Annotated in this window: 60 protein-coding genes, 1 tRNA gene, 2 rRNA genes and 1 other RNA gene (1 of these 64 only partly in view); all 64 read right to left on the bottom strand. The window is 48.5% G+C overall.

Annotated elements, in window-relative coordinates:
• Positions 1-757, bottom strand: partial view of a phosphopentomutase gene (locus C508_RS0108775; protein WP_018703182.1) — the 5' portion only. 431 nt of this gene lie to the left of the window's left edge; the window shows 757 of its 1,188 coding nt (coding positions 1-757); its start codon is at positions 755-757; the stop codon falls past the left edge of the window.
• 99 nt (positions 758-856) lie between these two features.
• Complete coding sequence (gene xerD, locus C508_RS0108770) at positions 857-1,744, bottom strand: site-specific tyrosine recombinase XerD (protein ID WP_018703181.1); 888 nt, start codon at positions 1,742-1,744, stop codon at positions 857-859.
• A gap of 116 nt (positions 1,745-1,860) precedes the next feature.
• Complete coding sequence (locus C508_RS0108765) at positions 1,861-3,036, bottom strand: endonuclease Q family protein (RefSeq protein ID WP_018703180.1); 1,176 nt, start codon at positions 3,034-3,036, stop codon at positions 1,861-1,863.
• Complete coding sequence (locus tag C508_RS0108760; protein ID WP_018703179.1) at positions 3,033-3,572, bottom strand: NUDIX domain-containing protein; 540 nt, start codon at positions 3,570-3,572, stop codon at positions 3,033-3,035. The genes C508_RS0108765 and C508_RS0108760 overlap by 4 nt, the downstream gene beginning before the upstream one ends.
• 67 nt (positions 3,573-3,639) lie before the next feature.
• A complete protein-coding gene (locus C508_RS0108755; protein ID WP_018703178.1) occupies positions 3,640-4,311 on the bottom strand; it encodes a hypothetical protein in 672 nt (223 codons plus the stop codon).
• 103 nt (positions 4,312-4,414) lie between these two features.
• A complete protein-coding gene (recN, locus tag C508_RS0108750) occupies positions 4,415-6,100 on the bottom strand; it encodes a DNA repair protein RecN (protein ID WP_018703177.1) in 1,686 nt (561 codons plus the stop codon).
• Between the two features lie 12 nt (positions 6,101-6,112).
• On the bottom strand, positions 6,113-6,562 hold the full coding sequence (gene argR, locus C508_RS0108745; RefSeq protein ID WP_018703176.1) for an arginine repressor: 450 nt from the start codon (positions 6,560-6,562) through the stop codon (positions 6,113-6,115).
• A 249-nt stretch (positions 6,563-6,811) separates the two neighbouring features.
• Positions 6,812-7,378 (bottom strand): tRNA 5-(aminomethyl)-2-thiouridylate-methyltransferase MnmM, encoded by a 567-nt coding sequence (gene mnmM / locus C508_RS0108740; protein ID WP_018703175.1) that lies wholly within the window; start codon positions 7,376-7,378, stop codon positions 6,812-6,814.
• A complete protein-coding gene (locus tag C508_RS0108735) occupies positions 7,362-8,228 on the bottom strand; it encodes an NAD(+)/NADH kinase (RefSeq protein ID WP_018703174.1) in 867 nt (288 codons plus the stop codon). Before C508_RS0108735 ends, mnmM begins: the two co-directional genes overlap by 17 nt.
• Before the next feature lie 12 nt (positions 8,229-8,240).
• Positions 8,241-9,053 carry a TlyA family RNA methyltransferase gene (locus C508_RS0108730; RefSeq protein WP_018703173.1) on the bottom strand — a complete coding sequence of 271 codons (813 nt, stop codon included), beginning with the start codon at positions 9,051-9,053 and terminating at the stop codon, positions 8,241-8,243.
• Entirely contained in the window at positions 9,050-10,957 is a 1,908-nt protein-coding gene (gene dxs, locus C508_RS0108725; protein ID WP_018703172.1) for a 1-deoxy-D-xylulose-5-phosphate synthase, read from the bottom strand. Before dxs ends, C508_RS0108730 begins: the two co-directional genes overlap by 4 nt.
• A 58-nt stretch (positions 10,958-11,015) precedes the next feature.
• A complete protein-coding gene (locus C508_RS0108720) occupies positions 11,016-11,900 on the bottom strand; it encodes a polyprenyl synthetase family protein (RefSeq protein WP_018703171.1) in 885 nt (294 codons plus the stop codon).
• Positions 11,900-12,166 (bottom strand): exodeoxyribonuclease VII small subunit, encoded by a 267-nt coding sequence (gene xseB / locus C508_RS0108715; RefSeq protein WP_018703170.1) that lies wholly within the window; start codon positions 12,164-12,166, stop codon positions 11,900-11,902. Before xseB ends, C508_RS0108720 begins: the two co-directional genes overlap by 1 nt.
• Entirely contained in the window at positions 12,166-13,374 is a 1,209-nt protein-coding gene (gene xseA / locus C508_RS0108710) for an exodeoxyribonuclease VII large subunit (RefSeq protein WP_018703169.1), read from the bottom strand. The genes xseB and xseA overlap by 1 nt, the downstream gene beginning before the upstream one ends.
• 38 nt (positions 13,375-13,412) lie before the next feature.
• Positions 13,413-14,375: a Kae1-like domain-containing protein gene (locus tag C508_RS0108705; protein ID WP_018703168.1), complete on the bottom strand. Its 963-nt coding sequence runs from the start codon at positions 14,373-14,375 to the stop codon at positions 13,413-13,415.
• A complete protein-coding gene (gene nusB, locus C508_RS0108700) occupies positions 14,372-14,785 on the bottom strand; it encodes a transcription antitermination factor NusB (protein ID WP_018703167.1) in 414 nt (137 codons plus the stop codon). Before nusB ends, C508_RS0108705 begins: the two co-directional genes overlap by 4 nt.
• Before the next feature lie 23 nt (positions 14,786-14,808).
• A complete protein-coding gene (locus C508_RS0108695) occupies positions 14,809-15,048 on the bottom strand; it encodes a DUF2273 domain-containing protein (RefSeq protein WP_018703166.1) in 240 nt (79 codons plus the stop codon).
• Between the two features lie 19 nt (positions 15,049-15,067).
• A complete protein-coding gene (amaP, locus tag C508_RS0108690; protein WP_018703165.1) occupies positions 15,068-15,607 on the bottom strand; it encodes an alkaline shock response membrane anchor protein AmaP in 540 nt (179 codons plus the stop codon).
• A 15-nt stretch (positions 15,608-15,622) separates the two neighbouring features.
• A complete protein-coding gene (locus tag C508_RS0108685; RefSeq protein ID WP_018703164.1) occupies positions 15,623-16,018 on the bottom strand; it encodes an Asp23/Gls24 family envelope stress response protein in 396 nt (131 codons plus the stop codon).
• Positions 16,019-16,168: 150 nt separating this feature from the next.
• Positions 16,169-16,726: an elongation factor P gene (gene efp / locus C508_RS0108680; protein WP_018703163.1), complete on the bottom strand. Its 558-nt coding sequence runs from the start codon at positions 16,724-16,726 to the stop codon at positions 16,169-16,171.
• Positions 16,723-17,817, bottom strand: a complete 1,095-nt coding sequence (locus C508_RS0108675) for a M24 family metallopeptidase (protein ID WP_018703162.1) — start codon at positions 17,815-17,817, stop codon at positions 16,723-16,725. The genes efp and C508_RS0108675 overlap by 4 nt, the downstream gene beginning before the upstream one ends.
• On the bottom strand, positions 17,810-18,274 hold the full coding sequence (gene aroQ / locus C508_RS0108670) for a type II 3-dehydroquinate dehydratase (protein WP_018703161.1): 465 nt from the start codon (positions 18,272-18,274) through the stop codon (positions 17,810-17,812). Before aroQ ends, C508_RS0108675 begins: the two co-directional genes overlap by 8 nt.
• Positions 18,275-18,337: 63 nt before the next feature.
• Positions 18,338-18,559 (bottom strand): DUF4911 domain-containing protein, encoded by a 222-nt coding sequence (locus C508_RS0108665; RefSeq protein WP_018703160.1) that lies wholly within the window; start codon positions 18,557-18,559, stop codon positions 18,338-18,340.
• A 2-nt stretch (positions 18,560-18,561) separates the two neighbouring features.
• Positions 18,562-19,797 carry a peptidase U32 family protein gene (locus C508_RS0108660; protein ID WP_018703159.1) on the bottom strand — a complete coding sequence of 412 codons (1,236 nt, stop codon included), beginning with the start codon at positions 19,795-19,797 and terminating at the stop codon, positions 18,562-18,564.
• Complete coding sequence (locus C508_RS0108655) at positions 19,797-20,390, bottom strand: O-methyltransferase (RefSeq protein WP_018703158.1); 594 nt, start codon at positions 20,388-20,390, stop codon at positions 19,797-19,799. Before C508_RS0108655 ends, C508_RS0108660 begins: the two co-directional genes overlap by 1 nt.
• Complete coding sequence (gene mltG, locus C508_RS0108650) at positions 20,390-21,397, bottom strand: endolytic transglycosylase MltG (protein ID WP_018703157.1); 1,008 nt, start codon at positions 21,395-21,397, stop codon at positions 20,390-20,392. Before mltG ends, C508_RS0108655 begins: the two co-directional genes overlap by 1 nt.
• 127 nt (positions 21,398-21,524) lie before the next feature.
• Entirely contained in the window at positions 21,525-21,854 is a 330-nt protein-coding gene (locus tag C508_RS0108645; RefSeq protein WP_018703156.1) for a DUF1292 domain-containing protein, read from the bottom strand.
• 58 nt (positions 21,855-21,912) lie between these two features.
• Positions 21,913-22,335, bottom strand: coding sequence for a Holliday junction resolvase RuvX (ruvX, locus tag C508_RS0108640; protein ID WP_018703155.1), 423 nt, complete (start codon positions 22,333-22,335; stop codon positions 21,913-21,915).
• Positions 22,336-22,404: 69 nt separating this feature from the next.
• Positions 22,405-22,677, bottom strand: a complete 273-nt coding sequence (locus tag C508_RS0108635) for an IreB family regulatory phosphoprotein (protein ID WP_018703154.1) — start codon at positions 22,675-22,677, stop codon at positions 22,405-22,407.
• A gap of 138 nt (positions 22,678-22,815) precedes the next feature.
• Positions 22,816-25,428, bottom strand: a complete 2,613-nt coding sequence (alaS, locus tag C508_RS0108630; protein ID WP_018703153.1) for an alanine--tRNA ligase — start codon at positions 25,426-25,428, stop codon at positions 22,816-22,818.
• 126 nt (positions 25,429-25,554) lie between these two features.
• Positions 25,555-26,652, bottom strand: a complete 1,098-nt coding sequence (gene mnmA, locus C508_RS0108625; RefSeq protein ID WP_039797139.1) for a tRNA 2-thiouridine(34) synthase MnmA — start codon at positions 26,650-26,652, stop codon at positions 25,555-25,557.
• Positions 26,653-27,030, bottom strand: a complete 378-nt coding sequence (gene nifU / locus C508_RS0108620; protein ID WP_018703151.1) for a Fe-S cluster assembly scaffold protein NifU — start codon at positions 27,028-27,030, stop codon at positions 26,653-26,655. It abuts the gene before it with no gap.
• Positions 27,031-27,060: 30 nt separating this feature from the next.
• The gene (nifS, locus tag C508_RS0108615) at positions 27,061-28,266 is read right to left on the bottom strand and encodes a cysteine desulfurase NifS (RefSeq protein WP_018703150.1); all 1,206 of its coding nucleotides are present in this window, start codon (positions 28,264-28,266) and stop codon (positions 27,061-27,063) included.
• Between the two features lie 47 nt (positions 28,267-28,313).
• Entirely contained in the window at positions 28,314-28,757 is a 444-nt protein-coding gene (locus tag C508_RS0108610; protein ID WP_018703149.1) for an RrF2 family transcriptional regulator, read from the bottom strand.
• Between the two features lie 128 nt (positions 28,758-28,885).
• Complete coding sequence (locus tag C508_RS0108605; RefSeq protein ID WP_018703148.1) at positions 28,886-30,202, bottom strand: replication-associated recombination protein A; 1,317 nt, start codon at positions 30,200-30,202, stop codon at positions 28,886-28,888.
• Between the two features lie 20 nt (positions 30,203-30,222).
• A complete protein-coding gene (locus C508_RS0108600) occupies positions 30,223-30,939 on the bottom strand; it encodes a tRNA threonylcarbamoyladenosine dehydratase (protein ID WP_018703147.1) in 717 nt (238 codons plus the stop codon).
• 101 nt (positions 30,940-31,040) lie between these two features.
• Positions 31,041-31,220: non-coding RNA, 6S RNA (gene ssrS, locus C508_RS19840), on the bottom strand.
• Positions 31,221-31,325: 105 nt separating this feature from the next.
• Positions 31,326-33,116: an aspartate--tRNA ligase gene (gene aspS / locus C508_RS0108595; protein WP_018703146.1), complete on the bottom strand. Its 1,791-nt coding sequence runs from the start codon at positions 33,114-33,116 to the stop codon at positions 31,326-31,328.
• Between the two features lie 4 nt (positions 33,117-33,120).
• Positions 33,121-34,389 carry a histidine--tRNA ligase gene (gene hisS, locus C508_RS0108590; RefSeq protein WP_026319444.1) on the bottom strand — a complete coding sequence of 423 codons (1,269 nt, stop codon included), beginning with the start codon at positions 34,387-34,389 and terminating at the stop codon, positions 33,121-33,123.
• A 5-nt stretch (positions 34,390-34,394) separates the two neighbouring features.
• Complete coding sequence (hemZ, locus tag C508_RS18195; RefSeq protein WP_018703144.1) at positions 34,395-35,867, bottom strand: coproporphyrinogen dehydrogenase HemZ; 1,473 nt, start codon at positions 35,865-35,867, stop codon at positions 34,395-34,397.
• A complete protein-coding gene (locus tag C508_RS0108580; protein ID WP_018703143.1) occupies positions 35,857-36,306 on the bottom strand; it encodes a Fur family transcriptional regulator in 450 nt (149 codons plus the stop codon). The genes hemZ and C508_RS0108580 overlap by 11 nt, the downstream gene beginning before the upstream one ends.
• A 27-nt stretch (positions 36,307-36,333) precedes the next feature.
• Entirely contained in the window at positions 36,334-36,954 is a 621-nt protein-coding gene (locus C508_RS0108575) for an MBL fold metallo-hydrolase (RefSeq protein WP_018703142.1), read from the bottom strand.
• A 26-nt stretch (positions 36,955-36,980) separates the two neighbouring features.
• Positions 36,981-37,430 (bottom strand): D-aminoacyl-tRNA deacylase, encoded by a 450-nt coding sequence (dtd, locus tag C508_RS0108570; RefSeq protein ID WP_018703141.1) that lies wholly within the window; start codon positions 37,428-37,430, stop codon positions 36,981-36,983.
• The gene (locus C508_RS0108565; RefSeq protein WP_018703140.1) at positions 37,427-39,637 is read right to left on the bottom strand and encodes a RelA/SpoT family protein; all 2,211 of its coding nucleotides are present in this window, start codon (positions 39,635-39,637) and stop codon (positions 37,427-37,429) included. The genes dtd and C508_RS0108565 overlap by 4 nt, the downstream gene beginning before the upstream one ends.
• Positions 39,638-39,649: 12 nt before the next feature.
• Positions 39,650-41,734: a single-stranded-DNA-specific exonuclease RecJ gene (gene recJ, locus C508_RS18190; RefSeq protein ID WP_169342525.1), complete on the bottom strand. Its 2,085-nt coding sequence runs from the start codon at positions 41,732-41,734 to the stop codon at positions 39,650-39,652.
• 169 nt (positions 41,735-41,903) lie between these two features.
• Positions 41,904-42,803: a protein translocase subunit SecF gene (secF, locus tag C508_RS0108555; RefSeq protein ID WP_018703138.1), complete on the bottom strand. Its 900-nt coding sequence runs from the start codon at positions 42,801-42,803 to the stop codon at positions 41,904-41,906.
• Positions 42,804-42,817: 14 nt separating this feature from the next.
• Positions 42,818-44,023, bottom strand: coding sequence for a protein translocase subunit SecD (secD, locus tag C508_RS0108550; protein WP_018703137.1), 1,206 nt, complete (start codon positions 44,021-44,023; stop codon positions 42,818-42,820).
• A gap of 16 nt (positions 44,024-44,039) precedes the next feature.
• The gene (locus C508_RS18185) at positions 44,040-44,636 is read right to left on the bottom strand and encodes a 5-formyltetrahydrofolate cyclo-ligase (protein WP_018703136.1); all 597 of its coding nucleotides are present in this window, start codon (positions 44,634-44,636) and stop codon (positions 44,040-44,042) included.
• Complete coding sequence (yajC, locus tag C508_RS0108540) at positions 44,620-44,919, bottom strand: preprotein translocase subunit YajC (protein WP_018703135.1); 300 nt, start codon at positions 44,917-44,919, stop codon at positions 44,620-44,622. The genes C508_RS18185 and yajC overlap by 17 nt, the downstream gene beginning before the upstream one ends.
• A gap of 62 nt (positions 44,920-44,981) precedes the next feature.
• Positions 44,982-46,094 carry a tRNA guanosine(34) transglycosylase Tgt gene (gene tgt, locus C508_RS0108535; RefSeq protein ID WP_018703134.1) on the bottom strand — a complete coding sequence of 371 codons (1,113 nt, stop codon included), beginning with the start codon at positions 46,092-46,094 and terminating at the stop codon, positions 44,982-44,984.
• A 21-nt stretch (positions 46,095-46,115) separates the two neighbouring features.
• Positions 46,116-47,135, bottom strand: a complete 1,020-nt coding sequence (gene queA, locus C508_RS0108530) for a tRNA preQ1(34) S-adenosylmethionine ribosyltransferase-isomerase QueA (protein WP_018703133.1) — start codon at positions 47,133-47,135, stop codon at positions 46,116-46,118.
• Positions 47,136-47,155: 20 nt separating this feature from the next.
• Positions 47,156-48,469, bottom strand: a complete 1,314-nt coding sequence (locus C508_RS0108525) for a SpoIID/LytB domain-containing protein (protein ID WP_018703132.1) — start codon at positions 48,467-48,469, stop codon at positions 47,156-47,158.
• Between the two features lie 2 nt (positions 48,470-48,471).
• The gene (locus tag C508_RS0108520) at positions 48,472-49,065 is read right to left on the bottom strand and encodes an epoxyqueuosine reductase QueH (protein WP_018703131.1); all 594 of its coding nucleotides are present in this window, start codon (positions 49,063-49,065) and stop codon (positions 48,472-48,474) included.
• Positions 49,066-49,079: 14 nt separating this feature from the next.
• The gene (ruvB, locus tag C508_RS18180; RefSeq protein ID WP_018703130.1) at positions 49,080-50,114 is read right to left on the bottom strand and encodes a Holliday junction branch migration DNA helicase RuvB; all 1,035 of its coding nucleotides are present in this window, start codon (positions 50,112-50,114) and stop codon (positions 49,080-49,082) included.
• Positions 50,114-50,722 carry a Holliday junction branch migration protein RuvA gene (ruvA, locus tag C508_RS0108510; protein WP_018703129.1) on the bottom strand — a complete coding sequence of 203 codons (609 nt, stop codon included), beginning with the start codon at positions 50,720-50,722 and terminating at the stop codon, positions 50,114-50,116. The genes ruvB and ruvA overlap by 1 nt, the downstream gene beginning before the upstream one ends.
• A gap of 8 nt (positions 50,723-50,730) precedes the next feature.
• Positions 50,731-51,225 carry a crossover junction endodeoxyribonuclease RuvC gene (gene ruvC / locus C508_RS0108505; RefSeq protein ID WP_018703128.1) on the bottom strand — a complete coding sequence of 165 codons (495 nt, stop codon included), beginning with the start codon at positions 51,223-51,225 and terminating at the stop codon, positions 50,731-50,733.
• A 113-nt stretch (positions 51,226-51,338) separates the two neighbouring features.
• Positions 51,339-52,076: a YebC/PmpR family DNA-binding transcriptional regulator gene (locus tag C508_RS0108500; protein ID WP_018703127.1), complete on the bottom strand. Its 738-nt coding sequence runs from the start codon at positions 52,074-52,076 to the stop codon at positions 51,339-51,341.
• 65 nt (positions 52,077-52,141) lie between these two features.
• Positions 52,142-53,644: a 4Fe-4S dicluster domain-containing protein gene (locus C508_RS0108495; RefSeq protein ID WP_018703126.1), complete on the bottom strand. Its 1,503-nt coding sequence runs from the start codon at positions 53,642-53,644 to the stop codon at positions 52,142-52,144.
• Positions 53,645-53,727: 83 nt separating this feature from the next.
• Positions 53,728-54,882 carry a SpoIIE family protein phosphatase gene (locus C508_RS0108490; protein WP_018703125.1) on the bottom strand — a complete coding sequence of 385 codons (1,155 nt, stop codon included), beginning with the start codon at positions 54,880-54,882 and terminating at the stop codon, positions 53,728-53,730.
• Positions 54,882-56,591, bottom strand: a complete 1,710-nt coding sequence (locus C508_RS0108485) for a [Fe-Fe] hydrogenase large subunit C-terminal domain-containing protein (protein WP_018703124.1) — start codon at positions 56,589-56,591, stop codon at positions 54,882-54,884. The genes C508_RS0108490 and C508_RS0108485 overlap by 1 nt, the downstream gene beginning before the upstream one ends.
• Positions 56,588-56,839 (bottom strand): (2Fe-2S) ferredoxin domain-containing protein, encoded by a 252-nt coding sequence (locus C508_RS0108480; RefSeq protein ID WP_018703123.1) that lies wholly within the window; start codon positions 56,837-56,839, stop codon positions 56,588-56,590. Before C508_RS0108480 ends, C508_RS0108485 begins: the two co-directional genes overlap by 4 nt.
• Positions 56,840-56,953: 114 nt before the next feature.
• Positions 56,954-57,029, bottom strand: a tRNA-Asn gene (locus C508_RS0108475).
• Positions 57,030-57,032: 3 nt separating this feature from the next.
• Positions 57,033-57,149, bottom strand: a 5S ribosomal RNA gene (gene rrf / locus C508_RS0108470).
• Between the two features lie 148 nt (positions 57,150-57,297).
• Positions 57,298-57,465, bottom strand: a 23S ribosomal RNA gene (locus C508_RS0108465); the annotation flags it as partial.

Here is a 57,465-nt window from a genome sequence, read left to right as displayed (position 1 = left end):
CTTCGGCATGATTAAAGAATTGACCGGCATAGATATCTCCGATCTTTCCCAATGCTACTGTCGTCAAGCCAGCTGCGGTAAGACGACTGAATAAATTAGGCTGCGGCATAGGCAGGCTGTAATCGTGTCTGTGAGGAGTGCGAGAAAACTTTCCGGGAGTTCCAATAAAAGGTCTGGCAATAACCCGCCCGACAGCGTGCTTGCCTGTCAGAATTTCTTGCCGCGCTATTTGACACCATTTATATAGTTGCTCTAGAGGCACTACTTCTTCGTGCGATGCAATCTGAAACACGCTGTCCGCAGAAGTATAGACAATAGGAAAGCCAGTGCGCAGGTGCTCTTCTCCCAATTCCTCGATAATCACCGTACCGGAGGCAGCTTTGTTGCCTAAAATACCGCGGCCAATACGCTGGCAGAAAGAAGCGGTAATTTCTTCTGGAAAGCCTTGCGGATAAACAGGAAATGCTTCCATTACCGGTGTGCCTGCCAATTCCCAATGACCGCTCGTAGTATCCTTATTAACAGAGAGTTCCGCCATTTTCCCGTAAGAAGCCAACGGATGGTCACAAGGAGGAACTCCCTGCAATTTATCAATGAGGCCCAGCCCCAGTCGTTGCAGTTGCGGCAAATGCAGTCCTTGCATTGCAGCGGCTATATGGCCTAATGTATGAGCTCCCGCATCTCCGTAACGCGGCGCATCGGGAAGCGCACCAATACCGACACTATCAAGCACTACTAAAAATATACGTCGAAACATACTTGTTCCTCCCTATGTCATAAAATAGGACAGAGCCTTGGCAAACTGACAAACAGTCTGCGTCGGCCCTGCCTTAGCTGCGTTTTAGCGCGACTCGTTTCAAGCCCGCGGGTGGGCCTTGTCATAAACTTCTTTAAGACGGTTTTTAGTAACATGCGTATAAATCTGGGTAGTAGAGATATCCGCATGTCCCAGCATTTCCTGAACCGAGCGCAAATCTGCGCCGTTTTCCAGCAAATGAGTAGCAAAAGAGTGGCGCAGCGTATGGGGCGTGATTTTTTGGTCGATATGGGCTTCTAAGGCGTATTTTTTAATGATTTTCCAAAAGCCCTGCCGCGTTAAACGTCGGCCATGATGATTAACAAACATAGCTTCCTCTTGTTTGCTGCGCACCAACGCCGTACGGCCTTTACGCAAGTAATGGCTTACGCATTTGGAAGCAATAGACCCCAGAGGTACAACTCGCTCTTTGGATCCTCGGCCAAAACACTTAATATAACCAAGCTCTAAATTCACATCGTTTACATTGATGGTTATTAATTCTGATACACGAATGCCTGTGGCGTAAAGAAGTTCCAACATGGCTTTATCGCGTAAGCCGGCGGGTAGATTAATATTAGGTTGTTTCAATAGCAATTCTACTTGCTGCACGCTGAGTACTTGAGGCAGCTTTTTTTCCAACTTAGGCGATTCAATTTTCGATGCCGGGTCCGCATCTAGATACTGTTCCTTCAGCAGATACTGGTAAAAGGATTTGAGTGCAGCTAAATTGCGAGAAATTGTGGAAACAGCCTTCCCTTGTTTTTTGAGTTCATCCAGATAGGTACGGATAATCTCGTTTGTGGAGCCAGTGGCGAAGGTAAGCCGTTTGGCTTCTAAATACTGCTGGAAGTAACGTAAATCCCTGCCGTAGGACTCCAGCGTATTTTGGGCCAGCCCCCGTTCACTCGCCAAATACGAAATGAATTGCTGCACATAATTCTCCATTGCCACCACCCTTTTCGCATTATTCTGCTGAGCCTCTTTGGGTCAAAAATCTTAAAATCTATAATATTATGTATATTCTCTGTATGTAAGGAAAATCCTTTTACATAATTCTAAATTTATGATAAATGTACGCGGCCATAAGAACCGCCCCCGCCTTGAGAGAACGTTATCTCCCGCTGCAGCACTTGCCAAAGAATTTTACCTTTTCGTTCTCCCAGTACAGCGGTCAGCTCTGCTAAGCTAGAATCATGACATACCTTCATTTCACTTCCAAACGCTTGAAGCAGCTGAACTTTCGCTTTCGGACCCAATCCAGGTACAAAGGAAAGAGGGATTTGGTGGTAATAGGGCGGGCGATGTTCAGGATGTTGAGGCTTGTCCCCATCGGCGATGCCTTGGATGCGCTCCCAGACGCCGCTGGTGCTGCGTTGGCAGCCGCAAGCGCTGCATTTGCATTGCGTCGAATCCCACAATGTGCCGCATTGAGCGCAAACCGTGCGATAGTATTTTCCCAGACGGGGATCCAGTCCGTAGTTGGCTAGAATTTTATTTTCTCCCTGGCGGCGCAAAGCTTGGCGAAAACACGTAAAATCAATCTGCTTGAGCGAAAAAACATTATATTCTCTGGCGATTTTATCCAAAGAATGTGCGTCTGAATTACTCAAAAAGGAGTAGCTGCTTAGTTCTTGCAGGCAATCCGCTAAAAAAGTATCGGCGCTTAAGCCCAGTTCAATGGCGTCCAGCCAAGTAAGCTGTTTTTCCGTTAATAGCTGCGCCAGGCGATTCGTGCAGCAGCCGAAAAGACTTTTGTGCGGCGTAAAAACATGGGCGGGAATGACAATAGGCTCTAAGGAATGAGTCAGCTCCAAAAGCTGCGCTAAAGAGAGATGCGCATTCTGGGAGCTAAGATGGAGATTGCGTATATGAGGCGTTAAGAGCTTACGCAACTGCCTGATTTCCGCTAGACTTGGCAAAAACAAAAGAGTATGCGCTAAAGAGCCGTCTGCTTCGGCTGTTTCAATTTCCGCTCCCGGCAGCAGAGTCAACGCTTCTTCGTAGCGGTAACCGCCTCCTGGCAGCAAACGCAGGCGGCCTTCATCCAACAACTGCTGCCAATCGCCATCTACCCAAGGACTGAGCACATCAACAATGCCGATCAGTTGTAGACCTTTACGTTGGGCGGCTTCTTCCAAAATGTTTTCGCTCGTGAGGTTCTTGGAGGTAGGGATTTTTACCCAACGCCCTTGCGCCTTACCTACGTGAATATGCAAGTCCCCATATACGGGATTCATAGACCGCCTCCGTTAGCTCCATACAGCAGCAATGAAACGATAGTTTTGGCGTCTTCAATTTCGCCGGAATGAATCATTTGCCGTATTTCGTCCGGCGTGAATACCTGGACTTGTAAAAACTCATCGTCATCAGGCTGTAGCTGGCTCGGCTGTAACTGGCTAGCTTCATAAAGATGAATGACTTCATCCGTAAAACCGGGAGCCGTGCAAATCGTAGAAAGGTGTTTAATGACTTCCGCTTTATAGCCGGCTTCCTCCTGCAGTTCACGAAGTACGCATTCTTGGGGATCCTCTCCTGGTTCCAGCTTACCTGCCGGAATTTCCAGCGTTTCTCGCCCTAATGGATAACGGAACTGTCGAACCAGCACAATCCGTCCGTCCGGCAGTATCGGCACAACGGCGGCTGCCCCAGGATGCCGTACCAACTCGCGCGTAGCTTCCCGTCCATCCGGCAGACGCACATCATCTACCTGTACATGGAGCATACGCCCGGTAAAAACATTTTTCGAAGCAATTTTCTCTTCTTTCAAATTCATCTCTCTACCTCTTCTTCTGCATCTTTACTACTAAAATATTATTATTCCCCAAGGAGTCAGTGATTGTTTAAATTTCCATCCACGGATAGCGAGTTTGCGGCTCCAAGACGAAAACTCGATGCGTCAGTGCAGCCGCTTGTTGGGCAAGCCACTGGGGTACTACGACCATGCGTAAAGGTAATGATAATTCTTGAGCGGCTTTTTCGACAATGGCAATACCTTCTTCCACTTCCGCCCAGGTAGTTTCTGCTCCCAAATTTGTATTGCAAACCAGTCCGCTGAGTTGCAGCTTGGCAACACTCGTAATTTCCTGGGAACGCTGACAAATTTCCGCAACCGATTGCGTAAAAGGGCGGCGCGTGTTGATAATCATCCACGCCTCATACCCTTGCTTTTCCAGCATACTCTGGTATTGACCCAACGCAATGGCTGCGTCGCCTCCACCTACGTCAACTACAACCTGGTATGATGCATCAGCGGCTACCCGCTGAAATTGCGGCGGCAAAATCGGCAAATCGCTGTGAGCTAAACGCGATTCCGGAGCTACCAGCTCAATCTCTTTTTGCGTCAGCCATTGTTGGCTTTCGCGGGTGCGAAAATACGGCTTTATTACATCTAAATCAACTACAGCCGTTTTCAAACCCTGATCGCGCAGCCAGGCGCTGTAGTTTAGAGCTAGTTCGGTTTTGCCGCTGCCAAACTCTCCAATAAAAATACGAATGCGTTGTTCTTCTTGCATCGTTTTCCCTCCTTTAACTTGCTTTTAACAAACATCTTCTTGTCAAACTATAAAGTTTCTTCTTGTTGAAAGAAGCTCCTGCAGAACGCAGGAGCTGAAATGTTTATTTTTTATCCTGTTGCTGATATTGTTCCAATAAACGGGCTGTCGCAGAAAGAAGTTCCGGAGTTACCGCATCTCCGTAGAACATTCGCGCCAACTCGTTTACGCGTTCAAATTCTTCCAAACGGACTGGTCGTGTTTGCGTACGACCATCCACCTCTTCTTTCACCAGATGAATATGCCGATCGGCAACAAGAGCCAACTGCGGCAGGTGGGTAATGCATAGCACTTGTTTGCTTTGGGCGATGGCGGCAATCTTATCCGCCACTTGCTGGGCCGCTCGGCCGCCAAGACCGCTGTCGATTTCGTCAAAGATCATAGTTGGCGTACCGCTGCAAGCGGCGCCAACGGATTTAATAGCCAGCGCCAAACGCGAAAGCTCGCCGCCGGAGGCAATTTTCTGCAATGCCTTAGGAGCTTCGCCTGTATTAGCTGAAAACAATAATTCTACGCGGTCACAACCATCCGGTCCCAATTCTGAAGTTTCATCAATCGCAAATTGCAGCGTTGGCGTCATGCCAAGATCCTGCAAGTGAGACGCTAATTTTGCTTCCAACTCGGGAGCCGTTTGTCGTCTTTTTGCGTGCAGCCGGCGCGCTTGTATCCAAGCTTCTTCCAGGGCCGCCTCACATTCGCGGCTCAGTTCCGCTAAGCGGTCTTCCCCCGAAAGTAAAGAGTCCAATTCTTCCTGCGCCTGAGCCGCGTAGTTTAAAACATCTTCCAATTCCGGCCCATATTTGCGTTTGAGCTTTTGCAATAAAGACAGGCGCTCTTGTATTTTACCCAGCTTTTGCGGATTATATTCTATTTCTTCTAACCGTTCACGAAGTATAGCAGAAACATCTTCTAATTGGTATAAAAAATCATCCAGGACTTTGCATTGTTCCTGACAATCATCAAAACGATTGATCTGCTCTAGTTCTTGCCGGGCTTTATACAACAGAGCCAAGGCGCCAGGCGTTTCTTCTTCATTTCCATTCAACTGTAAAACCGCTCGTTCCAAAGAAGCGGCCAACTTTTCCGCATTAGCAAGGCGCTTTTCTTGTTGCGCCAATTCCTGATCTTCCCCTTTTTGCAATGCACCTTGGTTGATTTCCTGCAGCTGCCAGCGCAAGAGGTCCATCCGCTGCTCGCGCTCTTGTTCTTGGGCTTCCAGTTTTCTTTTTTCTGCCGTCAACGTTCTCCAACGATCATAAGACTGCCGATAGGAAGACAGAAGAGGCGTAATTTCCGGTGCAAACGAATCAAGGAGGAATAATTGAAAGGCTGGATCCAACACAGTTTGATTTTCATGCTGTCCATGCATATCGGCAAGCAGCAGGCCTAGTTGGCGTAATACGGCTAAAGGAACTTGACAGCCGTTGATTAAAGCGCGGCTTTTGCCGGAGGTGCTGTAGCGCCGCACAAGAATAAGTTCTTCATCTTCACGAGGAATTTCTTGTTCTTTTAAGAGGGATTCCACCTCTTCCCCCCAGGGGTGAGAAAAAACAGCTTCCACGCGAAAGGCATCCGCTCCTTGACGAACCCATTCCAAAGAGGCTCTGCCTCCTAAAACGGCATTCAAAGCATCAATTAAGATGGATTTACCAGCGCCGGTTTCACCTGTGAGTACGTTGAAACCCGTAGTAAAAGACAGGGATGCTTGTTCAATTATAGCAAACTGTGTAACTCCTAAACGTTTTAACATGCTTAGACACCTCTAGAGAAGTCCTCGGAAACGATCCGCAACTGTTGGCGCCGCTTGCGCGGGCTTGACCACTACTAAAATATTGTCATCACCAGCTACTGTACCGATCACTTCCGGCCACTTAGCATGGTCAATGGTGGCGGCTACCGCTTGTCCTCCGCCAGGCAAGGTTTTTAAAACGATAATATTTTCGCTATAGTCAATAGCTACTACCGAGTCGCGAAACATCCGTTCCATTCGGGATTGAGAAAAAAGCAAACTTTGTTCCATCGGGTAGGCATAGCGATAACGACCATCGCCAGTAGGAACTTTAATCAAGCGCAGCTCTTTAATATCGCGAGATACTGTAGCCTGTGTCACTTCGATGCCATGGCTGCGCAGTGATTCCGCCAGTTCCTCTTGGGTTTCGATTACTTGTTGTTCGACGATTTCCTTGATTTTCGCATGACGTAATATTTTCACTGCCCTTGCACCTCTTTCTCCATCTTTAAGAAGCCCTAATAATCAAAATTAACATTCATTGCTTATAGTGTACCTTATAAATGAATATTTATCCAGAAAAAGAGCAAGGCAGTGGTGATTTATTCAATAGAAACGACACTCAGAGCGGAAAAGCTGGCTAGGAAGAATATATTTAAAAACCGAAGGCTCCATTATGGAACCTTCGGCGTACCCTCTATTTACTCACTTTACTCCTGTGCCGTTCTCAGTCTAACACGGCTTTTCTAACAAGAGCAGTTCCGGGGCGCCTTCTTGATGATTCAACATATGCCAATGGCTTGCACTGGCAGCAGTGCGTTCTAGAGAGGACGCCCATGACAAAATCTGTTGCCGTTCCTCTTTGCCAGCTTTATGACCTGGATATAGCATAACACTGCACCAGCCGCCGGGACGCAACAATTGCAGGGCTTGCTCCAAGGCAGGCAGCGTAGTAACCGCCTGCGTCGTCATGCTATGATCTCCCCCTGGTAAATAGCCAAGATTAAAAACAATACAATCAGGCGCTTCCGGAAGGACTTTCCTCAGTTCCTCATGGCTGTGACAGCAAAGAGTAACTTTATCCTGCAGTTGGGCTTCCGTCAAACGAGCCTTTGTTTTCTCCAACGCCTGCGCTTGAATATCCAATGCCCAGATGCGGCAGCCCGGCTGCGTAGAGGCAGCCAAGAACAAGGTGTCATGGCCATTACCGGCAGTTGCGTCGACAGCGAAACGAACCGAAGCAAGCTTGGACAAAAACAAGGACTGCCAAATAGCAAGACCATTAATCGCGATCTTCATAGTTTCTCCAAAGTTTACGGCGTAGCGCCTCATAATAAGAAGTTCCCGGCAAACGAATGAACGGCGTTTTGGCGGCAGCTCGACGAATGCAAATCGATTCTCCCGGTTGCACATGATACCCGTTTTGTCCATCGGCGGTAACTAAAATATCTCCTTGAGGCGCAGGTACTCGAATACACAGTTCTTCGTGCCCTGGAATGACAAATGGTCTTGCATGCAAAGTATTCGAGCAGATTGGCGTCAGCAGCAGCACATCTAGTTCTGGATGCACAATCGGCCCTCCAGCGGAGAGCGAATACCCGGTGGAACCGGTTGGCGTAGCCACAATCACGCCGTCGGCGGAGAATTTGGTCACCGGTTCGCATTTCATCGCTATTTCCAAATCGATCAGACGGGAAAAGCCGCTTTTGGTCACTACCACTTCATTCATAGCATACGAAAGGAATTCCCGTTCTGTGCCACGTTCTACCCAGGCTTCCACCATAATGCGCTGCTGCAGCGTATAGGAACCAGAAAAAAGGCAATCCATGCTTTGGGCCAATTCGGCTACCTCTACGTCTGCTAGGAAGCCAAGTTGTCCCAAGTTAATTCCCAAAATAGGGATGCCACTGCAAGCCAGTCTTCTGGAAACACTTAGCAAAGTGCCGTCTCCACCCAGAGTAATGGCCAGGTCAATCTGTTCCCGCAAGGTTTCATCCGGACAAGCAGCCTGATCTCCTAGCCAGTCAGTTCCTAATGACTCTGGAAGCAGCCCTTGTCCGCCTCGTTCTGTAATCAGCTGCAGCAGGGTGTTTAAAATATTTCTGGCTAACGGTTTATTTTTATTAGGGAATATACCGATTCGCAGCATGCCGCAGCCTCCTTAGCGAGTTTCTTTCAAATGCGTATGGGCCTCTTGCACAATGGCGTCCACGTTTACCTCTTCTGCTCCGGTTTCATCGGAAACCCCCAAATGCAGCAAATATTCGATATTACCTTCCGGCCCTTTAATCGGTGAAAAGGTCAGTCCCAATGGAGTAAAGTCAAGTTGCACCGCAGTTTGCAATACCTTTTGAATTACTTGCTTATGAATAGCCGGATCACGAACAACGCCTTTTTTCCCAACATGTTCTCGGCCAGCTTCAAATTGCGGCTTAATTAAAGCAATTACTTCTCCATGAGGCGACGCTAAAAGCTGTCGTACTACAGGCAGAACTTTATCAAGGGAAATAAAAGCAACATCTATGGAAATAAAGTCAACCTTTTCTCCCAATGAATCCGCGGTTAAATTCCGAACGTTTGTGCGTTCCATATTAACAACGCGTTCATCTGTACGCAAGGACCAGGCCAGTTGTCCATACCCGACATCAATAGCGTACACCTTGGCAGCGCCGCGTTTTAAAGCGCAGTCAGTAAAGCCGCCTGTCGAAGCGCCGACATCGGCCATGATTTTGCCGTTAAGATCCAGTGCAAAATGCTGCAACGCTTTTTCCAGCTTGAGCCCGCCACGGCTGACATAGCCGATAGAGTCTCCAAGAATGCGAATTACAGCGTCTTCGGGAACTGTAGTTCCTGGTTTTTCTATTTTTTGCTCATTAGCCAGCACCATGCCTGCCATAATGGCAGCCCGAGCTCGTTCTCTGCTGGGAAAATGTCCTTGTGCAACCAGCAGAACGTCCAGACGTTCTTTCTTCATGCAAGGCCTTCTTCCGTTAATTCTTTCCCCTGTTTGACAAACTTGCGCACTTTGGCGGCGATGCCTGCGGCGTCAAGGCTCAGTTCTTGCAACAGTGTCTGGCGTTTTCCATGGGCAATAAAGGAATCAGGAATTCCCAAACGCAGCACGGGAAGGTCGTAAAGCTCCTGCTGTTCCAAAAACTCTAAAACCGCGCTGCCAAAGCCTCCGGCCAAAGCATTTTCTTCTATCGTAACAATGCGGCCGCATTCCTGAGCCAAACGAGTCAATAATTTCTCGTCCAACGGTTTTACAAAACGAGCATTCACCACGCCAGCTCGGATTCCTTCATCAGCTAATTTTTGAGCCGCCTCTACCGCAGGAGCTACCATGGTACCGGTCGCCCAAATGCTGACATCCTCGCCAAAAGCCAACTCTTCCGCTTTGCCAAGAGTCATTGGCTTAAAGGGCTCTGTTAGAGAAGCTCCTAGCCCGCAACCTCGGGGATACCGCAAAGCCACCGTACGATTCCATTGCAAAGCGGCATAAAGCATTTGACGCAGCTCACCTTCGTCTTTCGGCGCCATGATGCAAATGTCCGGGATGTGGCGTAAAAATGAATAGTCAAAGACGCCATGATGGGTCGGGCCATCTTCTCCGACCAGGCCTGCACGATCTAAAGCGAGAACTACCGGCAATTTTTGCAGGCAGACATCGTGAAGAATTTGATCGTAAGCTCGCTGCGCAAAAGTGGAATATAGCGCTACAACCGGTTTTTTTCCCTGCGTAGCCATGCCGGCCGCTAAAGTCAGGGCATGTTGTTCCGCAATGCCTACATCAAAAAAGCGTTCCGGATATTTTTGAGAGAAGCTCTTTAAGCCTGTTCCTCCGGGCATGGCCGCCGTAATGGCGACAATGGCCTTATCCTTTTGCGCCAGTTCAACGAGAGTATCGCCAAACACTTCTGTATAGGAAGGCGCTCCGGCGCAATGGATCACTTCGCCGGAATCAATGCAAAAAGGGCCGACCCCGTGAAAGCGGTCTGCATGATTTTCCGCAGGCGCATATCCTTTTCCCTTTTGCGTTAACGCATGAATGAGGACAGGGCCTCCCAAATCACGGGCTTTTTCCAACATTTCCATTAAAAGAGGTAGATCATGACCGTCTATAGGGCCCAAATACGTAAACCCAAGCTCTTCAAAAAGCATCCCCGGAACCAGCATATAACGGACGCTGTCCTTGAATCGTTCCGCTGTCTTTAGCATGCTCTCGCCGATGGCGGGAATGCGTTTGAGTAAAAATTCGACATCCTGCTTGACCCGCGTATAAGTGGGAGCTACTCTCATTTTTGCCAAATAGGAGGATAACGCTCCAACGTTTTTGGCAATAGACATTTCATTGTCATTCAACACAACAATCATATTGGTTTTGAGGTGGCCCGCATGGTTCAAGGCTTCAAAGGACTCCCCGCCGGTCATAGATCCGTCGCCGATGACGGCTACGACTTGGTGGGTTTCTTTGTTCATATCTCTTGCTAACGCCATCCCCAAGGCAGCCGAAATAGACGTGCTGGAATGTCCGGTTCCAAACGCGTCATGGGGACTTTCACAGGGCTTAGGAAAGCCGCTGATTCCGCCTTCTTGGCGTAACGTATGGAATTGCTCGCGCCGCCCTGTTAAAAGTTTATGAACATATGCTTGATGTCCTACGTCCCAGATAATTTTATCATAAGGCGTGTCGAATACTTTATGCAAAGCCAAAGTCAGTTCTACGACGCCCAGGTTGGGCGCCAAATGTCCGCCCGTATGAGAAACGGTTTCCACCAAAAGCTGACGTATTTCTACGGCTAATTTTTCCAATTGCCGCAAGGAAAACCCTTTCATATCCCGGGGGGATCGAATGGAATCAAGAAATGGATAATGCAAAAGAAAGTCCCTTCTTTCTACAGCAAGTGTAAAAAATTATTCCAACAGACCTATGGTGCTATTTTTCCCTTGATACAAGATATGTAGCCAAGCTCCGCAATACATCGGCTTCAGCGCCAAATATTTCGATTGCCGTTAACGCACGATGTACGCTCTCTTCCGCCATTTGACGGGCGCCGTCCAACGAATACAAAGACACATAGGTTTCTTTTTCATTGCGTTCATCACTGCCTACAGGTTTGCCAATGGTAGCTTCGTCTCCGGTGACATCCAAAATATCATCGGTAATTTGAAAAGCCAGACCAAATTCCTCGGCATAAACAGTTAAAGCTGCCAATTGATCCGGCGTTGCGCCTGCTAATAAACCGCCGCCGCGCAAAGCGGCGCGGAACAAAGCTCCCGTTTTTGCGCGATGCATAAAACGCAGCTCTTCCTGATTTAAAGGTTGAGCTTGGCCGCTAGCAGCCAGATCAATTGCTTGCCCTCCAACCATGCCGGACGGACCGGCAGCAGCGGCAATTTCTCTTGCCACTTGAGCTAGGCAGGCAGAATCTACCTTTTCTTGAAGCAGTATCTGTTCAAAAGCTGCCGTTAATAAGCCATCGCCTGCTAAAATCGCCATGCCTTCGCCGAAAACCTTATGATTAGTCAGCTTGCCCCGGCGATAGTCATCATTATCCATGGCCGGCAAATCGTCATGAATCAGAGAATATGTATGTATCATTTCTAAAGCGCAGGCTACGCGCAGATAGTTCCGGCCTTCGCCGCCCACTGCATCTGCCGCCGCCATCAGCAAGACAGGGCGCAGGCGTTTGCCTCCAGCAAAAAGGCTGTAGCGCATCGATTTAAAAAGAACATTTAGAAGACCATCTTGAGCAGGAATCCACTGATTTAACGCTTCTTCAATTAAGGTGATGCGTTCGTTGCAATAAGTTTTCCACATTACTCAACATCCTCCTGTGCCGTTGTCCAGGGACTTGCTTTGATAACACCATCTTCTTGAGTAACCACGGAATCATTCAATAATGCTTCCGCCTGCTGCAAATGTTTATGGCAAACAGCCGCCAACTCCATACCGTCTCGATAGCTTTGCAGCGCCTCCTCCAACGGTAGCTCGCCTCGCTCCAGCTTTTCCACCAGATCTTCCAATTTTTCCATGGCAGCTTCAAACTTTAAAGGCTCTTGAACTTCTTTTTTAACTCTGGCCATCAACTGTCACCTCTTTTTATTTCCATGACACGCAGGCGCAAAGCGCCGTCTTGTACACGAGCATGAATCTGAGAGTCAATGCAAACTTGCTCAACAGAACGAATTGGTTCCTTCGTATCTTCAAGGCTTAAAAAAGCGTAACCTCGCTGCAGCATGCCTAAGGGGTTTAAAAGAGCCAGCTTTTGAGACACCAGCAGCCATTGACGTTTTTTTTCTTCGTGTTGCCTTGCTGCGGCTCGTATAAGACGCTCTTGCAAATGATCTAAATTTTGCCGTTGCGGCGCCAACAGCCGTTCGGGTTTTGTAAATACGGGAGATTTACAAAGTTGAATTAAGTGCTGCCTGCGGCGCAACAAATCATTGCCAAGAGCCTGGCGCAAACGAATTTTCCCCTGCTGTAAGCGTCGTTCCAATTCGAAACGATCCGGTACAGCAAGCTCTGCCGCTTGTGATGGCGTTGCAGCCCTCATGTCCGCTGCAAAATCAGCCAGCGTGAAATCGGTCTCGTGGCCAACTGCGGAAATGACTGGAATGGATGATCCGGCAATAGCCCGTACGACGGCTTCCTCGTTAAAAGCCCATAGTTCTTCAATGGAACCGCCTCCTCGACCGACAATAAGCACGTCAATCAAGGGATGCGACTCCAATAAGTGAATAGCTGCCGTAATTTCTCCAGCAGCGATCGGACCTTGTACTACGACAGGAGCTAACACCAGGGGAATGCCGGCAAAGCGGCGTTTGGCCACCGTACGAATGTCGCGTACGGCAGCTCCTGTAGGAGATGTGATGATGCCTACCGCGCGGGGCAATAGAGGTAGCGGGCGTTTCTTTTCTTTTTGAAACAATCCCTCACGTTCCAGCTTATCTTTTAACTGCGCGTAAGCAAGGCTTAGCTCGCCAATACCGTCTGGCGTCATACGATCACCATACAGCTGATATTGTCCGTCTCTTTCAAATACGCTTAGGCGACCGCTGACAATAACCTGCATGCCGTTTTGCGGTTCAAATTTCAGATATTGCGCGCGGCTGCGAAAAAGAACCGCCCGCAAGACAGCGCCGGTATCCTTTAAAGTAAAGTAGCAGTGGCCTGAGGAATGACGCTTAAAATTGGAAACCTCTCCCCGTACATATACAGAAGAGAGGAGAGCGTCCTTGTCCATCCAACGCTTAACATAGGCAGTCACGTCGCTGACTGTCAAAATTCCCATGGTTCTCTCCTTTGCGTAAAGCCGGCTAAAGAACCTGGCTATTTCTCCTGCTCTTGCAATGCCAACGCGGCCTGGTAGGCAGCTCCAAGAGCATGATCCCCGCTCCAGCATGGTTCCGGCAGATAGATCTGACAACCTAGTTTGGTTTGTAAACGGTCCAAGGCATGCTCTCGAATACGCTTATTTGCCAAGACGCCGCCTACGCCTAAAATAGCACGCACTCCGGTTTGCCGCACAGCACGCCGAAGCAGACGAAAAAGCGTTTCTCCCAATAAGTTTTCAGCAGCAGCAGCAAGCAACGGCGAAGCTATCCCTTTTTGCCGGAGCTTCTTTAAATGCGTTTCCGGTCCCGACAAACTAAGCTGCAATCCTTGAACCGCTACCGGAACTTCCGGGGCTTCCTGATGAAACCCTGCCGCCATTTTTTCCAAATGAAGGCCTGCCGGAAACGGCAGGCCCAAAGCTACACCAAGGCGATCCAGCAGTTGTCCTGCATGCAAATCAACGCTGCCGCCCAATTGCCTAATTTGTAGTTTCGCACCGCAGCGTTTTACTTGTAAAAGGTCGGTCGTTCCGCCAGATACGTGAACCGCCAAAAAATCATGCACCTCTTGGGGCATCTTTGCGGACCAAATGCCGGCCCAAAGATGATTAGCCTGATGGCTAAGGGGAAAAAGAGGAATTTTTTGGCTCAACGCCACCGCTTTAGCACTGCCATAACCGCACAAAAAAGCCGGCATATACGAGCCTTCTATGTCTCGCGGACAACAGGTTGCTCCTACCGCGCTGCATTCCCCTGTCGGAAAACGGTTCCAAATAGTCTCCAACTGCTCAGGCAAAGCCCGAACATGCTGAAATACCATCTCCGATTGAGCCAAGCCGCGCTTCCCTTGCGGCACCTGCAGCAGCCGTCTGGATGCTGCTAACAAGCTGCCGTTCAGCCCCAACAAAACAGCTGAAGTGGTATAGCAACTGGTATCTATGCCTAAAACAGCCTTCATGACGATTCTTTAGTTTTAGCCAGAGAACCGAGCACTCCATTAATAAAGCGTGCAGAATCCTTATCTCCATATTTCTTGGCAATTTCTACAGCTTCATTGATGACGATACCAGGCGTCATTTCTTCTTCGCCAAACAAAAGTTCATATACGGCAATACGGGATATGTTGCGATCCACTGCCGCCATACGTTCCAGTTTCCATTGCGAAGAGGTGCTGCTCAAATGCTGGTCAATTTGCTCACTATGTGCGCAAATGCCTTCTACTAGTCGTTTGGCATAATCGACCGCATCCGGGGTAACTTCCAGCTCAAATGCCGCTGCTTCCAGCGCCGCCAGCGGCTCTAATTCTGTTTGAAAATCCAGTTGATACAAGGCTTGCATAGCCAATTCTCGCGCTAAACGTCGACTCATATATTACTCCTTTGGGATGTTTCCTATCTTCGATAACCTGGCGGCAAAATGCGATCCAGCAGTTCTAGCAGATCCTCTTTGTTATCCAGGCGTTTACCTACAAAAAACCCGATGCCGATGCACAGGAAAAGAAACAACGTCCGGAAAAAGCCCAATGCCAAAACCAGAACGCCAAAAAAAAGACCGATGGTACAGCAAATTATTTTGCCGTTATGACGTTGCCAGAATGCCAGCAGCCATTCCCGATCAAATTCCATGTTCATGTTTCCTTCTCCTCCAACCTTATTCCACGCGCGCCCTTACTTTACCTTCAGCGGCAATTTCTTCTACGAGTACCTGGATATCATGAACCTCTGCCAGCAAAGTTTCCTGCAAGGTACTCCGTACGCGCTGCTGCAGTTCGGCTGTGAGTTCAGGAACAATCAAATCTGGCAGCACAACAATACGCAGATAAATATTCATGCCCTGTCGACTGTTTTCCAGACGGATTTTCGTTTGCTTGACCCCTTTTATCTGGCGGGCCGTACGTTCTACTAAACTGCGTACAGCGGAAATAGCAACCCGTACTTGGCCGTTTTCTGTTTGGCAAAGCATGGTATCGCGAGGCTCGCCGCTGGTCATACCTGTGAAAAGAAGCCGTACAGAAGCTAGGAAAAAAATCGCTGCCACCGCAGCCGCTTCCCAGTGTCCGTAAAGAAGCGCCAAAGCGTCATCCAGCCATTCAAACGGTACAATAGTAAACGCTGCCAAAACGGTAGACAGCATCAACAAAGCAAAAGTTACTATACAGAGCAAAAGCAAAATGCGATCAAGAATTCCCATGGCTTTTCCTCCCTTTTATCGCACTCGACTATCTTCATCCCGTCCTTCGGCGGTAAAACCGACGCCTTGCACATGAACGTTCACTTCTACCACTTCCAGGCCAGTCATAGATTCAATGGCGTGCTTCACATTTTCCTGTACCTGAATTGCAATATCAGGCAATCTGACTCCATATTCCATAATGACGTACAGGTCCACGGCGGCTTCCTTTTCGCCCACTTCCACTTTTACGCCTTTAGCCAAGTTCTTTTTACCCAGCATTTCGGCGATTCCACCGACCAAACCACCGCTCATGCCAGCGACTCCGGGGATTTCCGTAGCTGCCATGCCGGCAATAATTCCTACGACCTCATCAGCGATGCGAATGGTTCCCACTTCGTTTTGCTCGCCCTTTTCTTTGCGTGTTTGCATCTGCAGCAGCCTCCTTTTTTATGAAGCGCATCGGAAATTTTCTTCAATTATAACAGACCCTACTTCTTTTTACAAACCGCCGCCCCTGCGGACAAAAGGAAACCTCCCGCAGCAACGAAGATCATTTCACCGCGGGAGGCCATGCGCCAATTAAGCGCGTTCGATATAGTCGCCAGTACGCGTATCAATACGCAGTACTTCGCCGGTTTCAATGAACAGAGGAACTTTGACATTATAACCTGTTTCCATTTTAGCAATTTTGGTGCCGCCTGTAGCCGTATCGCCACGAATGCCAGGTTCGGTTTCCGCTACAACCAGCTCCACCGAATTGGGAAGTTCAATTCCAATGATGTTTCCTTGGAAAAAGCTGACGCCAATATTCATATTTTCCTTGAGGAAGTTCAGGCCGTTGCCCAACTGCTCGCGAGTCAACTCAATTTGGTCAAAGGTCTCATTGTCCATAAAGGTGTACATGCCGTCGTTTTCATACAGGTACTGCATAGGACGGTTTTCTACATGAGCTTTAGGCATTTTTTCACCGGCGTTGAAGGTGCGTTCTACAACAGCGCCTGTTTTCAGGTTTTTGAGCTTGGCCCGCACAAAGGCGGCGCCTTTTCCTGGTTTTACGTGCTGAAAGTCAACGACCTGCCAAGCGCCGCCGTCAATTTCCACTGTTGTGCCAGTCCGAAAATCATTAGTTGAAATCATGGTTCATCCTCCATTTTACAAGCGATTTCTATCAGTTCCTTGTCGCTTTCCGTCAAAACGACGGCTCCTGCGTCAGAAACGCGGACGGTGTCTTCAATACGGATTCCGTACTGCCCAGGCAGATAAATACCCGGTTCCACCGTAACCACCATATTTTCCTGCAGCACCTGCTGCGTGTTTAAAGAAGACAATCGGGGTTCTTCATGAATGGCCAGGCCCAGCGAATGCCCCAAGCCATGGCCAAAATACTCACCATAACCAGCTTTGGTTAAAATATCTCTGGATACGGCATCAACCTCGCAGCCCAATTTGCCGGGGCGAATGGCTGCAACTCCCGCCTTTTGCGCTGCAAGAACTAGAGCGTAAGCGGCTTTTTGCTGTTCAGTAGCCGGCCCTAAACAAACGGTCCGAGTAATATCAGAATGATATCCCTGATAAACAGCGCCAAAATCCATAGTTACCCAATCGCCAACAGCCAGTTTTTTTTCGGAAGCAACTCCGTGCGGCAAAGCGCCGCGTACTCCGGAGGCGACAATGGTATCAAAAGCCGGACGTTCCGAGCCCAGACAACGCATGCGCTGCTCCAACTCAGCCGCTACTTGCCGTTCCTCTAAGCCTGGACGCAAATAGCTGAGAATATGTGTAAAAGCCGTATCAGCGATGCGGACGGCTTCGCGAATAGCCATAAGTTCCTCTTCATCTTTAACAAATCGGAGAGGCTCTAATTCCGTATCAATTAATTCGCATTCTGTCGGCAGCAGCGTCTGAAGTTCCTTATAAGAGGCCACGGTGCAATGTTTGCTTTCAAAGCCAAGACGTTGAATGCCTTTACTGCCAATCGCTTCGGCAAGCGCTTTGGCTGCAGCACCTTTATATAGACAAATTTCATAAAGAGGCGCTTCAGCAGCAGCTTGCTCTTGATACCGAAAATCAGTAAACAACTGTTGGGTGTCAGCTGTAAGCAGCAACAGGCCGGCCGAGCCGCTGAAACCGCTTAAATACCGTCTGTTTTGCGCATTGCTAACCCAAATCGCATCCAGGCCGGCTGCCAAAAGATGTTGGCGCAGCCGCTGCAATCGCACTTCATTCATTATCGCCAGCTGCCTTTGCTTTAGCTTCCAACCAAAGACCCTGCGCCGCTTCAACAGCCGCTAAATAGCTATGCACCCCAAAACCGGAAATCTGACCGACAACTACCGCTGCCAGTACGGAATGATGCCGAATTTCCTCGCGACGATGAATGTTGGAAAGATGCACTTCGATGGCCGGTACGTTCACGCTGGCTAGCGCATCACGCAAGGCAATGCTGTAATGTGTGTAAGCAGCGGCATTGATAATGATAAAATCCGCCGTTTCCTGTGCGTTATGAATCGCATCTACTAAATCCCCTTCGTGGCTGAACTGCAGACATTGCGCCGCAGCGCCTAAGGAGGCGGCTTTTTCTTCAATTCTGCGATTGATTTCCTGTAAAGTCAGGGTTCCGTAGATCGTTGGCTCCCGACGTCCTAATTGATTTAAATTAGGACCGTGCAAAACCAGTATGCGCACGTCGTCAGCTCCTTTGCACGCAAAGTATCATAGGACATTGTAACACAAAACCTTGTTGCTTGCCTATACTTTCTCCACAAACTGCCAGGGAACAGGTAGGTGCGCTAAGATATCCAAGGCCTCAAGGCGAGTATCCGGAGTAGCCCGAATAACTAAAAGGCCGCCTTTAGGCTCTAAAGTGGTAACAACGCCAAGATATTCACAGCCTTCAAAAATACGATTGACAAAATTAACATCTTGGGGCTGTACGCGCAAATAAATGCTTGCATCAATAGATTCTGACACGCTTAAGCCTCCTCTTCGGACGGTAAAATGCGCCGTAGCAGCGTTCCCACCGGCAGCTGAATTTCATCCCAGGCCAAACGCAGTTGTTGTTGGGCATGAGGCGCCCGTTCCAAGACGGCGCCGCTTTGCGCATCCCATAAAAAGCGCAAACGTTGCTGTTGCCGCTCGCCTGTCGGCGGCAGCGCCTCTAAGCAATCTCCTACAGAAAAACGGCCGCGCTGTTCCACAAGCAAATCTGAACCGCAGTGTCCGGTTACGACACCGCAAAACACTTTGGCGGCGTTTTCCTTCTCTGCGGCGTATATTTGAGCGTCAATAGCAGCAGAACCTTGGAAAAATCCGTCCGTGTAGGCTCGTTGAGATACCAGCTGCAATTCCTCCAGCCATTCCTGGGAGATGGTAAAGCCTTCAGGATTTCTACTGAGAAGATCCAGCGCTTGGCGGTATACTCGCACCACCGTAGCCACATAATGAATACTTTTCATGCGACCTTCTATTTTCAAACTGTCGACGCCAGCTGTCACCAACGCCGGCAAGTGAGGCAACAGACACAAATCTTTGGAATTCATAAAATAGGTTCCATGAACGTCTTCTTCTACAGGATAAAACTGGCCAGGTCTCGTTTCTTCCTGTAAGGCGTATTTCCAGCGGCAAGGCTGTGTGCAAGCGCCTCGATTGGCATCTCTGCCAGTAAAATAATTGCTTAATAAACAACGCCCGGAATAAGATACGCACATCGCTCCGTGTACGAAGGTTTCCAATTGCACCTCAGCCTGACTGCGGATATCCAAAAGTTCCTTATACGTCACTTCCCGCGCTAGCACAACGCGTTTGGCTCCCAACTCCTGCCAAAAGCAGGCCGCAGAGGCGTTAACCGTATTGGCTTGAGTACTAATATGAACGGTTAGGTTTGGCGCTTCTTGGCGCACTAAACGAAAAACGCCGGGATCGGCGACAATAACAGCATCAATCTTAGCAGCCAGCAGCTCTGGTAAATAGGCCGCAATTCCCTGTAACTCTTTTTGATGGGCAAAAACATTGAGAGCGACATAGACTTTTTTGCCAAGATCATGAGCGTATCGCACGCCCTCCTGCAACGCCGCAAAGTCAAAATTATCGCTTTGCGCGCGAAGACTGAAATTTTTTCCTCCTACATATACCGCGTCTGCGCCAAAAAGAAGGGCTGTCTTTAACTTTTCTAAATTGCCTGCAGGCGCAAGCAGCTCAGGTAATTTCATTAGTTTTCTGCTCCTTGATAAATTGAGACCGCCAGACCGTCGCCTTCTGGGTAAAGAGTTGTCTGGAACTGCTCTGTATTTTGTACAAACTCTAAATACTGCCGCATGCGCTTGGCAATGGTGCGCATACGCCGAGGACAGGGGCCGTATACTTGGCCGTAAAACAACACATCGTCAGCTAAAATAACGCTGCCACGCCGTAAATGCGGCAGTACTTGTTGCAAATAGCTTAGATAATGCCCTTTGGCAGCGTCAATAAACACAAAATCAAACGTTTCGTTCAAAGCGCTTAACCGTTCAGTTGCATCGCCTTCCCAAAGGCGGATACGTTCACTAACGCCAGGTTCGCGATCCCAAAAACACTGAGCGTCACGAATCCGTTCTTCGTCTTTTTCCAAAGTGAGAATACGGCAGTTTGGAACTAATTGCGCCATCAGCAGCGCCGAATAACCAATAGCCGTACCAATTTCAAGAATACGCAGCGGCTGGTAGCGTTCCATCAGTAAACGCAAGAGGCGTTCCGCTTCTTGGCGAAGCACTGGAACGCCTTGTTGAGCTGCAAAGTTTCTCATTTCAAGTAACAATTCACTCATTACCGCACCTGCTCGATAGCAGCCAAATGTTCTTCATAGGTCCGGCTGAAATGATGCTTGCCCTGTTTATCAGCAACAAAATATAAATAATCTGTTTGGGCGGGATTCAAAGCGGCTTTGAGAGCGCCCAGTCCGGGGTTGGCGATAGGTCCTGGCGGCAGACCCGAATTTAAATAGGTATTATAGGGCGAAGGAATTTGCGTATCCTGCAAGCTTAATTCTTCCTTGGGATAGCCCAGCAAGTACTGAATTGTAGCGCAAGACTGAAGGGGCATATTTTGCTGCAGCCGGTTCAAAAAAACCCTGGCTATAATAGCCTGCTCTTCCGGTCTCTGCGCTTCTTTTTCTACCAGAGAAGCCAGCACGACAACCTGGTTTGGCGATAAGCCGCTTGCGTTGCCGCTTTTCAGCAAGGAACCGAAGCGTTTGTCAAATTCCTTCTGCATCTTGGCAATCAAATCTTCCTCTTTCATTCCCGGAGAAATGCGATAGGTGTCAGGAAACAAATATCCTTCCGCCCGAAACTGCACAGTTTCCCCGCCAGCGGGACCGGACAGACGAGCTAATTGCAAAAACCGTTCACCATTCCCAAGCTTTTGCTCTTGCAGTAATTTGGCAATTTGTCGTACCGTATACCCTTCGGGAATTGTCAGGTTGGCATAACGCGTTTCCCCTGCGGCTAGTCTTGCTACGACTTCGCGAGCACTCATGCCTGGAGGAAAAACATATTCGCCAGCTTGAAGCGAGTGGTCCAAGCGGCTGAACTTAGCCAGTACCTGAAACAGCCAAATGCTGCGAATGGCCTTCTGGTTTTCCAGCTCTCTAGCAATTTCACCGGCGCTCATGCCGTCCTTTACCGTCAATACCGCATCAGCGGTGCGAGAAGGGGGCGACTGAAGCACCAAGAAAGCGCTAATAAGCACGGTGAAAAAAAAGACCGTAATGCCCGCCAAAATAATCCAGAGACTTTTGCCCCGAAAACCATTTTCCCAAAGTCGATCCTTCATTCCAACACCTCGTGTTCCGCCTTTAGAATTCTATTTTTCAAACTCAAATTCGTTTCTTACTGTCACGGGTTTTATTATACACACAGCAACAAAAAAAAAGCAACCGTTTCCGGTTGCTTCAGGCATTCTACTCTTCGTCGTCCGCCAGTTCTTCATAAGCTTTGCGAACTTCGTCAAATTCCTCGTCCGTAGGATCGGTATAGACATCTTCGCCATTTTCGTCCACATCAATACGTGCGATGAAAACATCCGTCTCTTCGTCTTCACAACCGCATTCACAGGTGCAGCCGCCTTCTTCATCCACTTTAATCGGTGCCAAAACAGCAAAGCGCTTTTCGCCGACTTCCACGATTAATTCTTCACGATAGTAAAATTCGTTGCCTTCCTCATCGGTCATGACAACAACAACATCCTCATCTTCTTCTAGTTCCTCAGGGTTGAACTTTTCATCTGTCATGGGCGCTCACCTCTTTTTCTTATTGCTATTGCCATTGTATCTTACACGGCATAGACTGTCAACCGCTGCGACTCTGCAGATCCATCCAGCCTTGCAGGATAATGATAGCCGCCATTTTATCAATTACTTTGCGTCGTTTATTGCGGCGAACATCCGCCTCAATTAGCGCTTTTTCCGCCGCTACGGTGGAAAGACGTTCATCCCAAAAAACAATTTTGGCTTCCGGCAGCTGCTCTTGAAGCTGAGCGGCAAATTCCTGAACCAACTCGCCGCGAGGCCCTAAGGTTCCATTCATATTTTTAGGCAGTCCTACAACAATGGTACCTACTTCGTATTCCTGACACAAAGCAGCCAGTCTGGCAAAGTCAGCTTGCGGAGAAGTACGCCGTATGACCTCTACGCCTTGGGCTGTTAGCGCCAATAAATCGCTCACCGCTACGCCTATGGTTCTATCTCCTACATCCAAGCCCATACTGCGCACAATACATCTTCCTCCTAAAAAGCGGCAGGGAGCCACGCACTTTGCATGCTCCCTGTCTCCTGATACTGACTATTGAATTTCCTTAACATAGGCCCGAACCAATTCTTCTAAAATTTCATCGCGCTCCAACTTGCGAATTAAGGCGCGAGCGTTGCGATGACTGGTAATATACGTAGGATCCCCGGATAAAAGATACCCCACCAATTGGTTAATAGGATTGTACCCCTTTTCCTTCAAGGCCTGACAGACGGTAGCAATGGTGAGGGCGGCAACATGATTTCCTTCGCTGCCAGCGCGAAACATCATCGTATCCTGCGATACATTCTGTTCATGATCCGACATCGTTCCATCCTCCTTTCGCGCCGTTAGGGAGCTGCTTATAATCTAGCAAGCCCCTTAAACTTAGTATAATAATTCTATTCGACGATCCATTGCCATTCCCTGCTATCTTTTTCAGGAATTAGTTTTTTACCTAGGCCTTTACAGCCCCAGCTGCTGACGCAACGTTTCCTTGGCTTTTAAAAGCGCTTCCGCCAATTTAGCCGGATCTTTGCCGCCAGCTTGCGCCATATCTGGACGGCCGCCGCCGCCGCCGCCAACGATTTTTGCTACTTCCTTCACCAAATTGCCTGCATGCGCTTTAGCGGCCACCGCTTCTTTGGTCGCCATCGCTACCAGGCTGACTTTGTCTTCTTGCACGCTGGCTAATAAGACAACGCCCTTCTTCATGCGATCCCGCAGTTGGTCGGCCAAGGAGCGCAATAGTTCCTGATTCGGAGCCTCCACCTGCGCAATAACCGCCTCCACCTCGCCGATCAATTCCGGCTGTAGCGCTTGAAGCTGCGCCTGTGCTTTCTGCGCCTCTTTGTCAGCTAATTCGCTTTCCAGAGTTTTTAGATCTTGCTGCAACTGAGCCGCACGGGCGGGAACTTCTTCGGGCGCCTGGGTTTTTAAAATAGCTGCTGTTTCTAACAGCAAGGTGCGCTGCTGTTGTACACGCGCATAAGCCGCACGTCCAGTCACTGCTTCAATCCGGCGTACGCCGGCGCCAGTGCTAGCTTCGCCGACAATCTGGAACATGGAGATTTCAGAGGTATTGCTCACATGGCTGCCGCCGCAAAGTTCTTTACTGACTTCATCAATAACAACTACACGCACTACGTCGCCGTATTTTTCACCGAACAAAGCCATTGCGCCCATATCTTTGGCCACTTCTTGACTTGTCTCCAAGCAAGAAACAGAGCGGTTTTCCAAGATGGCTTCATTGACAAGCGCTTCTACTGCAGTCAATTCTTCCGGCGTAACCGCCGCAAAATGAGAAAAGTCAAAACGAAGTCGGTCCGCTTCCACTAGCGAGCCTGCTTGATGTACATGTTCGCCTAGAACCTTGCGCAGCGCATGATGCAGCAAATGGGTTGCCGTATGGTTGCGGGCGATATCTTGGTGTTTCGCTGCATCCAGATGAATGGCTACGGTTTCGCCGGTGCGCAGCATGCCTTCTTGCACAAGTCCTTGATGGTAAACCGCGCCATTGGCTAATTTCTTTGCAGTTTGCACTTCCATTTTGCCTAAAGCAGTTTCCAAACGGCCGCTGTCGCCAATTTGGCCGCCTCCTTCCGCATAAAAAGGAGTAACATCCAGCAATACGGCTACTTCTTCTCCGTCACCGGCTTCTTCAACCACTACGCCTTCTTTCCAGATACGCAGAATACGACCTTGTTGGGCAGCGGCATCCAAGCGCAGGCCCTCGGTTTGCAAGCCGGTCAATTCCAAAACAAAAGTACGTTCGTTTTCATGCCGCGCTGCGCGAGCGCGCAAGCGCTGCTCTTCCATGGCAGCATCAAAGCCAGCCTTATCAAGAGTCATACCTTCGTCAAACAACATTTCTTCCGTAAGTTCCCAAGGGAAGCCATAGGTATCATATAAACGAAAAGCCGTTTCGCCGGGCAGTTGGCTTTGCCCTTTGGCGCGCAATGCCGCCACTTCTTGGGACAAGAGTTCTTCACCGGTAATAAGGGTAGTCTGAAAGCGGCTTTCTTCTTGACTTACCACCTTGCGGATATAGTCAGCTTTTTCCAAGAGTTCCGGATACGCCGTAGTGAAAATATTGGCAGCTACATCTACGCAGTCGGCTAAAAATGCTTTCTTTACGCCCAATAAACGACCATGACGCAGAGCGCGGCGCAAAATACGACGCAACACATAGCCGCGTCCTTCGTTAGAAGGCAATACGCCGTCGTTAATCATGACTACCATGCTGCGAGCATGATCGGCGATGACTTTGAGGGAAATGTCATTCTTTTTATCGACGCCATAGGCAACACCGGAAAGGGTAGACATATGCGCAATCAAGGGAAACAGCAAATCGGTCTCAAAATTGGAAGGTTTGCCTTGCAGTACCGATGCCAACCGCTCTAGGCCAGCGCCTGTATCAATGTTCTTTTTCGCCAAAGGCTGATAGTTGCCTTCGTCATCCCGGTCATATTGGGTGAAAACGAGGTTCCAGATTTCCAAAAATCGATCGCAGTCGCAGCCTAGCTTGCACTCAGGACCACAGCCGCGCTCTTCCCCTAAATCGATATGTATCTCCGAGCAAGGACCGCAGGGTCCGGGGCCGATTTCCCAGAAGTTATCAGCCATGCGTACAATGCGCTCCGGGGAAATGCCAATTTCGTCATGCCAGATGTCATAGGCTTCATTATCTTCCGTATGGATGGTAATCCATAGACGATCAACCGGAAGCTCCAATTCTTTGGTTAAGAACTCCCACGCCCAGGCAATGGCTTCTCTTTTAAAATAATCACCAAAAGAAAAATTTCCCAGCATTTCAAAAAAAGTCTGGTGTCGCGCCGTACGGCCTACATTTTCGATATCACCGGTACGAACGCATTTTTGGCTGCTGGTGATGCGTGTGTGCGGGGGCTTAATCTTACCGGTAAAAAATGGCTTAAAAGGCGCCATTCCGGCTCCTACTAGCAACAACGTAGGATCATCATGAGGAATCAAGGGAGCGCTGGGCATTACCAGATGCTCTTTTGATTTAAAAAACTCCAGAAAACGTGTGCGAATTTCATTACCTGTCATAGATTTCACGTACTTCATCCTCCGCTCATTACAGATGGCTTATTCTTAAAAATTATACCCGACTAGCCAAGACGTGTCAAAGGGAAGGTCGGCTCGACAGCCGCCTTCCCTTTGTACAATCCCTTGAAATGACCATTATAAACAGACTTTGCGGATAACGCCGCCGCCGACCACTTTTTCGTCATGGTAAAAAACGACCGATTGCCCGGGAGTAATCGCGCGCTGCGGTTGTTCAAACTTCACACGCACCATACCATTGGCTTCCGGGAAAACAAGCGCCGGCGCTTCGTGCGCGGCGTAACGAATTTTTGCATGCACCTGTAGTGGCTCGTTAAGACTGTCTATGGCAATCCAGTTTAAATCATCCGCTAGCAATTCCGAAGCATATACTGCCTCGTGGGAACCGACGACAATACGATTATTTACTGCATCAATTTCCACTACATACAACGGCTGAGCCGCAGCAATTCCCAGGCCTTTGCGCTGGCCGATTGTATAAAACGGCAAACCCTCGTGGCGTCCCAAAACTTGACCGTCTTGCGTTACAATATCTCCGGGTTGCAGCGACTGCGGCGCATGCTCACGCAAGAAGCGCTTATAATCATCGTCCGGAATAAAGCAGATTTCCTGGCTTTCCGGCTTATTCGCCACTACCAGGTTAAACTGCCGCGCCAATTCCCTAGTTTTGGTTTTTTCCATGCCGCCTAGAGGAAATAAAAATTTCCTCAAAGTCTGCTGATTTAAATGATACAACACATAAGACTGATCCTTGGTTGTATCCACGCCCTTGCACAGCAGCACCCGCCCAGTTTGCTCATCCTTTCGGACGCGCGCGTAATGACCTGTGGCCACATAATCAGCGCCCAAAGCTGCGGCTTTGGTCAAAAGACGCTCAAATTTAATGTGACGATTGCAGGCAATACAAGGGTTAGGAGTACGTCCAGCCGTATATTCACGGATAAAATATTCCACTACCAGATGATGAAAATCTTCGCGAAAGTTCATCACATAATGGGGAATTCCCAACGTTTGGGCGACCCGCCGCGCATCCTCCACTTCGGACAAGGAACAGCATCCGCGGTGATTCGGGTCATCAACAGGAAGATCTTCCGTCCATAATTGCATGGTGACGCCAATCACTTCATACCCTTCCTGCACTAAAAGGGCGGCGGTGAGAGAACTGTCCACACCGCCGCTCATGGCGACAACCACCTTTGTCTTTGCGTTTGGCATTTACGCTTCCGTTGGCTGCTTGCTCATATAATCCTTAATGGCTTCGTGCAGAGCATCGGCGGCCAGATTGGAACAGTGCATTTTAGCCGGCGGCAAGCCGCCCAAAGCTTCCGCTACTGCCTGATTAGAAATCTCCAGAGCTTCTTCCAGCGTTTTGCCGATAACCATTTCCGTAACCATGCTGCTCGTAGCGATAGCCGCGCCACAGCCGAAAGTTTTAAATTTTACGTCTTCAATCACATTATCCTTGACTTTCAAGTAAATACGCATAATATCGCCGCATTTGGCGTTGCCTACTTCGCCGATTCCATTCGCATCAGGAATTTCACCCACGTTGCGGGGATTGCTGAAATGATCCATTACTTTTTCGGTATACATAATTTAATTCTCCTTTCAAGGTTAAACACATTAGGAGCGACATTTTTGGCAAGGATTGCTTTCCAACATGGCGCCTGCATTAGCTGCCAACGGAGACATACTGCGCAGCCGCTCTATAATCGGAGGTAATACTTCTAGTACGTAATCAATATCTTCTTCGGTAGTGCCTCGACCCAAAGTCAGCCGCAACGACCCATGGGCGATTTCGTGACTTAGTCCCATCGCCAAAAGAACATGCGAAGGATCCAATGAACCGGAAGTGCAGGCGGAACCGCTGGAAGCGGCAATCCCTTTCATATCCAAGCTCAACAGCAAGGATTCGCCTTCTACATAACGGAAGCTGTAATTCACATTGCCGGGCATACGCAGTGTCGGATGACCGTTCAATTTAATTTCCGGAATGCGTGCTTCAATGCCACGCATCAGACGGTCACGCAGAGCCGAGATTCGAACTACCTTGTCCGCCATTTCCGCCTTTGCTACTTCGGCAGCTTTGCCTAAACCGGCAATACCAGGGACATTCTCCGTACCAGGGCGCAATTTGCGCTCTTGTCCGCCGCCATGCTGTACTGCGTCAATGCGAACGCCGCGCCGGATGAATAAAGCGCCAATGCCTTTGGGACCATGAAGTTTATGGCCGGATAAGGTTAATAAATCAATATTCATATCAACAACATCAATAGGAATATTGCCTGTTGCCTGAACCGCGTCAGTGTGGAAAATAATGCCTTTTTCGCGGGCTATTTTCCCGATTTCACGAATCGGCTGAATGGTTCCCACCTCGTTATTAGCAAACATGACGCTAATCAAGATGGTCTGCGGCGTAATAGCCTGCTGCAAATCCGCTAAACGAATCATGCCAAATTCATCTACCGGCAGGTAGGTGACCTGAAAACCCTGCTTCTCCAGATATTCGCAAGGATGCAAAATAGCATGATGTTCAATAGCCGTGGTAATGATATGATTGCCTTTTTTTCGATTGGCTGAAGCAACGCCTTTAATAGCTAGGTTGTCGGACTCCGTACCGCCGCTGGTAAAGAAGATTTCTCCCGGCTGAGCGTTAATCAGTGCAGCTACCTGCTGGCGGCCTTCGTCAACAGCTTGTCGCGCCGTACGGCCGAAAGCATGCACGCTGGAAGCATTTCCAAAGTCTTCGGTTAGATAATGACTTACAAGCTTCGCCACTTCCGGCAGCGCCTGTGTTGTTGCAGAATGATCCAAATATACCTGTTTCATATGAATAAAGCCTCCCCTTTTCTTGCCTTCCGCTATGAAGCCGCAGATTAAAGCTGCGGTTTTCCTGCCTCATTTTCTACCTGGTTGCACAAATCCTTCAATGTAATGGAGTCCAACACTTGCGTAATGCTATCGCCAACCTTGGCCCACACGCCGCGAGTGACGCAAGTACAGGCTTTGGTGCAGTATTTGTTATCCTCCTTGCCTGAAAGCAGACAATCTACCGGAGCAATCGGCCCCTCCATCACACGAATAATATCACCTACTGATATTTCTTCGGGAGTTTTGGTCAAGCTGTAACCGCCTTGTGCGCCGCGCACGCTTTTGACGAAGCCGGCTTTACGCAAAGTCCCCATCAGCTGTTCCAGATAGTGCTCAGAGATTTCTTGACGCTGAGCGACATTTTTCAAAGAAATGGGTCCCTGTCCGTAATGAACGGCTAAATCATACATGGCGGATACGCCATAACGTCCTTTGGTTGATAGCTTCACGGCAATCCCCTTTCTTTTCCGACTAATACGATTGGTTTTATTTGTTTTTACTATAGCAAATTACAAGCAAAAAAACAACCCCATTTTGAGGTTGTTTTGCGATAGCAATATCATTCTCAACTATTCTTTTATTTTCCCGTATTTTCCCGCCCTTGATAACGTTTTGTCTCATCCCAGCGCGCCTTTTCAGGCCCCGGGGCGGCTTCATAATAACGCCGGCCTTGCAACGGTTCCGGCAAATATTCCTGTTCTACCCAGTGGCCGGGAAAATCGTGGCTATAGAGATAGGACGTTCCATGCCCGAATTGGGCGGCGCCTCGATAATGAGCATCCCTCAAATGCAGCGGCACGCTGCCGCATTCCTGATGACGCACATCTCCCAATGCCGCATCAATAGCCAAATAAGAAGCATTGCTCTTAGGCGCCGTCGCAATATAGACGACAGCCTGCGCCAACGGAATGCGCGCTTCCGGCAAACCAACAAAACGCGCCGCTTCAGCGGCCGCCATGGCCAGCACCAGCGCCTGCGGATCTGCATTGCCTACGTCTTCGGCCGCACAAATTATGATACGTCGCGCAATAAATTGTAAATCCTCCCCTGCCGCCAAGAGCCGGGCCAGGTAATGTAACGCCGCATCCGGCTCAGATCCGCGCATGCTCTTTATAAAAGCAGATACGGTATCATAATGAGCATCGCCGTTTTTATCAAAACGCTGCAACTTTTCGTCAGCAACTTTTTCCAACACGTCCAAGGTAAGTGTTTCTCCATCCTCTACCATAGCAGCGCATTGCTCCAAAAGATTCAATGCCGTACGGGCGTCGCCTCCGGCTAAACCCGTGATGCCGTTCCATAGAGAAGCTTCCGCCTGCAAGCGTCGTTTGCCAAGGCCTCGTTCCTTATCTTCCAAAGCCCGCCTAAGCAAAGCTTCCAATTGTTGAGGCGTCAATGGCTTTAGCCGCAGAACCCGCATACGCGAAAGCAAGGGGCCGTTAATTTCGAAATAAGGATTTTCCGTCGTGGCGCCGATCAGTGTAATCCGGCCATCTTCTACATAAGGGAGCAGGACATCTTGCTGCGCTTTATTGAAACGATGAAACTCATCGACAAAAAGAATGGTCGCCTTGCCATAAAGTTGACGCCGTTCTTGAGCTGCCGCCAGTTCTTTGCGTAAATCCGCCGTACCTGCAGTTACCGCATTCAGACGTTCAAAAACCGCCCCGGTAGTAGAAGCAATCAGTTCCGCCAGTGTTGTCTTTCCAGTACCGGAAGGGCCGTATAAAACCAAACTAGGCAGTGTGTCCGCCTGAATCATGCGTTTTAGAAATGAGTCAGAACCGATCAAATGCTCTTGTCCTGCCAGTTCAGACAGATTTTGCGGGCGCATGCGCACGGCTAGGGGTTTGCGGTTCGTATTCTTCTCTTCAGCCAATGAAAATAAATCCAAAGTAACAGCCTCCTTTGTTCCTAGCCTAAGCGCAGCAAAGAACGTACGACATAACCAGCCAACAGCAATCCCGCTGCAGAAGGAACGAAAGAAATACTTCCCGGAACTTGCCGGCGCAAATGGGCTTCTTCCGGGGCGGCTTCAGCTGGAACAAACGGTTTTTCTGTAGAAAAAACTACAGGAATTCCTTTAGTAATTCCTGCTTGCTTTAAAAGACGTCTGACATTTCTGGCCATAGGACAAGTGTGAGTTTTAGCGATATCTACGACGTGAAAAGCCTCTGGATCAAGCTTATTGCCAGCGCCCATACTTGATACAATGGGTATGCCGAGACGATGAGCGCGTACAAGCAAGTCAATTTTTGCATCCATCGAATCGATAGCATCCACAATAAAATTCCAACGTTCTGGCTGCAGCCATTCTCCTTTTTCTTCTCCATAGGCTTCTAGAATGACTTCTACTTGACAATCCGAGTTAATATCCAAAATTCGTTCCTTTAGCACGGCGGCTTTAGGTAACCCGATAGTGCTTGATAAAGCCGGAAGTTGGCGATTCAAATTCGTTAGGCTAACCACATCATGATCAATCAGCGTTAGTTTACCCACACCTGCTCGCGCTAAGGCTTCTACCGCAAAAGAGCCAACGCCGCCAACGCCAAAAACGGCCACAGCGGAATTTTGCAAGGTCTCTAACCCTTGCGAACCTATAAGCATTTCAGTACGTGAAAAACGATGCATAGTTAAGAAGCCTCCTGCGTATTATAAGAAATACTAATGTTCTTATAAATAGGTAAAAAGACTCGACAAAATTGTCGAGTCTAAAAATTTGTTATGAAAAAACTAACCCCACCATGCCGTCTCGCCCACTAGTTTTGAACCTGCGTTAGCAGGTGGGTGTCCTCCTGAAAAATCAATGGATCCCCGTAAAGGGCCTGCACGTCTTATTCAGAGACCGGACTCCCGTTGTAAAAGTGTTGGCTCAAAACATACCAGGCAGCATACGCACACAGTCGGGTTAAAAGTGTTACTCTTTTCTTCAACTTCATAATAGCAGAATTATCGGTATTTGGCAAGTGCCGCCCAGGTTTTCTGCGCTTTGAAGGCTTCAGAGACAACAAAGAGTGTTAGTTTTTAGCAATAAAGGTAGACTTAATGTGTAATTCCCGCAACTGCCGTTCAGACACGTCGCTGGGCGCCTGGGTCATAGCGCAGCTGGCGCTTTGCGTTTTGGGGAACGCAATAACGTCGCGGATGGATGGACGTTTCGCCATAAGCATTACCAAGCGATCCAAACCAAAGGCAATGCCGCCATGGGGAGGAGTACCATACTCAAAAGCGTCTAAAAGATAGCCGAATTTGCTATACGCTTCTTCCGGCGTCAAGCCGATGGCTTTAAATACCTTTTCCTGAATCGGACGTTGGTAAATACGAATACTGCCGCCGCCAATTTCAGTGCCGTTGAGCACCATATCATAGGCTTTCGCATAAATGCGGCCAGGATCGCTTTCTAAGAATTCCATGTCTTCGTCTCGAGGCGAGGTGAAGGGGTGATGCATCGCCACCCAGCGTTTTTCTTCTTCGTCATATTCGAACATCGGGAAGTCAACTACCCACAAGAAGCATAGTTTATTTTCATCAATCAAATTCAGACGCTTCGCCATTTCTAAACGTAAATGTCCTAAAGCATTGGCCACAACAGAAGGCTTGTCCGCTACCATCAGCAGTAAATCGCCTTCGACGGCGCCGGTGGCTTTAGCTAATTCAGCCAGCATGTCTTCGCTGAAGAATTTGGCGATCGGCGATTTGATACCGTCTGCTTGGAAACACATCCAAGCCAAGCCTTTAGCGCCATAGGGAGCCACAAAATCTACCAAACCGTCCAGTTCGCGGCGCGGAATACCGGCGTAGCCTTTGACATTAATAGCTTTAACCTGTCCGCCGTTTTGCAGCACGCTTTCGAACACTTTGAAGTTCGAACCGCGGATCACTTCAGACACATCAATAAGTTCCATTTCAAAACGCAAGTCCGGCTTATCCGAGCCGTAACGACTCATCGCCTCGTCATAGGTCATACGCAGCATAGGAGTAGCAATGGTTTCACCTAAAGCTTCTTCGAAAAGATGGGCTACCAGGCCCTCCATCATCGACAAAATTTGTTCTCTGTCAATGAAGGACATCTCAACGTCCAACTGAGTAAATTCCGGCTGACGATCGGCGCGCAAATCTTCATCGCGGAAGCAGCGTACGATCTGGAAGTACTTCTCCATACCAGCTACCATCAGCAATTGTTTGAACAACTGCGGAGACTGCGGCAATGCATAGAAGCGACCTGGATTCACCCGGCTAGGCACAAGATAATCGCGAGCGCCTTCTGGAGAGCTTTTCGTCAACATGGGGGTTTCGACTTCACAAAACCCTTGATTGTCAAAGAAGTCACGCATAGCTTTGGTCACGCGATGACGCAGCATTAAATTGCGCTGCATTTCCGGCCGGCGCAAATCCAAGTAACGATATTTTAAGCGCACCATTTCATCGACGTCCACATCATCTTGAATGTAGAACGGCGGCGTTTTTGCAGCATTAAGAATGCGCAGTTCTCGGCAGAATACTTCGATAGCGCCTGTGTCCATATTGGAATTAACGGTTGCCGCATCCCGTTTGCGCACTTCTCCTTTTATCGCCAAAACAAACTCGGAACGCACGGTTTCCGCTTTGCGAAAAGCCTCTTCGCCCACTTCCGGAGCGAAAACCAGCTGTACCATGCCGGAACGGTCCCGAAGATCCACAAAGATCAAACCACCGTGATCGCGGCGTCTAGCGGCCCAGCCGCAAAGAATAACCTCCTGACCCTGGTGTCCTTCTCGTAAATCATTACAGCTGTGTGTACGCACCCAGCCTGACATTGTATCTAACATCTTGCTATTCCCCCATCTCTTCTTTTATGGCGTTAATTGCCTCCTGGGCACTTACCAAGCGTTGTTCGCCTGTTTCCAAATTTTTCAGCTGTACTTGCTGCGTGGCGCATTCTTCCTCGCCCAGCAGCAACGCAAAACGAGCTTTCTGACGATTAGCCTGTTTGAGCTGCGCCTTCAAGCTGCGTCCCAAAAAATCCATGTCCGCAGTCAGACCTTCTTTGCGCAGTTGCAGCAGCAGTGCAAAGGCCATTGGTGTTTGTTCCTTCCCTAACGGAGCGATAAACACGTCACTGCAACGAGTTGCGGAAGGAAGCAGGCCCTGTTTTTCCAGGGCCAGCAGCAATCGTTCCAAGCCGACCGCAAAACCGATACCAGGAGTATCCGGACCGCCGCATTGACCTACAAGACCGTCATAGCGCCCGCCGCCGCAGACGGCGCTTTGCGCTCCCAACGGAGCATATTGAATCTCAAAAGCGGTTTTTGTGTAGTAGTCAAGTCCACGTACTAAGTTGGTATTAATATGATACGGAATATCCGCAGCATCCAATAAGGATTTTAAACCAGTAAAATGATCGTGACACTCTTCGCAGAGGCAATCCAGCATCTGCGGCGCTCCTTGGCTGGCCTGACGGCAAGCTTCGTTTTTGCAGTCTAGAATGCGCATTGGATTGCGGTCAAAACGGCTTTTGCAGTCCGGGCACAGCGAATCCAACTGCGGCCGCAAATAGTTCTGCAACTGCTCCCTATAAGCAGGCCGACATACCGGACATCCTACAGAGTTAATAAATAAAGTGAGTTCTACAAGCCCGAGCCCTTGAAAAAGCTGCATTGCTAATGCAATAGCTTCCGCATCTACCGTAGGCGCTGCTGCCCCGAGAACTTCTACGCCAAATTGATGAAATTGGCGGTAACGACCTGCTTGCGGACGATCATAGCGAAACATAGGTCCCATATAAAATAATTTAGTAGGCTGTTCCGCTTCTCCATACAGTTTGTTTTCTAAGTACGCTCGCACGACGGAAGCCGTGTTTTCCGGACGCAAGGTTAAACTGCGTTCGCCGCGATCGGTAAAAGTGTACATTTCTTTTTCCACCACGTCGGTGGTTTCGCCAATGCCCCGAATGAACAATTCTGTATGTTCAAAAACAGGTGTGCGAATTTCCTGGTAGCCAAAACGGCCGCACAATTGGCGAATCGTTTTCTCTAGCTCTTGCCATTGCCCGCTAGTCGCAGGCAAGATGTCTTTAGTACCTCGAGGTGCGCTTGTCAGCAAATTGGTCACTCCCTTCCCGCGAAGCGCTTAAACTCGTCTTCACGGTTTTCAATATAGCGATTGATATCGCGTATGTAGCAGTCTACCTGCTTGGCATGATAAGAATTGTGCAATCGATACCCGCCTGGTTCAACAAATTTGCTTGTTGCATGAGGGCCAATTCCTAAAATGCTTTGGCGTTCTTCAATAACGCGAATGTTATAAGCGCATTCGCGTCCCTTTTTAGCATAGCCGATATTTTCAAATTGGCCTGCCATTTGCTTTTGGCGATAAAGATAGTACGGCGCCATTCCCATAGCTTTCGCACCGTTTCGAGAAATTTCAATCATCTCCGCAACAGTAGCGGCGTCAGGCAATGGAACGTCTTCTTGCAAAAGCAACTTTTCCGCCAACGCAGAACCGCGCTTGAGCGCCAACGTATGAACCGTTAGACTTTCCGGGGAAAGTTTCGCGATTTCCCGCAGCGTATGCTGCACATCGGCTGGCGTTTCACCAGGCAAACCTAAAATAATATCCATGTTTATATTATTAAAATCGTTTTGCCGCAAAGAGGCGAACATTTCTATTATATCCTGTACACTATGCTTACGTCCAATCCTTTGGAGCGTTTTTTCTTGCATTGATTGCGGATTTAAGCTTAAACGCGTAACCGGAAAGCTTCTAAGCACGGAAATCTTTTCTGCATTCAGGCTGTCCGGACGCCCGGCTTCCACCGTCCACTCTCCTAACTTCGGCTTGCCCAAATACTCCTGAATCCAAGAAAGCAGCAGTTCCAACTCCTTGGCAGGCAGGCTTGTCGGCGTACCGCCTCCAATATAAAGGGTCTCCATCTGCAGATGATATTTGCGTAAAAGCTGACCGGCAGTAGCAATATCTTGTTTGAGAGCATCCATGAATAGCGCCAATTTTTCAGAGGACGGCAGCAAAAAAGAAGGAAATGAACAGTACAAGCAGCGGCTGGGACAAAAAGGAATCCCCACATATACGCCGACTGAGCGAGATGTTTCAGGGGGCAGGATATCTCTCTGCCTCATGGCGATTTCCAGCAATAATGCTGCTTTTTCAGGTGCAGCTAAGTATTCCCGTTCAAAAATTGTTGTAATTTCCGCCTCTGTATATCCTTCGTCTAAAAGGCGCCGGACTATTTTTCCCGGACGAACTCCTCTTAATATCCCCCAGGAGCTACGGGGAAGCTTTACCGCCTGTTCCAACAATAACGCCAGGTTGCGGCGCACCACCCGTCCAGGCGCAGCCCGATCCTGCGCGTGAAAAAAAACGATTTCATGCCCTTCTTGCCAAGTTTTCCCTCGCCAGGAAAGAGACGTAACCGCCCTTTTTCCCGAAATTTCACTGCCAATAATTAACGTATTGGCAGTAGCTTCCGTAACAAGAGGAATACCGTACAGGTTCATTACATCCTGTACGGTGCGGTTATCCCCTTGGTCTGCAGTTGTACGTATATATCCGTCAAGCGTCATTCTTTTTCTGGCACTCCTGGCAATAGCCGTAAAACTTGACCTGATGGTCAATAATTTGAAACTTGCTGCGTTCAGAAATGACTTCTTCCAAGGAATCCAGGAGATCGTCTTCAAATTCTTTTACTTTCCCGCAGGAAACACAGATTAAATGATGGTGATGATGACCTGTATCTGGTCCGTTAATTTCATAGCGGCTGCGACCATCACCAAAATCCATCTTCTGCAATAAATCCAATTCACTCAACAAATCCAGCGTACGATATACGGTAGCTAAACCAATTTCCGGCGCTTCGCGGCGTACGATTTGATGAACATCTTCCGCGCAAAGATGTTCATCTTGATGATTGAGGAAGGCTTGTAAAATAATCTGTCTTTGCGGCGTCAGCTTAAACTGCCGTTCGCGAAAGGTTTTTCGTACATCTGTCATATCAAGTTGCATAAATTCCACACCCTTTCGGCTGTTTGCCTAAAAAATAAACGGATTATGCTCTTTTTCCCAGCCAATCGTCGTGCTGGGGCCGTGTCCTGGCAATACTTTGGTTTCTCCAGGCAACGCAAAAAGCTTTTCTTGAATGCTCGCCAACAATTGTTGATGCGATCCGCCTGGAAAGTCAGTTCGCCCTACTGATTCCGCAAAAAGCGTATCACCGCTAAATAAAACGCCCTCGCCGTAAAGGCTAAGACCGCCCGGCGTATGACCCGGCGTTTCCAAAATGCTGAAAGAAAGCGTCCCCAGCGTCAGCACATCTCCTGCTTTAAGAAATGAGTCAGCTGGTTTTAAGATAACCGCATCGCCAATAAAAGTTGAAAGATTCCGATGCGGACTTGTCAGCATCGCAGCGTCTGCTTCGTGAATCAATACAGCTGCGCCAGTAGCTTCCGCTAAAATACCATTAGCCGCAATATGGTCTGCGTGTCCGTGAGTATTAACAATATAGGTCAATTCAGCATTTTTCTCACGAAGAATGCGCAAAATATCATCGCCGTTTCCGCCTGGATCAATGACCATTGCTACATGCTCTTCCTTGCTGATTACAATATAGCAATTCGTACCCAAAGGGCCTACTGGCAGTTGAATAATTTCCATTCCTTGGTTCTCCTTACCCTTGTATCTTAAAATAATTTTTGGCTATCCAATAATATAGTAACCGGCCCGTCGTTTTCCAGAGCTACCAGCATCTCCGCCTGAAACTCCCCGGCGGCCACTGTTAAATCCTTTTCGCGACAAAGAGACAAGAAATATTCATAAAGAACTTTTGCTTCTTCTGGCGGCGCAGCCTGGTCAAAGCCCGGCCGACGCCCTTTACGGCAGTCTCCGTACAAGGTAAATTGGGAAACAACCAATAAAGAACCGCCAACGTCTTTAAGGGAGCAATTCATTTTCCCCGTCTCATCATGAAAAATTCGCAAACCAACAATTTTATCGGCCAAATACACAGCATCTTTAGGCGTATCTCCATCGCCTACTCCTAAGAGCACCGTCAAGCCAGGACCGATGGATCCCACCAAGCGTCCGTCCACGGTCACGCTGGAAGATTTTGTACGCTGTACAACGGCTCTCATACAATTCCTCCCTTGCTTTGCTTGACCCGATAGACGCTGTATACGTCTTTGGCCCGGCGCAGTTTCGTCATGATACTTTCCAACTGATTTGTGTTGGTAATATCTAAAATAAACGTCACCGTAGCGGTTTTGTCTTTGTGCGCCCTGGCGTTGACCGAACTGGCGTTGGTTTTGCTTTCCGAAAGAATTATCATCAATTCTGACAAAAGCCCTGGCCGGTCAGCGCAAGATACTTCTACCATGACCTTATAGGTCTGTCCTTGTCCAATATCCCAGCTGACGGAAATCATGCGCTCATATTCTTCACGATTGCTAAGAACATTATTGCATTCCGCATGATGGACGGTAATGCCACGGCCCCGCGTAATATAACCGACAATCGCATCGCCGGGAACCGGGTTGCAACAGCGCGCCAGGCGCACCATATAACCGCCCTCGCCGCCTACAAGAATTCCCTGGCTCACTTTCGATTTTACTACTTTGGGTTTGATTTCGTTTAACAGCTCTGTAATATCTTGAGGAACTGCTTTTTTCGTATCCCTTTTATATATTTCCAAGAGCTTGGTCAGTACGGCGTGCGCCGTCAAGCCTCCATAACCAAGAGCGGCAAAAAGGTCTTCATCGCCTCCGGTAAGATTAAATTTTTTAGCCACTTCCTGGAGGCGATCGCTTTTTACAATTTCCTTCCATTCGTAACCAAATTTTTTAACTTCCTTCTCCAGTTGTTCCTTGCCTTTAATAATATTTTCTTCGCGTTTTTCCTTTTTAAACCAACTGCGTATTTTGTTGCGCGTTTCCGAAGAACCGACAATATTAAGCCAATCGCGGCTAGGACCGTTTCCTTGCTTAGCCGTGATGATTTCTACAATGTCCCCGTTAGAAAGCTTGTACTCCAATGGCACCATCTTGCCGTTGACCCTTGCGCCGACGCAGCGGTGGCCCACATCGGTATGCACGCGGTAGGCAAAATCAATAGGAACTGAGCCAGTAGGCAGGTCTAAGACATCGCCTCGAGGCGTAAATACAAACACCTCATCAGCAAAAACGTCCATCTTTACGGTTTCTAAAAACTCTCTTGGATCCCGTAAATCCTGATGCCATTCTAAAAGCTGCCGAACCCAGGAAAGCTTTTGATCAAATTCCTTGCCCGGTCCGCGGCCGCCTTCTTTATATCGCCAGTGAGCCGCTACACCGTATTCAGAAATACGGTGCATATCTTTCGTCCGAATTTGTATTTCCAACGGCTGTCCTTCCGTACCGATAATGGTAGTATGAAGCGACTGATACATGTTGGACTTAGGCATGGCAATATAATCTTTAAAGCGGCCTGGCAGCGGTTTCCAAAGGGTATGCACCACGCCCAGCGCACCGTAACAATCTTTCACATTGTCCACTAAAATGCGAATAGCCAGCAAATCATAAATCTGGCTTAATTCTTTATTGTCTTTTTGCATTTTACGGTAAATGCTATAGAAATGTTTTGGCCGTCCCTGGATTTCAGCTGCAATATCAACAAGCGCCAATCGTTCCTGCAACATGGCGATCGCATCATTAATCAACCGTTCCCGTTCGCGTCGCTTTTGTTTGACGTTTTCCACTAAACTATAATATTGCTCTGGTTCCAAATAACGGAAAGCCAAATCTTCCAGCTCCCATTTTACATTGGAAATACCTAAGCGATGCGCCAAAGGCGCGAAGATTTCCAATGTTTCCTGGGCGATTCGCTTCTGTTTGCTTTCGCTCATATATTTCAGCGTACGCATATTATGCAGACGGTCCGCCAATTTGATTAAAACCACCCGCAAATCCTTCGCCATGGCTAAAAACATTTTGCGATAGTTTTCTAACTGCTGTTCTTCTTTAGATTTATACTCGATTCGGCTCAATTTAGTAACGCCGTCAACAAGCATCGCCACTTCCTTGCCGTAACGTTTTTCCACGTCTTCCAAGGAGTATGTCGTATCTTCCACCACGTCATGAAGCAGCGCAGCAATGATCGTCACCGCATCAATCTGCAGGTCCGCCAAAATATTGGCGACCCCTAAAGGATGAATAATATATTCCTCGCCGGAAACGCGGGTTTGCCCTGCATGAGCTTCCTTAGCAAACTCATACGCCTCCTGCACCTGTTCGCTCACGGCATCTGGTTGGTAGGTTTTAATTTTTTGTATGATATCTTCAATACGAAGCTCTGGTCCGTTGAGCATATGTGCACCTCGTCAAATCCATGTTTGTGACAATCCTTGTATTTCTACGCGCTGCAACCAACTATCCAGCACTTTTTGGCGCAACAGGCAACCTTGTTCATATCCTTGCGTATTGGTAATATCCAGACGTTTCTCAGGCGCCGGGAGCAAGGATATGGGAGACGTGTCTCCAGCGTAAGAAATCAGGCAGACTTCCGAAAAAACGTCTAGCGCCTGCGCTAAGGCCGACGAAGCTAGCGGCAGCCGGCATTGCAGTTGCAGCTGACGCCGCAGTTGCTCCGCCGTCAGTCCTTCCTGACAATGAGAACTCTCTAAACAATAACGCATAGCCGCATAAAGTTGACGCAACCCGGCCATATCCGGCGCTAGATAATCTAATATTCTACTTTTGTTTTCCAGTTGCGGAGAAGGAGCAAAATCCTCGGCTACAAGCTGAACCTGCAGCTCATCCCGCCAGATATTTCCTTCCGGTGTCGCCACCACGTCCAACAAGGTATCTTGCGGTAAATAGCTTGCTTTTTCCCCTTGGCGCCAAGCCAAAACTGGACAGGTAATTTCATTTTGCCGGACCGTTAGTTTCAAATGTTCTTTTTCTTTTCCCAAACGCCGCGCTTCTCCCTGCAAGTGAAGATTTTGCAACAGCAGTCGGGGGCGCGGATTGCCAATCCCGTAGGGTTCCAACAACTCCAGCTTCTCTAATAAAGCCTCGTTCACCATATCTAAGGAAACGACCGCATCAATAGACACTTTGGGTACATAATCCTCTGGTTGCAGCATTCGTTCCGCCTGTTGATTCATTGCCTCTTGCAAAGCAGTGATATTTTCAGCGCGCATAGTCAAACCTGCCGCCTGTTTGTGTCCGCCAAAACGTTCCAGCAAATGACCGCAAGCCTGCAAGGCCTGGTGCATATCAAAGCCCGGGATGCTTCGACAAGACCCTTTCGCCCAGCCCTCTTCGCTAAGACTGAGTACAATAGCGGGACGATAGTAGCGCTCTACCAGTCTAGAGGCGACAATACCGATTACACCGGAATGCCAGTTTTCACCCGCTACAAGAAGCACCTTTTGTGAAGAGAGAGAGGCTTTTTCACATTGCTCTACGGCGGCTTCCACGATACAACGCTCCGTCTCTTGGCGCTGTTTATTTTCTTCGTCTAGTTCCTGCGCCAAAGCCGCCGCTTCTTCTTTTTTTTCAGTAAGCAACAGTTGCAGACTGCTTTGAGCTGCCGACATTCTGCCGGCGGCGTTCAGACGCGGCGCCAGCGAAAAAGCGATGTTCCCAGCGGAAACAGGCGTTTTTCCGCCGCTGATCTGTATAAGCGCCTCTAAACCGCGACATTCCGGCTTTACTAGTCGCTTCAGTCCTTCCCTCACCAAAAGACGCGTTTCCCCCTGGAGGGGAACCATATCCGCCACAGAGCCAACCGCAGCCAATTCGTAGCAGTAGCCTGGAAGCGCTACTGCTGGCTGCAGCTTTTTCCATAAAGCCTGCGCCAATTTAAACGCCACCCCTACGCCGGCCAGGTTTTTATCCGGATAGGAACAATCGGATCGCTTCGGATTTAAAACAGCTACTGCCTTCGGCAAGGTTGTTCCTGGCTCATGATGATCAGTTATGATTAAATGAGGAATGTTTTCCGCTTCAGCTTCCTTTGCCGCGGATATTCCGCAATCTACCGTAATAACTAACGAACAACCATCTTGCCGCAACTTGCGCAACGCATCCAAATGAACGCCGTAGCCTTCTTCCTGGCGGTCTGGAATATACGTCTCTGTCAACGCTCCGAGTTGACGAAGAACTCTTGTTAAAAGAGTCGTCGCCGTCACCCCGTCCACATCATAGTCCCCATAAACGACAATCCGCTCTCGGTTGGCAATCGCCTGCAAAGTCCGGTCCATTGCTAGATCCATTTCCTTCATTAGCAAAGGATCATGACTGGATTCTATCGCGCCAAATAAAAATTCTCGAGCCGCCTCTACCGTATTTATACCGCGCAATACCAGCAACCTGGCTAGAAGCATATCTAACCCTAAAGCAGCTGCCAGCATTTCAACTTGTTTTCGTTCGGCAGAAGCAACCTGCCAGTATTTTTTCAACATCTATCACCTGATTAAAGAAAATACAGCAACCAAATTGTGCTGATTGATAGTAATATTCTCTCTTGAATTGAGAATACCTTTCTCCAAATGAGAAAAAGAAAGGTATTACATGAAAAAAGGGCTGCATACCAACTTTATTGGTATGCAGTCCTAGTACGCTACGCTATCAGGAAGCTTTTACAGACTTGCGTTTATTACCTTCGTGATCTTTAAAGGTAACCCAAAGAGGGCTGGCAAAAAAGATAGAAGAATACGCACCGCTGGCAAAGCCGATCAACATAGCCAAGGAGAAATTCTTGGTCGTGTCGCCGCCAAAAAGATACAAAGCCAAGGTAACGAATAGTACGGTTAAGACCGTATAAATAGAACGAGTCATCGTTTGCCAAATGCTGCGATTCACCAATTCGTGAATATTTTCAGCTTTACGATGGTTTTTCAGATTTTCCCGGATACGGTCAAAAATAACAATGGTGTCATTAATGGAAAAGCCGACAATGGTCAGCAATGCCGCCACAAAAGCGCTGTCAATTTCAATCTGAAAGATTGAGAATATACCTAATACGACTATTACGTCATGCACCAAGGCTAAAATGCCGGAAATAGCAAACTTAAATTCAAAGCGGTAGGTAATATACGCAATAATCGTCGCCCACGACAAAAGCAAGGCCCAAACCGCATTTTTAGTAAGTTCTGCACCAATGGTCGGTCCAACTTTTTCTACGCGCAGGAGGTCATAGTGTCCTAGCTTAGCAGTCATATCCGCCATAATGTCACGACGCTGCTCTTCGGTCAGCACGCCGGTGCGAATAAAAACATTCGGTGCGGCATCAACCTGCTCGTTCGCCACAAGCTGAATGGTGCTGCCTTCCATATGCACGTCTTTCATGACATCCCGGACTTCGGCGACTGTGACGGGACGAGCAAATTTCAAGTCCAACAGCGTACCGCCAGTAAAATCAATTCCCAGATTAAAGCCTTGCACGGCAATGGAAAGCAGGCCGGGAACCATAATTAAAATAGACAAGGCAAACCAAAAATAGCGCTTGCCGATAATATCGAACTTCATTTTTTCGTCACCTCCTATGCGCCAAACATTTTGTGGTTTTGAAAGGGTTTGCTCTTAAAGAGCAGCTTCAGCATATAGTGAGCTACCACAGTTGCTGTAAATAAGCTGAGGATAATCCCCAGACCAAGGGTAATGGCAAAGCCTTTCAAAAGACCGGTACCAGTAAAGAATAAAATAACTGAAACAATCAACGTAGTCATATGCGAGTCTAAGATGGTCATGAACGCCCGGCTATAACCAGCATCCATGGCGGCGCGCAGAGACTTGCCGCTGCGGTATTCTTCTTTAAAACGCTCGAAAATCAACACGTTCGCATCAACCGCCATACCAACAGACAAGATAATGCCGGCAATACCTGGCAAGGTTAAGGTTGCATTCAGCATCTTAAGGGCCAATAAGAGCATTAATACATACAGTATCAATGCCACATTGGCCACCATGCCGGGAATACGATAGAAAAGGCCCATAAAGAGGACTACCGCGCCTACGCCGACCGTAAAGGCAAATTGACTTTTTTGCTTAGAATCTTCACCCAAGGTCGGACCAACCGTCCTAGTTTCTAGCACTTCCACCTTAACAGGCAGCGAGCCGGAACGTAATAAAATGGCCAAATTTCGCGCTTCTTCAATGCTGCGTTGGCCGGTAATAACGGCTTTGCCGTTAGGAATTACTTCTTCTACCACCGGACTTGTCAGCACCTGTTTATCCAAAAGAATGCTGATTTTTTTGCCAATGTTTTTTCGCGTCAAATCCGCAAACTTTTTTCCGCCTTCGTCGGAAAATTCCAAGGCTACTAAATTCCGTTTTCCTTGGTCGATTTGCTCTTTTGCATCCTTAAGATCCATGCCGCTCAACACCGTATTGCCCGCTTCATCTTGAAACTCAAGCAACGCTGTTTTTCCCAGCATTTCGATGGCTTTCTCGGGATCTTTAACGCCTGGAAGTTCAACGATAATGCGTCGTTCTCCCTGCCGTTGAATGATGGGCTCTGTAAGTCCCAACTCATTAACGCGGCGTTCAATAATCTTGACGACTCGCTGCACGGAATCGTCATCCACCTTAGCTTCCGGCGTATCTACTGCCTCCATGACCACATGGGTACCGCCTTGCAAATCAAGGCCTTGTTTAATAGATAACGCCAGCGGCAGCGTATATACTCCAGCCACCAGCAATATAGCGGCAATGATGGCCAAAAACTTGCCAAAATAAGACCACCTCACTAGTCCTTCCTCCTTGTTATACAATTTTTTTTACTATACTACATCGCTCTTCTGTTGCTATGTAATGCACAGGTTCATCATGCTTTTCCCTGGGCAGCGAATCGAATGAAATACAGCATTCCCAGCAGACTCCTAAACGGCTTGCTCGCGTACGTCCTAGATAGCGGTCATAGTATCCTCCGCCAAATCCTAAACGATAGCCATCAATATCAAACGCCAAGGCGGGAATTAAAATGAGATCCAGCCCTTCCGGCGCTAGAACGCTCGTATTCTGGGGCTGCCAAATGCCATGTTCCCCTTGTTGCAAGCACGCTTCACCAGCATAGGCCGCGGCTTCCATCAAGCCTGGCTGCAGCACATCAAGCAACGGCAAATAAGCCTGTTTCCCTTGCGTTTGCGCTTGCTGCAACAACGGCCGAATATCCGCCTCGCCAGCAAGAGGCCAGTAAAACAATATTTTTTCCGCCTGAGACCAAGGCGAGCTGCTTAAAATTTGTTGGCAGATTGCAGTACTACTATTCTGTTTTACCAACGTGCTTAGAGAACGGCGCAAGGCGGCGAAATGACGTCTCGCCGCCTGCTTTGCTTCAACAATGTTAATTTTTTTCGCCATTGCCGGTGCTGCCGTTGGGTTTGCTGGCGATGGAAGTACGCGCAAATTCGATCTCTACCTTTTCCGCTACTTTCAACGTCACTTTGTCCTTAGTAATGGCAGTAATGGTTCCATAAGCGCCACCGATCGTAACGACTCTGTCACCTTTTTTCAGGTTGTCCAGCATTTCGTGACGGGTCTTTTCTTGCTTCTTCTGAGGTCGATACAGCATAAAATAGAAAACCAGACCCACTAAAATAATCGGTGCATAGCTAAAGAGCATCTGCAGAGTTTCTTCTGACAAGTATGTTCACCTCGCTTTCAGAACTACCTATTCCCTATTCAACACAAACTAAAAAAATCCTTTTAACGTTTTTCGTACATATGCCAAAAATCATCCCGGAACGATAAAAAACGATCCTCAATAATCGCTTGACGCATGCGTCGCATAAACTCCAATAAGAAATACAAATTATGAATCGTTGCCAAACGCAGAGCCAAAACTTCTTCCGCCTTAAACAAATGTCTTAAATACGCGCGGCTGAAATTACGGCAAGTATAGCAGCCGCATTCCGTGTCAATAGGCCGGAAATCACGGGCGTATTCTGCATTTTTCACAACCAGCTTACCCTGCCAGGTCATAACCGTGCCGTTGCGCGCCACACGCGTGGGGAATACGCAGTCGAACATATCAACGCCGCGATGTACGCCTTCAATTAAGCAATCAGGCGTGCCTACGCCCATCAAATAACGCGCTTTGTTTGCCGGTAGTAGCGGAACCGTATGTTCCAACACTTCATACATCAACGGTTTAGGCTCGCCAACGCTTAGACCTCCAATAGCATAGCCGGGAAAATCAAGCCCTACGAGCTCTCGTGCGCTTTGAGCCCGCAAATCTTTATACATACCGCCCTGCACAATGCCAAACAGCGCTTGATCTTTGCGCGTATGCGCCTTTAAACAGCGTTCCGCCCAACGAGTCGTCCGTTCTGTTGACTGTTTTGCATAATCGTGTTCCGCCGGATAAGGTACGCACTCATCAAAGGCCATAATGATATCGGATCCCAAAGCCATTTGCACTTCCGTAGCTTTCTCCGGTGATAAAAACTGTTTGGAACCGTCAATATGAGAACGAAAAGTAACGCCCTCTTCGGTAATTTTGCGCAATGCCCCCAGGCTGAAAACCTGAAAGCCGCCACTGTCGGTCAAAATACCGCGATTCCAGTTCATAAAGCGGTGCAGTCCCCCGGCTTCAGCTACCAAGTCATGGCCAGGACGTAAAAACAAGTGATACGTATTGCTAAGAATAATACCTGCGCCCATTTCCTCTAATTCCCTAGGCGACATGGTTTTCACCGTAGCCTGCGTGCCTACAGGCATAAAAATAGGAGTATCAAAAACGCCGTGAGGCGTATATAAGCGACCTGCACGGGCTCCTGTATGAGAGCATTGGCGAATAAGTTCAAATGTAACAGCCACGCTATTCCTCCTCTCAATATCTTATAAAATAAACATCGCATCGCCGAAGCTAAAAAAGCGATAATGTTGTTCTACAGCTTCTTTATATGCCGACAGCACTCGTTCCCGCCCAGCCAAGGCGCTTACCAGCATCAACAGAGTGGATTTAGGTAAATGAAAATTAGTGATAAGACCGTCGATAATTTTATACTCATAGCCTGGGTAAATAAAGATATCCGTAAAGCCGCTGCAAGACTGCAACTGACCGCTTTGCCCAGCCGTTTCTAGGGTGCGTACCGCCGTCGTACCAACGGCAATCACGCGTCCGCCCTGCCGACGTGTTTCATTGACCAAGGCAGCAGTTTCCTCTGAAATAGCATATTGCTCGCTATGCATGACATGCTCTTGGATAGATTCTACCGCTACAGGTCGAAAGGTGCCCAAACCAACATGAAGAGTAACATAAGCCGTCTGAATTCCCTGCTCGCGTAGCTGAGCCAATAATTCAGGGGTAAAATGCAGTCCCGCCGTAGGCGCTGCGGCTGAACCATTTTCTCTAGCATAGACAGTCTGATATCGTTCTGGGTCCGGCAGTTTTTCATGAATGTAGGGTGGTAACGGAACCTCGCCTAAGCGCTGCAAGATTTCTTCAAAAACACCTTGCCAGCAAAATCGCACAATACGGCCGCCAAACTCGGTCGTATCTTCAATAACAGCAGATAATTCATCGGAAAATACAACTTCCGTACCTGGACGAAGCTTACGCCCGGGGCGCACCAGCGTCTCCCACCGATCCAAATCCAGCCGTTTCAGTAAAAACACTTCTACTTTAGCGCCGGTATCTTTTTTTCGCCCGTAAAGCCGAGCCGGTATGACACGGGTATCATTAAAAACAAGCAAATCTCCCTTGCGAAGCAATGAAGGAAGCTCAAAGAAATGCCTGTGTGAGCAAGCTCCTTGCTGACGCGGTAAAACCATCAGGCGTGAAGCATCGCGCTGCGCCAGCGGCGTCTGAGCGATTAATTCCTCAGGTAAGTAGTAGTCAAAATCTTGGACATTCATGATTTGTTCCCCTTTGGGCGTTAATACGCCTTTTTCAACGTAATCCCTTGGTAGTAATACTGGAGAATTTGTTTATACTCGTATTTGTTTTTTTCCGCTAACAAACGAGCGCCCCACTGTGACATACCGACGCCATGCCCACGGCCTCGGCCGTTGAAGATGACAATATCGTCCGCAGGACGAATAATCCGATGAATGCTGGCAGGATCATTCCATCGCCCAGACTCAGCCGGTTCTTTAAGGGATACTGGCATCTTCTTCTCCACTGTAGTCCCATAAGAAGTTTCTACCGATACGTCCAACTCCGAAGGTACCGCTCGTACGACTCGAATATCAAATAGAGCACTAGGCAAGTCCAACAACGAGCGCATTTGCACACCGCTTAGACTAAGACTGCGTTTATCTCCCGCTATCTGCAATTGACGCACACGTCCAGATTCAGTACGATCCGTCCCAGGTTTAGTCAAGGACGAAAGCTCTAACGATTTTAGAACGCCGACGCCTTTTCCTTTTTGAGTCAACAAGGTTTCCAGCGATCGCGCAGTAAAGCGTTTTTCCCATGAGCTTCCTGACGCCTCCGCATCAACATCGGCAACGCCTCGTAAATACGGCAACGCACTGCTCCAAACATTTTCACTATCTTCCGTGTGTCCGCCGCTGGAAGAATGAAAATAAGCGTGAATCGGCTGACCATTATAATAGGCGGCAATGCCCTTCGTCGCCGTAACAGCTTGAATCATATCCGGCGCTTCCGCATCAGCGCCTCCGTAAACTTGGCAATGCACAGTAGCGCAAAGATCGTATCCGTCTTGACGATGCCTATCGCCGGACAGCATCAGATTCAGAGCGTAGCTGCGCGCTGCAACCGCCTGGGCTTTGGCGGCTTCCGCCGGCCAACCAGCCGAAATTTCCTTACCTAAAATTCCGTAAAGATATTCTTCCATCAAAACTTCATTGATTACCGTTAAGCCATTTTTTCCTGTTGTTGGGCGCACAACGATATCGCCGCGATATTTTTTGCGGTTAACTTCCCAGCGGACATTTTCCACATTGCTGCGCAAGTACAGTGTTTGTCCTCGCAACGCTTTGCCATTGATGGTCATGCCGTTCTGTTGCCAGGCAATCACAATCTTCTCGCCAGCCTTAAATTCCGCCCACTTCGGTTGCTCTTGCTCTGTTTCCACCGAATAGGCTCCGGAGGACCCAACAACAACGCTTTGTTGGCCATTCCATAGTCCCACACGAACCAATGGTTGCGGTGAGGCCTGCACAACTATGGTCATAAATAGCAATACAACACAAATCAAAAAAATAGAAAATGAAGATTTTTTCATAGTTACTCCTTGTCGCCTTTTGCGATTGCAACTTCTAAAAAACTCTTTTTATTCATTTTTTGGTTTTTTTCGTAACGATCCCGCTCGCTTAACACGCAACCGCAATACGGTTGACGATACATTTCCCGCTCACGACTAATGCGGACGCCTTCCTGCCAACCACTGCGAAAATCGCGGCGCAAAAAAGGAACGCCATAGGCCTTAGCCGCCAGTTCTGCGGCGGCGGCAATTGTATCTTGGTTTTGATAAGGACTAACCAAAAGTGTGGTCGTGAAAGCGTCAAAACCGCGTTCTTTTGCTTGCTTTGCAGTTTCAAGCAGCCGCATTTCATAGCAAAAGCTGCAACGATTCGTCCCCCGCTGTAACGCGCCGCTCAGAAATTCTTCCAACAAGTAGCGTGTATCTGTCAAAAGTTCCAACTTTTCCTCTTCCGCCCAGGTGCGTAGCGTATCCAAACGCCTTTGAAATTCCTTATATGGATGAATATTAGGATTAAAAAAATGACCGGTTACCGAGGTAACACCTTCCTCCGCTCGCAAAGCCTGCAAGGGATAAATAGCGCAAGGGCCGCAACAAATATGAAGTAGTATATTCATGGCCGAAAGCCTCCTTAAAACAAAGCCGACTCGTCCTGCTGGGCAGAAGCGCTGCCCGGAAAGGGAATTCCCAAATGTTCATATGCTTGCATCGTAGCAGTACGGCCGCGAGGAGTTCGCTGCAAATATCCAAGCTGCAGCAAAAATGGTTCGTAGACGTCTTCCACAGTTTCGGTTTCTTCGCTAATCGCAGCCGCTAAGGTATCCAAGCCCACAGGACCGCCGCCAAAACGACGAATAATCGCCTCCAGCATGGCTCGGTCCGTACGATCCAAACCAGCTGCGTCCACTTCCAGCATCGCTAATGCCTTATCAGCAATTTCGGAAGTAATAATGCCGTCTCCGGCAATTTGCGCATAATCGCGCACACGTTTTAACAAACGGTTAGCTACCCGCGGCGTACCACGAGAACGACGCGCAATCTCCCAAGCGCCTCTCTCCTCAATTTCAATATTCAGCAGCGAAGCCGCCCTGGTTACAATGTGAGACAAATGCTCAGGAGTATAATATTCTAAGCGGCACATAACGCCAAACCGATCCCGCAACGGCGACGCCAGAGCCCCCGCTTTTGTTGTGGCGCCGATTAAGGTAAAGGGAGGAAGATCCAAGCGAATAGAGCGAGCTGAGGGCCCTTTGCCAATCATAATATCTAAGGCGTAATCTTCCATTGCTGAGTAAAGAATTTCTTCAACATGCCGTGAAAGGCGGTGAATTTCATCAATGAAGAGAACATCCTTTTCTCCCAAGTTAGTAAGAAGCGCCGCCAAATCACCTGGTCGTTCAATGGCAGGACCGGATGTAATGCGTAGCTGTACCCCTAATTCATTCGCAATAATACCAGCCAAGGTCGTTTTCCCTAAACCAGGCGGACCGTAAAAAAGCACATGATCCAACGCCTCTTGGCGGGCCAAAGCCGCCTGAATAAAAATAGAAAGATTTTGTTTAACTTGATCCTGGCCGATATATTCCTGAAGACGTTTAGGGCGCAAACTAAATTGCCAGTTATCTCCAGCTAATTCATCGCCGCCAATGATGCGTGTTTCTTCCATCACTGCCTCCCACCGCTCAAATCACCCAAGGCTTTACGGATTAATTCCTCCACCGCCAACGATTCAGAGGCAAACTTACGCAGGCTTGTTATCGCCTCACTGTGTCCATAGCCTAAAGATTCCAAAGCCAGTAAGGCCTCATCCAAGGAAGATCCTGTATCAGCTTGAGCGGAAAGCGCCTGTTCTTCTGCATCATCCCAGTCGGGAATGCTCCCCAACTTGTCCTTTAATTCCAGCACAAGCCTTTCAGCAGTTTTTTTACCGATTCCAGGAAGCTTCACCAACAAAGCAGTCTGTTTTTGGCACACTGCACGGCGTAGTTCCTGCGGCTGAATGGCCGACAGAATAGCCAGAGCCGATTTAGGCCCAATACCGCTGACACCGATTAAATGCAAAAAAAGCTCGTACTCTTCTTCTTGGGAAAAACCAAATAAAGATAAAGCGTCTTCTCGAACCTGCAAATGAGTAAAGAGCATTGCATCTTGTCCCATTGACAACGTACGTCTGGTTTGTTCAGAAACAGCCAAACGATAACCAACACCCTGAACATCCAAAAAACATCTTTCCGGCTGTAGCTGCGCTACCCGGCCCCGAAGAAATCCGATCATTATTTTCGTTACCTCCTCGGCCAAACATTGCGCTGTTCACAGCAATGGGCCGTACAAATAGCAATTGCCAGAGCATCCGCCACATCATCCGGCTTAGGTGTTTCCTTCAACCCCAAAAGGCGCACTGTCATCCCTGTAACCTGTCCTTTATCCGCTTTTCCATAGCCTGTCACTGCCTGCTTAATCTGACCCGGAGTATATTCTTCAAGAGGCAAATTAGCCTGTGCAGCAGCTAATAGAATAACGCCTCTAGCCTGCCCTACCGCCATGGCGGTAGTTACATTCCGGTTAAAAAACAATTGCTCCACGCCGATTCGCTCCGGCTGGAGCTCTGTCAGCAACTTCTGTAGTCGCTCGTGAATCAGCAGTAAGCGTTTTTCCAACGGCAGTTCAGGTCCTGTACGGATAGCGCCATAAGCAACAGGACGCAACCGCCCCTGTATCCATTCTACGCAGCCATAGCCGCAAATCGCTGTCCCCGGGTCAATTCCCAAAATACGCATAACACCAAAGCCCCTCCTTGTAACGCACAGACGCGTACAAGAACATAGATTCGCTTTATTTCAGGAAACTCCTGCTGACAGTAAAGAAAGCGGCGCTTCGCGCCGCCCCAAATTTAGATTTCATCTTCTGGAAGATCAAAGTTTCCATATACTTCCTGCACATCGTCATGGTCTTCCAATGCATCCAAGAGCTTCATCAGCTTGGTCGCATCATCTCCTGACACTGCTATGCGGGTATCTGGAAACAAGCCCAACTGAGCGGACAGAATCGTTACTTTTTCCGCTTCCAGTTTTTCTTGCACTGCGGCAAAGGCCTCTGGCGAAGTAAGTACTTCCACTTCTTCGTCTTCTACTGACATATCGTCAGCTCCAGCTTCAAGAACCGTCATCATCAGTTCGTCTTCGTCAAAAGAATCTTCTTTTTCCAGGGTAAATAGACCTTTGCGATTAAACATCCAAGACACGCAACCGCTTTCGCCCATATTGCCGCCATTTTTTGAAAAAAGATGACGCAAATCAGCAGCAGTACGATTGCGATTATCGGTCATTACCTCCACAATCAGCGCTACGCCCCCTGGGCCGTACCCCTCATAAGTCAGCTCTTCATAGTTGCTGCCTTCCAAAGAGCCCTGACCTTTTTGAATGGCTCGTTGAATGTTGTCTTTGGGAACATTGTTTTCCCTCGCCTTGCCCAAAGCCAGTTTTAAACGCATATTGCCTGTTGGATCCGCGCCGCCCATGCGCACGGCAACCGTGATTTCCCTAGCTATTTTGGTAGTAATTTTGCCGCGAATGGCATCCATTTTCCCTTTTTTATGTTTAATATTAGCCCACTTGGAATGTCCTGACATTGTTTTCCCCTCCCAGCAATACTAAGCGGGAATAATGATATCATATTTCGACGAATTTGGCAAAATCACTTGTGATGATGCCAGTTGTTTTGCTGTTGCGCCGCTTCATTGGCCGCCTCATTTTCTGGAGCCGTAGTCACTTGCGCCGAACCGCCAAATTTATCAACCAGCTTGCTGGTAACCCGATAATCCGCAATAGAACCGGGACCGCCAACGCAGCCTCCTTGGCAAGCCATGCCTTCAAAGAAATTGCCGGGAACTTTCCCTGCTTTCATCAGCAATAGCTGCATGCGGCATTCGCCCAAACCTTCTTTGCGCTGCGAGCAAACTTCAAGTTCAGGCGCCAGTTGTGATGCCGTATCTTTTACAGCTTGTTCCACACCGCCTGCTCTGGCAAAAATATTGCCGTCACGAGAAGCCGCGGTTTGAAAAGGAACTGCCTCTATGGCGCTTAAATCAATTTCTAAGCCCTCAAAGATTCCTTGAAGCTCCTCAAAAGTTAGCACATAGTCAATTACTCCCTGTCCTTTAACTTCCGCTTCATATTTTTTAGCTACGCAGGGGCCAATAAAGACGGTAACCGCCTCGGGATTTTTTTCTTTTACCACCTTGCCGGCGGCAATCATAGGCGATACTGTGCTTGATACTAATTCTTTTACTTGGGGCAAATGCTTATCCACCATGCCCACAAAAGCCGGACAGCACGACGTAGTCATAAAAGGACGTTCTTGAGGTACTGTTTCTGCAAATTCTTTTGCTTCTTCCAGTGTAACGATGTCAGCTGCAAAGGACACTTCCTCGATCTCGGAAAATCCTATTTTTTTCAAGCCCGCAACAACTTGACCGGGCTGTACCTTAGCGCCAAACTGACCGATAAACGCAGGCGCCAACAAGGCATGTACTTGTTTCCCAGCATCAATCGCCCGTAAAACCTGCACTAAATAGGTTCTATCAGAAATCGCGCCGAAAGGACACGCAACTTTACAACCGCCGCATTGTACGCATTTATCGTAATCAATAACCGCTTTACGATCAGCGCCAGCTTTGATAGCTTTGAGTTCGCAAGCGCCCTCGCAGGGACGGTTGACCTCAATAATCGCACCATAGGAACAGGATTTTTTACACATACCGCATTCCACACACTTGGTTTTATCGATATAAGCCTGATTTTGCACAATCATAATTGCGTTTTTAGGACAACTGTTTTTACAATTGTGGGCAATGCAATTGCGGCAGGCGTTGGTAACGAAAAATTTATCGATTGGACATTGGTCGCAAGCTTCGGGCAAAACGCTAATAATCGGCATCTGAGCATACTGCCCTGCCAAAGTGCGCTGCGCCGCTTCCGCCAGGGGCATATCCACTTCCTGCCCCATCGCCAAATTAAAACGTTCCTTCAATACAGCTCGTTCTTTATGCACGCAGCACCGATAACGACTGCCGTTTTCACTAACCAAACTAAACGCCGAATTTTCAATTTCAGCAACTAAATTACCCTCACGGGTTAATTTTGCTAATTCTGCCAATACACTCCGCCGAATTGATACAATTTCAGTTATATGAGCCATGATTTTAGAACCTACCCTCTCTCATTCAATTCACATTTCATTGCAAAACAAAAACTGTTATTACTTTCTAGTCACCAATCAATTTAAAACCATTCCAACACCACAGTTTTCCCCAAGGCTTCTAATTGTCCAGCCAAGCGTTGCAGTACCTGACTTTTTAAATGAACTTGGAAAGGCAAGTGCAACGCTTGCGCATGCGCCTCGTTCAATGCTTTGCCTGCCAAAATAGTAATGCGGTCCGCTTGTAATAATTCCTGAGCCAAAAGAGTCGCCCCATCTCGTTTACGAGAATTTCTCAGCTCCTCCTCGGATAATAAACGTTCTCCCACGGCATTTAAAGTCAATAAGCCTTCTGTTACCAAATCAACACCCTCTAGTTTTCCGATTGGCGGTATTTGCGGGTCCTCATATACGCCGAGCACGCGCAATTCACGCCCGGTGATACGGCTTACAATCCTAGCCGTGGTTCCCCCGGCAATGGCTTTCTTCCCGGTTTGACTCAACAAGCGCCAAACCACCCTGGAGTCAGCACGGCGGTCTTGAGGAGGCCCAGCCATCAGCGTAAGGCACCGTGGGGGATGTAACCTTACCGCCACAACCGTGGAGTCATCTCCTGGTCTTCCTGTATAATAGCCTTCACAACAGGAAATCAAACTCTGGCTGACCTCTCGCGCGCATGGCGCAGGCTGAAGCATGATTTGCCGCAATTGCTCGGCAATGCCTTCCCAGCCCCAGCCAAGATTCAGCAAACCGCCGATGCCGGCGTGAATGACGCCGTCGCTGACGGCAATAAGGAGATCGTTTTCTACCAGCCGTAATGAACCTTCACGCACAAGACGACCGGCAATTTCTTTTTCTTCCGTAGGTACGGGAATTACAACGCCATCACGACACAAGAAAGTCTGCGGACAATCGAATTCTACAATTTTAGCCTGCCCATCTGCCTGCAAATGCAGCAAATGCAAGGTCGAATAGGCAATTTTCCGTTGTCGGCAGACCGGCAAAGTTTCTGTTATCGTGGCTACCACGTCTTCCATGGCAATGCCTTTGCGGCACATAGAAGACGCAATTTTTGTCGTTAAGGTGGCAAGGATATTCGCTTTTACGCCGCTGCCCAAGCCATCGGAAAGAACAATAAAGGTGTCATCCGCTGTACGCGTAATATTTACATGGTCGCCGCAAAGCTCTTCACCGTGCTTATTTAGCTGCCGGACCGCCACATCCGCATGAAACAGCATTAACGCTCCTCCTTGTCGTGAAGCAGATGCATCAATTCAAGCAGAGCCACTTTGGTATCCGCTGTTGTTTCTCCCAAAAGCCCGGCAATTTCTTGAGCGACATGCATTTGCTGACGAATAATAGCGTTGGCTTTGTCCATCGTCTCCGCCTTCGTTTTTTCCCAGTCCTGAAGGCGCTTTTCTTGCGCGGTTACATTCGTAATAATGCCAATAACCAAATTGTGTTCTGGAACCGGCAAGATCATTTGCTCGGTTACTAACTGGTGTTCTGGATACTCAACACGTTTGCCAATTAGCTTTGTATTCTTTTGCAAAGCTTCCATAAACAAATCAGGCGAAAAATAGCTCCCTAATGGGCGCCCGCGCCGCAACGCCTGTCTGCCTGAGAACATATGCACCGCCGCCGGGTTGCACTCTTGAACGATCATATCGGAATCCACGGCAATAATAGCGTTAAGAGAATTGCGCACAATAATTTTCGCAAACGACTCCGCTTTGGAGCGCATATACGGCACACACATAGTCGTTTCCGCTACGCCATAATATACGGCCGTCGCTTTCTCGCGGCAGGTTGAATAGCCGCAAGCGCCGCAATTTCGCTCGTCCGCTTGGGTATATTTGCCGATTTGGCTCAAAATAGCCCGAATCTCCGCCTCCGGCGGCGCCGCAAACTGTGTTGGTCTTGGCAATTGCGTTCTTCCCAATTCCACTTGGTTTGTCACGTTCAAAGAAGGCTTTCCCTGGGCCAAAGAAGGTTTCGAGTCTTCAACTTTGCGCCAATACTGCAGAATGGCTTCACGTCGTGCGGCCAGGCAATCCGCCTGCCCTCCTAGCGGACCGCCTAAGCATCCTCCAGGACAAGCCAAGAGTTCTACAAAACGAGGCCGAACCTCATGGCGGCACAAGCCTTGCAATAGTTCCGTACAGCGTTCCAAGCCATCAGCAATAACCACATCTTCGCTCATACCGTCCCACGTCAAAAACGAGCGGGTAATGCCGCTGCTAAGCGGAAAGGAACGAGTATGAACGCCTTCACGCCAAGAATTTTTCTGTACTAAGGCATTGGGAGAACTTTGCAGCAGCCATTCTTGAAGCTGCGAAAAAGTTAATACCGCATCTACCGAATTAAAAGACTCTTTTAATTCTCCCATTTTCCCTAAACAAGGCCCGGCAAAAACAACTTTAGCTTCCGGACAGCGCTGCTTAATATCCTTTGCATGCGCCTGCATGGGCGAAATTACAGGCGCCAGCCAAGATGAAACTTGCGGGTAATACTTATTAACCAAATCGACAGTTACTGGGCAACAGGAAGAAAGAATCGGATGAGATTTAGTTTCTACCAAATGCCGATACTCTTCCATTATAAGATCCGCTCCTACCGTAGTACATTCTACAGCGGCAAAGCCCAAAGAAACTAATCGTTCCGGCAGCGTTTCCGCCGCGCCAAGGGCTGGAAATGCCGGGAAAGAAGGAGCCAGACTTAAATAAACTGGCCGTTTCCCTTGAAGCCAACGCTGAACGTCATTGAGTTGATTGCGAATCTGCTTGGCATTTTGCGGACATTCTGCAACACACTTCCCACAGAGAATACACCGTTCTTCCAGCACATACGCATGATGCCGGCTGACGCCAATAGCCTTTACCGGGCAAGATCGTACACAACGATTACAATCTTTGCAATTAACCTTGAGCGTACGAATAATATTCATAACTGTCTCCCCAGCACCTTTGCTTGAAAAAGTTCAAACACTTTATCTTGTGAAACTCGGGTAATTCGCTCTCCATTGATATGAACAACGACACCCTCTGTACAGTCTCCCTGACAAAAAGCTCCTTTTAGCTCCACCAATCGTCCTTCCAAACGGTGCAGTTCCAAAAGAGATTTAAAGGCGTGCATCACTTGGTAAGAGCCCTTCAAATGACAGGCGCTTCCTACACAAATGGCAATTTCAATCATCAATAACGCTCCTTGTGATACTTTTCACTCTTGCTAATTTTACCGCAAGAGAAGGTCAGATGCAAGAATAGAGCAAATAAAAAAAGCCGTACTAATGTACGGCTTCGATAAAACTGGCTCCTCGAGTAGGACTCGAACCTACAACCCCGCGGTTAACAGCCGCGTGCTCTACCGATTGAGCTATCGAGGAATAAACCGGCAACTACCTATCCTCCCAGGCCGCTTCCAGCCAAGTACTTTCGGCGTATGTGGGCTTAACTGCTGTGTTCGGGATGGGAACAGGTGGAACCCCACAGCTATCGTCACCGGATTGTCTTACTGAGTTTGCATTTGCATGCTCCCTCAAAACTCCACACAGAAAGAAGATCGATTGTTTGAGAAGTAGAAGTTCTTCACTTTCGCTCAGAACTAAGCGACTCACACCCTTCAGCTGCGCTGTCAGGGGTTCGCTTGCTTATTAAATCAAGCCCTCGGCCGATTAGTACCAGTCCGCTGAAGCGATTGCTCGCCTTACACTCCTGGCCTATCTACCTCATCGTCTATGAGGGGCCTTACCAGATCGAGTCTGTGAGAGACCTCATCTTAAGGCTGGTTTCACGCTTAGATGCTTTCAGCGTTTATCCGTT

The organism is Anaeromusa acidaminophila DSM 3853 (assembly GCF_000374545.1).
In the GTDB taxonomy this organism is placed as follows: Bacteria; Bacillota; Negativicutes; order Anaeromusales; family Anaeromusaceae; genus Anaeromusa; species Anaeromusa acidaminophila.
The sequence above is the reverse complement of the archived record's forward strand: the minus strand, read 5'-3'. Positions and strand labels throughout refer to the sequence as shown.

Excerpts from the sequence above, each read along its gene's own strand:
- xerD (WP_018703181.1), bottom strand. The coding sequence starts at position 1,744 with ATGGAGAATTATGTGCAGCAATTCATTTCGTATTTGGCGAGTGAACGG.
- C508_RS0108765 (WP_018703180.1), bottom strand. The coding sequence starts at position 3,036 with ATGAATCCCGTATATGGGGACTTGCATATTCACGTAGGTAAGGCGCAA.
- C508_RS0108760 (WP_018703179.1), bottom strand. The coding sequence starts at position 3,572 with ATGAATTTGAAAGAAGAGAAAATTGCTTCGAAAAATGTTTTTACCGGG.
- C508_RS0108755 (WP_018703178.1), bottom strand. The coding sequence starts at position 4,311 with ATGCAAGAAGAACAACGCATTCGTATTTTTATTGGAGAGTTTGGCAGC.
- recN (WP_018703177.1), bottom strand. The coding sequence starts at position 6,100 with ATGTTAAAACGTTTAGGAGTTACACAGTTTGCTATAATTGAACAAGCA.
- mnmM (WP_018703175.1), bottom strand. The coding sequence starts at position 7,378 with ATGAAGATCGCGATTAATGGTCTTGCTATTTGGCAGTCCTTGTTTTTG.
- C508_RS0108735 (WP_018703174.1), bottom strand. The coding sequence starts at position 8,228 with ATGCTGCGAATCGGTATATTCCCTAATAAAAATAAACCGTTAGCCAGA.
- C508_RS0108730 (WP_018703173.1), bottom strand. The coding sequence starts at position 9,053 with ATGAAGAAAGAACGTCTGGACGTTCTGCTGGTTGCACAAGGACATTTT.
- C508_RS0108720 (WP_018703171.1), bottom strand. The coding sequence starts at position 11,900 with ATGTGGAAAACTTATTGCAACGAACGCATCACCTTAATTGAAGAAGCG.
- xseB (WP_018703170.1), bottom strand. The coding sequence starts at position 12,166 with ATGGCCAGAGTTAAAAAAGAAGTTCAAGAGCCTTTAAAGTTTGAAGCT.
- xseA (WP_018703169.1), bottom strand. The coding sequence starts at position 13,374 with ATGGGAATTTTGACAGTCAGCGACGTGACTGCCTATGTTAAGCGTTGG.
- C508_RS0108705 (WP_018703168.1), bottom strand. The coding sequence starts at position 14,375 with ATGAAGGCTGTTTTAGGCATAGATACCAGTTGCTATACCACTTCAGCT.
- nusB (WP_018703167.1), bottom strand. The coding sequence starts at position 14,785 with ATGAGTCGACGTTTAGCGCGAGAATTGGCTATGCAAGCCTTGTATCAA.
- C508_RS0108695 (WP_018703166.1), bottom strand. The coding sequence starts at position 15,048 with ATGAACATGGAATTTGATCGGGAATGGCTGCTGGCATTCTGGCAACGT.
- amaP (WP_018703165.1), bottom strand. The coding sequence starts at position 15,607 with ATGGGAATTCTTGATCGCATTTTGCTTTTGCTCTGTATAGTAACTTTT.
- C508_RS0108685 (WP_018703164.1), bottom strand. The coding sequence starts at position 16,018 with ATGCAAACACGCAAAGAAAAGGGCGAGCAAAACGAAGTGGGAACCATT.
- efp (WP_018703163.1), bottom strand. The coding sequence starts at position 16,726 with ATGATTTCAACTAATGATTTTCGGACTGGCACAACAGTGGAAATTGAC.
- C508_RS0108675 (WP_018703162.1), bottom strand. The coding sequence starts at position 17,817 with ATGAATGAAGTGCGATTGCAGCGGCTGCGCCAACATCTTTTGGCAGCC.
- C508_RS0108660 (WP_018703159.1), bottom strand. The coding sequence starts at position 19,797 with ATGAAATTACCTGAGCTGCTTGCGCCTGCAGGCAATTTAGAAAAGTTA.
- C508_RS0108655 (WP_018703158.1), bottom strand. The coding sequence starts at position 20,390 with ATGAGTGAATTGTTACTTGAAATGAGAAACTTTGCAGCTCAACAAGGC.
- mltG (WP_018703157.1), bottom strand. The coding sequence starts at position 21,397 with ATGAAGGATCGACTTTGGGAAAATGGTTTTCGGGGCAAAAGTCTCTGG.
- C508_RS0108645 (WP_018703156.1), bottom strand. The coding sequence starts at position 21,854 with ATGACAGATGAAAAGTTCAACCCTGAGGAACTAGAAGAAGATGAGGAT.
- C508_RS0108635 (WP_018703154.1), bottom strand. The coding sequence starts at position 22,677 with ATGTCGGATCATGAACAGAATGTATCGCAGGATACGATGATGTTTCGC.
- mnmA (WP_039797139.1), bottom strand. The coding sequence starts at position 26,652 with ATGCCAAACGCAAAGACAAAGGTGGTTGTCGCCATGAGCGGCGGTGTG.
- nifU (WP_018703151.1), bottom strand. The coding sequence starts at position 27,030 with ATGTATACCGAAAAAGTAATGGATCATTTCAGCAATCCCCGCAACGTG.
- nifS (WP_018703150.1), bottom strand. The coding sequence starts at position 28,266 with ATGAAACAGGTATATTTGGATCATTCTGCAACAACACAGGCGCTGCCG.
- C508_RS0108600 (WP_018703147.1), bottom strand. The coding sequence starts at position 30,939 with ATGCATCGTTTTTCACGTACTGAAATGCTTATAGGTTCGCAAGGGTTA.
- aspS (WP_018703146.1), bottom strand. The coding sequence starts at position 33,116 with ATGTTAGATACAATGTCAGGCTGGGTGCGTACACACAGCTGTAATGAT.
- hemZ (WP_018703144.1), bottom strand. The coding sequence starts at position 35,867 with ATGACGCTTGACGGATATATACGTACAACTGCAGACCAAGGGGATAAC.
- C508_RS0108580 (WP_018703143.1), bottom strand. The coding sequence starts at position 36,306 with ATGCAACTTGATATGACAGATGTACGAAAAACCTTTCGCGAACGGCAG.
- C508_RS0108575 (WP_018703142.1), bottom strand. The coding sequence starts at position 36,954 with ATGGAAATTATTCAACTGCCAGTAGGCCCTTTGGGTACGAATTGCTAT.
- dtd (WP_018703141.1), bottom strand. The coding sequence starts at position 37,430 with ATGAGAGCCGTTGTACAGCGTACAAAATCTTCCAGCGTGACCGTGGAC.
- C508_RS0108565 (WP_018703140.1), bottom strand. The coding sequence starts at position 39,637 with ATGCTCAACGGACCAGAGCTTCGTATTGAAGATATCATACAAAAAATT.
- secF (WP_018703138.1), bottom strand. The coding sequence starts at position 42,803 with ATGAAGTTCGATATTATCGGCAAGCGCTATTTTTGGTTTGCCTTGTCT.
- C508_RS18185 (WP_018703136.1), bottom strand. The coding sequence starts at position 44,636 with ATGGCGAAAAAAATTAACATTGTTGAAGCAAAGCAGGCGGCGAGACGT.
- queA (WP_018703133.1), bottom strand. The coding sequence starts at position 47,135 with ATGAATGTCCAAGATTTTGACTACTACTTACCTGAGGAATTAATCGCT.
- C508_RS0108525 (WP_018703132.1), bottom strand. The coding sequence starts at position 48,469 with ATGAAAAAATCTTCATTTTCTATTTTTTTGATTTGTGTTGTATTGCTA.
- C508_RS0108520 (WP_018703131.1), bottom strand. The coding sequence starts at position 49,065 with ATGAATATACTACTTCATATTTGTTGCGGCCCTTGCGCTATTTATCCC.
- ruvB (WP_018703130.1), bottom strand. The coding sequence starts at position 50,114 with ATGGAAGAAACACGCATCATTGGCGGCGATGAATTAGCTGGAGATAAC.
- ruvA (WP_018703129.1), bottom strand. The coding sequence starts at position 50,722 with ATGATCGGATTTCTTCGGGGCCGGGTAGCGCAGCTACAGCCGGAAAGA.
- ruvC (WP_018703128.1), bottom strand. The coding sequence starts at position 51,225 with ATGCGTATTTTGGGAATTGACCCGGGGACAGCGATTTGCGGCTATGGC.
- C508_RS0108500 (WP_018703127.1), bottom strand. The coding sequence starts at position 52,076 with ATGTCAGGACATTCCAAGTGGGCTAATATTAAACATAAAAAAGGGAAA.
- C508_RS0108495 (WP_018703126.1), bottom strand. The coding sequence starts at position 53,644 with ATGGCTCATATAACTGAAATTGTATCAATTCGGCGGAGTGTATTGGCA.
- C508_RS0108490 (WP_018703125.1), bottom strand. The coding sequence starts at position 54,882 with ATGCTGTTTCATGCGGATGTGGCGGTCCGGCAGCTAAATAAGCACGGT.
- C508_RS0108485 (WP_018703124.1), bottom strand. The coding sequence starts at position 56,591 with ATGAATATTATTCGTACGCTCAAGGTTAATTGCAAAGATTGTAATCGT.
- C508_RS0108480 (WP_018703123.1), bottom strand. The coding sequence starts at position 56,839 with ATGATTGAAATTGCCATTTGTGTAGGAAGCGCCTGTCATTTGAAGGGC.